General features: G+C 72.0%; 49 protein-coding genes and 4 pseudogenes (1 of these 53 cut by a window edge). 35 read left to right on the top strand and 18 right to left on the bottom strand.

What is annotated here, in order from left to right; genetic code table 11:
- From lnt to PV419_RS45710, 6 genes are all read right to left on the bottom strand, one after another.
- Nucleotides 1-1,254, bottom strand: the 5' portion of a protein-coding gene (lnt, locus tag PV419_RS45735; protein WP_319699367.1) for an apolipoprotein N-acyltransferase. 297 nt of this gene lie to the left of the window's left edge; only the first 1,254 of its 1,551 coding nucleotides appear in the window; its start codon is at nucleotides 1,252-1,254; its stop codon lies off the left edge, out of view.
- Between the two features lie 89 nt (nucleotides 1,255-1,343).
- Nucleotides 1,344-3,806 carry a SpoIIE family protein phosphatase gene (locus PV419_RS45730; protein ID WP_319699291.1) on the bottom strand — a complete coding sequence of 821 codons (2,463 nt, stop codon included), beginning with the start codon at nucleotides 3,804-3,806 and terminating at the stop codon, nucleotides 1,344-1,346.
- Between the two features lie 35 nt (nucleotides 3,807-3,841).
- Nucleotides 3,842-4,846: an ABC transporter permease gene (locus PV419_RS45725; protein ID WP_319699289.1), complete on the bottom strand. Its 1,005-nt coding sequence runs from the start codon at nucleotides 4,844-4,846 to the stop codon at nucleotides 3,842-3,844.
- Nucleotides 4,839-6,359 carry a sugar ABC transporter ATP-binding protein gene (locus PV419_RS45720; protein WP_319699287.1) on the bottom strand — a complete coding sequence of 507 codons (1,521 nt, stop codon included), beginning with the start codon at nucleotides 6,357-6,359 and terminating at the stop codon, nucleotides 4,839-4,841. Before PV419_RS45720 ends, PV419_RS45725 begins: the two co-directional genes overlap by 8 nt.
- Nucleotides 6,356-7,387 carry a sugar ABC transporter substrate-binding protein gene (locus tag PV419_RS45715; protein ID WP_319699285.1) on the bottom strand — a complete coding sequence of 344 codons (1,032 nt, stop codon included), beginning with the start codon at nucleotides 7,385-7,387 and terminating at the stop codon, nucleotides 6,356-6,358. The genes PV419_RS45720 and PV419_RS45715 overlap by 4 nt, the downstream gene beginning before the upstream one ends.
- Before the next feature lie 217 nt (nucleotides 7,388-7,604).
- A complete protein-coding gene (locus PV419_RS45710; RefSeq protein ID WP_319699283.1) occupies nucleotides 7,605-8,954 on the bottom strand; it encodes an enolase C-terminal domain-like protein in 1,350 nt (449 codons plus the stop codon).
- 165 nt (nucleotides 8,955-9,119) lie between these two features.
- On the opposite strand from PV419_RS45710, the gene PV419_RS45705 reads away from it, so the two are divergent.
- The 4 genes from PV419_RS45705 to aspA all read left to right on the top strand — a co-directional run bounded on the left by PV419_RS45705 (nucleotide 9,120) and on the right by aspA (nucleotide 14,000).
- On the top strand, nucleotides 9,120-9,884 hold the full coding sequence (locus PV419_RS45705) for a FadR/GntR family transcriptional regulator (RefSeq protein WP_319699281.1): 765 nt from the start codon (nucleotides 9,120-9,122) through the stop codon (nucleotides 9,882-9,884).
- Nucleotides 9,881-11,323, top strand: a complete 1,443-nt coding sequence (locus tag PV419_RS45700; RefSeq protein WP_319699279.1) for an amino acid permease — start codon at nucleotides 9,881-9,883, stop codon at nucleotides 11,321-11,323. Before PV419_RS45705 ends, PV419_RS45700 begins: the two co-directional genes overlap by 4 nt.
- Nucleotides 11,324-11,466: 143 nt before the next feature.
- Nucleotides 11,467-12,513 carry an asparaginase gene (locus PV419_RS45695; protein WP_319699278.1) on the top strand — a complete coding sequence of 349 codons (1,047 nt, stop codon included), beginning with the start codon at nucleotides 11,467-11,469 and terminating at the stop codon, nucleotides 12,511-12,513.
- An 86-nt stretch (nucleotides 12,514-12,599) separates the two neighbouring features.
- On the top strand, nucleotides 12,600-14,000 hold the full coding sequence (gene aspA, locus PV419_RS45690; RefSeq protein WP_319699277.1) for an aspartate ammonia-lyase: 1,401 nt from the start codon (nucleotides 12,600-12,602) through the stop codon (nucleotides 13,998-14,000).
- Here the strand turns inward: aspA and PV419_RS45685 are convergent, their stop codons facing one another.
- Together PV419_RS45685 and PV419_RS45680 are read right to left on the bottom strand one after the other, a co-directional pair.
- Nucleotides 14,001-15,308 carry a helix-turn-helix domain-containing protein gene (locus PV419_RS45685; protein ID WP_319699275.1) on the bottom strand — a complete coding sequence of 436 codons (1,308 nt, stop codon included), beginning with the start codon at nucleotides 15,306-15,308 and terminating at the stop codon, nucleotides 14,001-14,003.
- Nucleotides 15,309-15,389: 81 nt separating this feature from the next.
- The gene (locus PV419_RS45680; protein WP_319699273.1) at nucleotides 15,390-17,825 is read right to left on the bottom strand and encodes a SpoIIE family protein phosphatase; all 2,436 of its coding nucleotides are present in this window, start codon (nucleotides 17,823-17,825) and stop codon (nucleotides 15,390-15,392) included.
- Nucleotides 17,826-18,293: 468 nt separating this feature from the next.
- Between PV419_RS45680 and PV419_RS45675 the strand changes: the two genes are divergently transcribed.
- Nucleotides 18,294-18,854, top strand: a complete 561-nt coding sequence (locus PV419_RS45675) for a TetR/AcrR family transcriptional regulator (RefSeq protein ID WP_319699272.1) — start codon at nucleotides 18,294-18,296, stop codon at nucleotides 18,852-18,854.
- Between the two features lie 28 nt (nucleotides 18,855-18,882).
- Here PV419_RS45675 and PV419_RS45670 read toward each other — a convergent pair whose 3' ends face one another.
- A complete protein-coding gene (locus tag PV419_RS45670; RefSeq protein ID WP_319699270.1) occupies nucleotides 18,883-20,949 on the bottom strand; it encodes a phosphocholine-specific phospholipase C in 2,067 nt (688 codons plus the stop codon).
- 138 nt (nucleotides 20,950-21,087) lie between these two features.
- On the opposite strand from PV419_RS45670, the gene PV419_RS45665 reads away from it, so the two are divergent.
- Both PV419_RS45665 and PV419_RS45660 read left to right on the top strand, forming a co-directional pair.
- On the top strand, nucleotides 21,088-22,386 hold the full coding sequence (locus PV419_RS45665) for an SUKH-4 family immunity protein (protein ID WP_319699267.1): 1,299 nt from the start codon (nucleotides 21,088-21,090) through the stop codon (nucleotides 22,384-22,386).
- Between the two features lie 76 nt (nucleotides 22,387-22,462).
- Nucleotides 22,463-23,905 carry an amidase gene (locus tag PV419_RS45660; RefSeq protein ID WP_319699265.1) on the top strand — a complete coding sequence of 481 codons (1,443 nt, stop codon included), beginning with the start codon at nucleotides 22,463-22,465 and terminating at the stop codon, nucleotides 23,903-23,905.
- Here PV419_RS45660 and PV419_RS45655 read toward each other — a convergent pair.
- Nucleotides 23,902-24,615 carry a glutathione S-transferase C-terminal domain-containing protein gene (locus PV419_RS45655; protein ID WP_319699264.1) on the bottom strand — a complete coding sequence of 238 codons (714 nt, stop codon included), beginning with the start codon at nucleotides 24,613-24,615 and terminating at the stop codon, nucleotides 23,902-23,904. The two genes, PV419_RS45660 and PV419_RS45655, sit on opposite strands and share 4 nt — an antisense overlap.
- 581 nt (nucleotides 24,616-25,196) lie before the next feature.
- Here PV419_RS45655 and PV419_RS45650 point away from each other — a divergent pair.
- The 5 genes and pseudogenes from PV419_RS45650 to PV419_RS45630 form a co-directional block, all read left to right on the top strand.
- Nucleotides 25,197-25,928, top strand: a pseudogene (locus PV419_RS45650) (molybdopterin-dependent oxidoreductase).
- Nucleotides 25,929-26,256: 328 nt separating this feature from the next.
- Nucleotides 26,257-26,859 (top strand): annotated as a pseudogene (locus PV419_RS45645) (GNAT family N-acetyltransferase); the annotation flags it as partial.
- A 129-nt stretch (nucleotides 26,860-26,988) separates the two neighbouring features.
- A complete protein-coding gene (locus tag PV419_RS45640) occupies nucleotides 26,989-27,924 on the top strand; it encodes an amino acid ABC transporter permease (RefSeq protein ID WP_319699365.1) in 936 nt (311 codons plus the stop codon).
- A pseudogene (locus PV419_RS45635) lies at nucleotides 27,917-28,198 on the top strand (ATP-binding cassette domain-containing protein); the annotation flags it as partial. The gene PV419_RS45640 and the pseudogene PV419_RS45635, both read left to right, overlap by 8 nt.
- Nucleotides 28,198-28,515 (top strand): annotated as a pseudogene (locus tag PV419_RS45630) (ABC transporter substrate-binding protein); the annotation flags it as partial. The pseudogenes PV419_RS45635 and PV419_RS45630, both read left to right, overlap by 1 nt.
- Nucleotides 28,516-28,588: 73 nt before the next feature.
- Here PV419_RS45630 and PV419_RS45625 read toward each other — a convergent pair.
- The gene (locus tag PV419_RS45625) at nucleotides 28,589-29,497 is read right to left on the bottom strand and encodes a LysR family transcriptional regulator (protein WP_319699262.1); all 909 of its coding nucleotides are present in this window, start codon (nucleotides 29,495-29,497) and stop codon (nucleotides 28,589-28,591) included.
- Between the two features lie 205 nt (nucleotides 29,498-29,702).
- Between PV419_RS45625 and PV419_RS53595 the strand changes: the two genes are divergently transcribed.
- The 14 genes from PV419_RS53595 (at nucleotide 29,703) to PV419_RS45560 (ending at nucleotide 42,850) form a co-directional block, all read left to right on the top strand.
- Entirely contained in the window at nucleotides 29,703-29,783 is an 81-nt protein-coding gene (locus PV419_RS53595; RefSeq protein ID WP_415925521.1) for a putative leader peptide, read from the top strand.
- Nucleotides 29,784-30,084: 301 nt separating this feature from the next.
- The gene (ssuE, locus tag PV419_RS45620; protein ID WP_319699363.1) at nucleotides 30,085-30,642 is read left to right on the top strand and encodes an NADPH-dependent FMN reductase; all 558 of its coding nucleotides are present in this window, start codon (nucleotides 30,085-30,087) and stop codon (nucleotides 30,640-30,642) included.
- Nucleotides 30,639-31,835, top strand: coding sequence for an SfnB family sulfur acquisition oxidoreductase (locus PV419_RS45615; RefSeq protein ID WP_319699260.1), 1,197 nt, complete (start codon nucleotides 30,639-30,641; stop codon nucleotides 31,833-31,835). The genes ssuE and PV419_RS45615 overlap by 4 nt, the downstream gene beginning before the upstream one ends.
- Nucleotides 31,836-31,881: 46 nt before the next feature.
- Complete coding sequence (locus PV419_RS45610) at nucleotides 31,882-33,036, top strand: LLM class flavin-dependent oxidoreductase (protein WP_319699258.1); 1,155 nt, start codon at nucleotides 31,882-31,884, stop codon at nucleotides 33,034-33,036.
- Nucleotides 33,036-34,220, top strand: coding sequence for an SfnB family sulfur acquisition oxidoreductase (locus PV419_RS45605; protein ID WP_319699256.1), 1,185 nt, complete (start codon nucleotides 33,036-33,038; stop codon nucleotides 34,218-34,220). The genes PV419_RS45610 and PV419_RS45605 overlap by 1 nt, the downstream gene beginning before the upstream one ends.
- Nucleotides 34,221-34,231: 11 nt before the next feature.
- Nucleotides 34,232-35,428: an acyl-CoA dehydrogenase family protein gene (locus PV419_RS45600; RefSeq protein WP_319699254.1), complete on the top strand. Its 1,197-nt coding sequence runs from the start codon at nucleotides 34,232-34,234 to the stop codon at nucleotides 35,426-35,428.
- Between the two features lie 20 nt (nucleotides 35,429-35,448).
- Nucleotides 35,449-36,798 (top strand): ABC transporter substrate-binding protein, encoded by a 1,350-nt coding sequence (locus PV419_RS45595; protein WP_319699253.1) that lies wholly within the window; start codon nucleotides 35,449-35,451, stop codon nucleotides 36,796-36,798.
- On the top strand, nucleotides 36,765-37,676 hold the full coding sequence (locus tag PV419_RS45590) for a sugar ABC transporter permease (RefSeq protein ID WP_319699252.1): 912 nt from the start codon (nucleotides 36,765-36,767) through the stop codon (nucleotides 37,674-37,676). The genes PV419_RS45595 and PV419_RS45590 overlap by 34 nt, the downstream gene beginning before the upstream one ends.
- 8 nt (nucleotides 37,677-37,684) lie before the next feature.
- Entirely contained in the window at nucleotides 37,685-38,509 is an 825-nt protein-coding gene (locus tag PV419_RS45585; protein ID WP_319699251.1) for a carbohydrate ABC transporter permease, read from the top strand.
- The gene (locus PV419_RS45580; RefSeq protein ID WP_319699249.1) at nucleotides 38,506-39,927 is read left to right on the top strand and encodes an LLM class flavin-dependent oxidoreductase; all 1,422 of its coding nucleotides are present in this window, start codon (nucleotides 38,506-38,508) and stop codon (nucleotides 39,925-39,927) included. Before PV419_RS45585 ends, PV419_RS45580 begins: the two co-directional genes overlap by 4 nt.
- Nucleotides 39,928-40,118: 191 nt before the next feature.
- A complete protein-coding gene (locus PV419_RS45575; RefSeq protein WP_319699362.1) occupies nucleotides 40,119-40,727 on the top strand; it encodes a DJ-1/PfpI family protein in 609 nt (202 codons plus the stop codon).
- Nucleotides 40,728-40,854: 127 nt separating this feature from the next.
- Nucleotides 40,855-41,478, top strand: coding sequence for a hypothetical protein (locus PV419_RS45570; RefSeq protein WP_319699247.1), 624 nt, complete (start codon nucleotides 40,855-40,857; stop codon nucleotides 41,476-41,478).
- A 75-nt stretch (nucleotides 41,479-41,553) separates the two neighbouring features.
- On the top strand, nucleotides 41,554-42,186 hold the full coding sequence (locus PV419_RS45565) for a flavin reductase family protein (RefSeq protein WP_319699246.1): 633 nt from the start codon (nucleotides 41,554-41,556) through the stop codon (nucleotides 42,184-42,186).
- A gap of 10 nt (nucleotides 42,187-42,196) precedes the next feature.
- Nucleotides 42,197-42,850 carry an HAD-IA family hydrolase gene (locus PV419_RS45560; RefSeq protein WP_319699245.1) on the top strand — a complete coding sequence of 218 codons (654 nt, stop codon included), beginning with the start codon at nucleotides 42,197-42,199 and terminating at the stop codon, nucleotides 42,848-42,850.
- 383 nt (nucleotides 42,851-43,233) lie between these two features.
- On the opposite strand, the gene PV419_RS45555 is transcribed toward PV419_RS45560, so the two are convergent.
- The gene (locus PV419_RS45555; RefSeq protein WP_319699243.1) at nucleotides 43,234-44,106 is read right to left on the bottom strand and encodes an undecaprenyl-diphosphate phosphatase; all 873 of its coding nucleotides are present in this window, start codon (nucleotides 44,104-44,106) and stop codon (nucleotides 43,234-43,236) included.
- A gap of 136 nt (nucleotides 44,107-44,242) precedes the next feature.
- Nucleotides 44,243-45,007, bottom strand: a complete 765-nt coding sequence (locus tag PV419_RS45550) for a TVP38/TMEM64 family protein (protein ID WP_319699242.1) — start codon at nucleotides 45,005-45,007, stop codon at nucleotides 44,243-44,245.
- 350 nt (nucleotides 45,008-45,357) lie between these two features.
- Here PV419_RS45550 and tuf point away from each other — a divergent pair, with 350 nt between their 5' ends.
- Nucleotides 45,358-46,548 (top strand): elongation factor Tu, encoded by a 1,191-nt coding sequence (tuf, locus tag PV419_RS45545; RefSeq protein WP_319699240.1) that lies wholly within the window; start codon nucleotides 45,358-45,360, stop codon nucleotides 46,546-46,548.
- A gap of 100 nt (nucleotides 46,549-46,648) precedes the next feature.
- On the top strand, nucleotides 46,649-47,494 hold the full coding sequence (locus PV419_RS45540) for a fused MFS/spermidine synthase (RefSeq protein ID WP_319699360.1): 846 nt from the start codon (nucleotides 46,649-46,651) through the stop codon (nucleotides 47,492-47,494).
- Here the strand turns inward: PV419_RS45540 and PV419_RS45535 are convergent.
- Together PV419_RS45535 and PV419_RS45530 are read right to left on the bottom strand one after the other, a co-directional pair.
- Nucleotides 47,481-48,773, bottom strand: coding sequence for an MFS transporter (locus PV419_RS45535; protein ID WP_319699238.1), 1,293 nt, complete (start codon nucleotides 48,771-48,773; stop codon nucleotides 47,481-47,483). The two genes, PV419_RS45540 and PV419_RS45535, sit on opposite strands and share 14 nt — an antisense overlap.
- Nucleotides 48,774-48,875: 102 nt before the next feature.
- Entirely contained in the window at nucleotides 48,876-49,730 is an 855-nt protein-coding gene (locus PV419_RS45530) for a hypothetical protein (RefSeq protein ID WP_319699237.1), read from the bottom strand.
- Between the two features lie 300 nt (nucleotides 49,731-50,030).
- Between PV419_RS45530 and PV419_RS45525 the strand changes: the two genes are divergently transcribed.
- Both PV419_RS45525 and PV419_RS45520 read left to right on the top strand, forming a co-directional pair.
- Nucleotides 50,031-50,483, top strand: coding sequence for a DUF4442 domain-containing protein (locus PV419_RS45525; protein WP_319699235.1), 453 nt, complete (start codon nucleotides 50,031-50,033; stop codon nucleotides 50,481-50,483).
- Nucleotides 50,484-50,692: 209 nt separating this feature from the next.
- Nucleotides 50,693-51,385, top strand: coding sequence for a DedA family protein (locus PV419_RS45520; protein WP_319699233.1), 693 nt, complete (start codon nucleotides 50,693-50,695; stop codon nucleotides 51,383-51,385).
- A gap of 38 nt (nucleotides 51,386-51,423) precedes the next feature.
- Here PV419_RS45520 and PV419_RS45515 read toward each other — a convergent pair whose 3' ends face one another.
- Together PV419_RS45515 and PV419_RS45510 are read right to left on the bottom strand one after the other, a co-directional pair.
- Complete coding sequence (locus PV419_RS45515) at nucleotides 51,424-51,978, bottom strand: gamma carbonic anhydrase family protein (protein ID WP_319699231.1); 555 nt, start codon at nucleotides 51,976-51,978, stop codon at nucleotides 51,424-51,426.
- Nucleotides 51,979-52,047: 69 nt separating this feature from the next.
- A complete protein-coding gene (locus PV419_RS45510) occupies nucleotides 52,048-52,917 on the bottom strand; it encodes an EamA family transporter (protein ID WP_319699230.1) in 870 nt (289 codons plus the stop codon).
- Between the two features lie 117 nt (nucleotides 52,918-53,034).
- Between PV419_RS45510 and PV419_RS45505 the strand changes: the two genes are divergently transcribed.
- Entirely contained in the window at nucleotides 53,035-53,607 is a 573-nt protein-coding gene (locus PV419_RS45505) for an XRE family transcriptional regulator (protein WP_319699229.1), read from the top strand.
- Between the two features lie 77 nt (nucleotides 53,608-53,684).
- Nucleotides 53,685-54,239 (top strand): YbaK/EbsC family protein, encoded by a 555-nt coding sequence (locus PV419_RS45500; protein ID WP_319699227.1) that lies wholly within the window; start codon nucleotides 53,685-53,687, stop codon nucleotides 54,237-54,239.
- Nucleotides 54,240-54,276: 37 nt separating this feature from the next.
- Here PV419_RS45500 and PV419_RS45495 read toward each other — a convergent pair whose 3' ends face one another.
- Nucleotides 54,277-54,684 (bottom strand): CoA-binding protein, encoded by a 408-nt coding sequence (locus PV419_RS45495; protein WP_319699358.1) that lies wholly within the window; start codon nucleotides 54,682-54,684, stop codon nucleotides 54,277-54,279.
- Nucleotides 54,685-54,816: 132 nt separating this feature from the next.
- On the opposite strand from PV419_RS45495, the gene PV419_RS45490 reads away from it, so the two are divergent.
- The 3 genes from PV419_RS45490 to PV419_RS45480 all read left to right on the top strand — a co-directional run bounded on the left by PV419_RS45490 (nucleotide 54,817) and on the right by PV419_RS45480 (nucleotide 56,686).
- On the top strand, nucleotides 54,817-55,452 hold the full coding sequence (locus PV419_RS45490; protein WP_319699225.1) for a YigZ family protein: 636 nt from the start codon (nucleotides 54,817-54,819) through the stop codon (nucleotides 55,450-55,452).
- Nucleotides 55,453-55,613: 161 nt separating this feature from the next.
- Nucleotides 55,614-56,048, top strand: coding sequence for an SseB family protein (locus PV419_RS45485; RefSeq protein ID WP_319699356.1), 435 nt, complete (start codon nucleotides 55,614-55,616; stop codon nucleotides 56,046-56,048).
- Nucleotides 56,045-56,686, top strand: a complete 642-nt coding sequence (locus PV419_RS45480) for a hypothetical protein (protein WP_319699224.1) — start codon at nucleotides 56,045-56,047, stop codon at nucleotides 56,684-56,686. Before PV419_RS45485 ends, PV419_RS45480 begins: the two co-directional genes overlap by 4 nt.
- Nucleotides 56,687-56,926: the final 240 nt, after the last annotated feature.

The following is a 56,926-nucleotide window of genomic DNA, read 5'->3' as shown; positions in this document are numbered from 1 at the left end:
GTGCTGCGCGGGCGCCCAGCTGTGCTGGAACGTGGAGGTCGCCGACTGTACGACCAGGACCTGCGCCCCGTCCCGCGCCAGATTGCGGCTCATGTCGGGGAACGCCGACTCGAAGCAGACCAGCGGCCCGATCCGCACGGCATCCGGAAGCCGCATCACGACCTGTTCCGTGCCCTGTCTGCGGTCCTCGGGCGCCGCCTTGCCCACCGAGGTGGCCCAGCCCAGCAGCGACCGGGCCGGGATGTACTCGCCGAACGGCACCAGCCGCATCTTGTCGTACCGCTGACCGGTGGGGCCGTGCGGGCCTATCAGCACCGAGCTCTTGTAGATCCCCGGCCGGTCGCTGCGCCGCGCGTCCACGTTGACCAGCAGGTCCGCGCCGACCTGCCGGGACAGCGCGGTCAGCCGCCGGCTCAGGTCCGGCCGCGCGGCCAGGTCCTGGCCGACGCTGCTCTCGCCCCAGACGACCAGGTCGAGGCGGCGGCCGGCCAGCTGCCGGGTCAGCGCCTCGCCGCGGTCGAAACGCGGTCCGGGCACGTCGATCACCCCCGGCTGCACCACCGCGATCCGCACCGTGCCGGCCCGCTCCGGCACCGGCGCCCAGCCCCACACCCCGGCGGCCGCCGCGGCACACGCCATGACCCCGGCCAGCGCCACCCGGCGCGTCTGGGCCACCGCGACCAGCAGGGCCAGCGAGACATTCACCACGACGATCAGAAAGCTGACCAGCCACACCCCGCCCACCGACGCGAGCCGGAGCGCGGGCGGTAGCTGCCACTGGCTCGCCCCCAGCAGTCCCCACGGCCCGCCCAGGTACTGCCAGGACCGTACGAGCTCGGCCAGCAGCCACGCGGAGGGCAGCAGCACCAGGGCGGCCGCCGCCCGGCGCGGCCCCGGCCGGCCGTGCAGCAGCCTGCGCACCAGCCAGCCCCACGGCACCCACACCAGCCCGAGCAGCGCCGCGAGCACCACGATGAACACATGCAGGCTCGGCATCAGCCAGTGGTGCACCGCCAGCAGAAACCCCGCCCCGCCCAGCCAGCCGTCCAGGGCCGCCCGCCGGCCGGTGGGGGCCGAGCGGGCCAGCAGGATCCACGGCACCAGCGCCGCGTACGCCAGCCACCACAGCGACGGCTCGGGAAACGCCAGCGCGGGCAGCGCCCCGGCCAGTACCGCCGCGGTGCCACGGGTCCACGGGGAGTCGAGCCCGCCCCGCCACCGGCCCGTCCACCGGCCCCCGCGGCCGAACGACATCCGCACGCCGTCCCCCCTCCCTGACTTCGACGTCCAGTGTGCGGGAGGGACATGATCATGAACAGGGCGCGGGCGCGCCGGGGTGCGCCTCATGCCGGGGCCGGGAGGTCCTGCTCGGCCCAGATGAGCTTGCCGCCCTCGGTGTAGCGAGTGCCCCAGCGGCGGGTCAGCTGGGCGACGAGGAACAGGCCGCGGCCGCCCTCGTCGGTGGTGCGGGCGTGGCGCAGCCGCGGCGAGGTGTTGCTGGCGTCGGCGACCTCGCAGATCAGCACGTCGTGCCGGATCAGGCGCAGCCGGATCGGCCCGGTGCCGTGGCGGATGGCGTTGGTGACCAGCTCGCTGACGATCAACTCCGAGGTCATCATCAGCTCGTCGAGGCCCCACTCGGCGAGCTGGCGGACCGCCAGGGAGCGGGCGCTGGCGACCACGGCGGGGTCGGTGGGCAGATCCCAGGAGGCGACCCGGCCGGGGACCAGGGAGTGCGTACGGGCCAGGAGCAGGGCGACGTCGTCGGACGGCGGGCGGGTCAGCAGGGCGTCGACCACCGTGGAGCAGAGGTCCTCCAGGGGCAGGCCGGGCTGGGCGAGCGCGTTGCTCAGGCGGGCCAGGCCGACATCGATGTCCTGGTCGCAGGTCTCGATGAGGCCGTCGGTGTAGAGGGCGATCAGGCTGCCCTCGGGCAGCTCGAGTTCGGCCGACTCGAAGGGCAGCGACCCCAGGCCCAGCGGCGGCCCGGCGGGCAGGCTGGGGAAGGTGACCTCGCCGTCCGGGGCCACGATGGCGGGCACCGGGTGCCCGGCCCGCGCCATGGTGCACCGCCGGGTGACCGGGTCGTAGATCGCGTACAGGAAGGTGGCGCCCAGGAGCGCGGCCGCGATGTCCTCCTCGCCTCCCACCCGCTCCTCGCTGAGCCGGATGATCAGGTCGTCGAGGTGGGCCAGCAGCTCCTCGGGCGGCAGGTCCATGTCCGCGAGCGTGTGCACCGCGGTCCGCAGCCGGCCCATGCTGGCCGCGGCGTTGATGCCGTGTCCGACCACATCGCCGACCACCAGGGCGACCCGGGCCCCGGACAGCGGGATCACATCGAACCAGTCGCCGCCCACGCCGTTGTGGATGTCCGTGGGCAGATAGCGCGACGCCACTTCGAGGACCGGGCTGCCGGGCAGGTTGTGCGGCATCAGGCTCCGCTGCAGGGCCAGGGCCGCGCTGTGCTCGCGGGTGTAGCGGCGGGCGTTGTCCACGCACAGCGCCGCCCGCGCGACCAGCTCCTCGGCCAGCAGCAGGTCGTCCTCCTCGAACGGGTCCGGGTGGCGCGAGCGCACGAACGAGGCCACGCCCAGGATGGTGCCGCGCGCGCTGATCGGCGCGACCATCAGGGAGCGCATCCCGAATTCGCGGACTTTCTGGGCCCGGTCCGGGTCGTCGCCGGTCCACGCGGCGACGGAGGCGTCCATCACCGGGTCCAGAAGCGCTTCGTTGGAGAAGAAGCAGCGGGCGAAGGGTGAGGCCGGGGAGACGGCGACGAGGTCCCCGGGCGTGGCGACGGACTCGGGGGTGCCTTCATGGATGGAGGCCGTCCCGGCGCGCCGGAACGCGGGCAGCGTCCGCCGCGGCGAGGACGGCGAGGGCACCGGCTCCGCGCCGTGCAGCACCGACTCCAGCAGGTCGACGGTGACGAAGTCGGCCAGCCGTGGCACGGCGAAGTCGGCCAGCTCCTGAGCGGTGCGCAGCACGTCCAGGGTGCTGCCGATCTTGGCGCTGGCCTCGGTCAGCAGCGCCAGGCGCTCACGGGCCCGCCACCGGTCGGTCACGTCCATGCCCATGTAGCACACGCCCACCGGATGGCCGTCGGCGTTGTCGAGCCGGAAGAAGGAGGTCGAGTACGCGTGCTCGCGGTACGGGTCGGCCATGGTCCAGCCCCGGTACTCGTAGTCGATCACCGGTTTGCCGGTCTCGAGCACCTCCCGCATCTGTTGTTCGAGGGCGGACGTGTCCAGTCCGGGCAGGGACTCCGCCATCCGGCGGCCCAGGCGCTGGTCGCGCGGCACTCCGCCGTAGCGCTCCAGCATGTCGTTCATCCATACGTACCGCAGGTCAGGGCTGAGGACGGCCATGCCGATCGGCGAGCGGACGAGAAACGCCTCCAGCAGTGAGCCGCTCAGCGCCCACGAGGGGATCTTGGACAGGTCGATCGCGGAGACCAGCCAGCACCCGCTCCCGCAGAGCTCGGAGATCCCGGTCAGCCCTGTGACCCGCAGGCCAGCCTCGACCAGGTGGCCCGAGCGGTCCCGCAGCGTCACCAGACCGCCCCAGCTGCCCTGGTCGTGGCACTGCTCCGCGATGGCCCGCGCCTTCTCCGCATCCTCGGGAGTCGCCAGCAGCATCGAGGCAGGCCGATGCAGCACCTCGGCCGCCGGATAGCCGAGGAGTCGCTCCGTGGCGGTGGTCCACCCGACAACGGTGCCCTTCGCGTCGACCATCGCGGTCGCCGCGTCGGCCATGTCGAACGGGACGTGCGCTTCTGTTGGAACGATTCCCTCGGGGCTGGTCATCGCCCGTCCCATCTGCCGAGACATTTCCCTTAATACTATGACTCCTGTGCCTCGCCGGTGGTGAGTCGGGCGATGATCAGGGCGAGCAGGATGATGCCGCCGTAGATCGCCTGGATCCAGAAGGCCGACACCTGGGCGAGCGTGAGCAGGTTCTCCAGCATCCCCAGCAGCAGTGTGCCCAGCAGGGCGCCGAGCAGGGAGCCGCGGCCGCCCCTGAGGCTGATGCCGCCGATCACCGCGGCCGCGAACACGGTGAAGATCATGCCGCTGCCCTGGTTGGCGTCGACCGCGCCGACCCGTCCGGCGATGATCAGCCCCGCGACGGCCGACAGCGCCCCGCCGACCACCAGGACCGCCCAGCCCACCCGCGCCACGCGGATGCCCGCCGCGCGGGCGGCCGGGGCGTTGCCGCCGACCGCGTACACCGCGCGGCCGAAGCGGTGGTAGCGCAGGCAGAACCCGGCCACGGCGAAGCACCCGGCGCTCACCCAGACGCAGATCGGCAGGCCCAACCAGTTCTCGGAGCCCAGGGCGAAGAAGGCCTGCGGGGCGTCGAACAGCGTCTTGCCGGAGACCAGGCCGATCAGGACCCCGCGCAGCACGATGTTCATCGCGAGGGTGACGATGAAGCCGTTGAGCCCGAGCCCCACGATCAGGGCGGCGTTGACCGCGCCGATCAACGCCCCCGCCACGGGGATGATCAGCAGCCCCAGCCAGGCGGGCCACCGGGTGCCGAAGCCGCCGGAGGCGGCGGGGATGACGACCAGGAAGCCGAGCGCGGGCGCCAGGCCCGCGATGGACTCCAGGGACAGGTCCATCCGGCCGCTGATCAGGATCATCGCCTCGGCGAGCACCAGCAGACCGAGCGCCGAGGAGGCGCCCAGGATGTTGATCAGGTTGTCCCGCTGCAGGAAGGTGTCGTTGGTCAGCGCGCCGATCACCAGCAGCAGCACCACCGCGGGCAGCAGCGCGAGGTCGCGGACCCGGAACAGGGCGGCGCGGCGGACCGGGCCGGTCGGGGAGGCAGCCGGGTCAGCCATGGTCGGCCGTCACCCCTTCGACGGCGGCGAGCAGTTCGCCGTCCCGCCAGCCCGCCGGGTACTCGGCCGTGACGAAGCCGTTGTACATGACGAGCACGCGGTCGCAGACGCGCAGATCCTCCAGCTGGTCGGAGACCACCAGCACCGCGCGCCCCTCGGCCCTGGCCCGGATCGCCGCCGCGAGCAGGCTGCGCTTGGCCCGTACGTCCACCCCGGCCGTAGGGTCGATGAGCACCAGCACCCTGGGGTCGGTGGCCAGGGCCCGCGCCAGGACCACCTTCTGCTGGTTGCCCCCGGACAGCTCGCTCAGCGGCTGGGCGGGCCCCTCGGTGCCGATGTCGAGGTCGGCGATCGCCCGCCGGGCCACGGTATCCCGCGCCCCGGGTTTGATCAGGCCCAGCGGCCCGAGCCGTCCGCTGACCGGCATGGTGATGTTCTCGGCCACCGACAGCAGCGGCACCAGCCCCTCGTGGTGCCGGTCGCGCGGCAGACAGCCGATCCCGGCGGCCAGGGCCGCGGGGACGCTGCCGGTGCGCAGCGGGCGGCCGAAGATCCAGGCGCGGCCGCCGGAGGTGCGCTGCAGACCGGCCAGCGCGGCCCCGAGCTGGTGGCTGCCGGAGCCGGCCAGTCCGGCCAGGCCCACCACCTCACCGGTCCCGATGGTGAGGGTGACGTCGTGGAAGCGCGGGCTGCTGAGGTGCTCCAGACGTACGGCGGCGGGGGCGGCCTGGCCGAAGGGCCGCGGCGGCGCGGTGCGGGGGACCGGCAGGCCGCCGGGTTCGCCGGTCATCGCCTCGATCAGCTTCGCCGGGGGCATCTCGCCGACCGGGGCGGTGACGATCCGGTGGGCGTCGCGCAGGACGGTGACGGCCTGACACACCTCGTACACCTCCCGCAGGTGGTGGGAGATGTAGAGGAAGGTGACCCCGGCCTCCTGGAGCCGCCGCATATGGGCGAACAGCCGGCCGGTCGCCCGGCTGTCGAGCTGGGCCGTCGGCTCGTCCAGGACGATGAAGCGGGTGCCGAGCGAGAGCGCCCGCGCGATCTCCACCAGCTTGGTGTCCTCGACGCTCAGCCCACCGGCCCGGGCCATCTCGTCCACCGGCACGCCCCACTGGTCCAGCAGCGCCCGGGCCTGCCGCCGCATCCGCCGCCGGCTGATCACCCGGGCGCGCGGGGTGACCGGCTGACGGCCCAGGAACAGGTTCTCGGCCACCGACAGCTCGTCAATGGTCGTCGACCGCTGGTAGACGCAGGCCACCCGGTGGCGCCAGGCCGCCCGGTCGGCGAAGGGGGGCGCGGGCTCGCCGTCGTACCGCACCGTGCCGTGCTCCGGCCGGGTCAGCCCGGTGAGCACCGACACCAGTGTCGACTTGCCCGCCCCGTTGCGGCCGACGAGGGCGTGCGACTCGCCCGCCTCGACGGTGATCCCCGCGTCCAGCAGGGCCACCGTGGGCCCGTACCGCTTGGTGACCCCGATGGCCTCGACGAGCGGGAGCCGGGCGGTGTTCATCGGCGGTTCCCCCACAGCGCCGGGTCGTTGACGTTGCGCCGGGTCACCAGGGGCGCGGGGAGCTGGTCCTGGAGGATGCCCCCGGGCAGCTCGACGATGGTGCTGCCGTGGTCCGTGCGGCCCGGGTGGAAGGTCTTCCCGGCCATCGCCCGCTTGATGTAGTACATGGCGTACTTGGCGTAGAGGTCGGCGGGCTGGGAGACGGTGGCGTCGATGAGGCCCTCGCGGATGGCGGTCAGCTCCTGCGGGATGCCGTCGTTGGAGGCGATCGTGATGTGCCGGGGTCTGCCCACGCGGACCAGCGCGTTGTGGCGCTGGAGGGTCCGCAGGGTGGGCGCCAGATACACCCCGCCGGCCTGCATATAGATGCCCTTGATGCCCGGGTTGGCGGTGTACAGCGCCTCCAGGCCCGCCGCGGCCCTGTCCGCCTGCCATCTGGCGGGGATGTTCAGCACCTTGATCGCCGGGTAGTGCCGCGCCATGCACCCGGAGAAGGAGGAGGAGCGGTCCCGGCCGTTGACCGAGGCCAGGTCGCCCTGGATCTGTACCACCTTGCCCGTCTTCACGGCCCGGCCCAGGACCTGGCAGGCCTTGCGGCCGTACGCGCGGTTGTCGGCCCTGACCACCATCGCCACCTTTCCCTTCCGCGGGGCCACGTCGACCGCGACCACCGGAACGTGTGCGCGCTGCGCGGCCCGCAGGCCCGCGGCGATGGCGGCGGAGTCGATGGGGGAGACGATCAGGCCCTTGACGTCCTCGGACAGCAGATTCTGGATGTCGGTGATCTGTTTGCCCGGGTCGGAGTTGGAGTTCACCGTGGGGAGCGCCCGGACGCCCTGCTTGGCGGCCTGCCGCGGAATGTCGTGGTTGTAGGCCTGCCAGAACGGCGAGGTGAGAAACGGGATGACCACGCCGACCCGGCCGCCGGCCGGGTGGCCGCCGCAGCCCGTGGCGGCCGGGCCCAGGGCCAGGGCGAGAACCGTGACGGCGGCGGTGCGGTGGCGCGCCGCGCTCGTTCGCCCCCTCATGCCCCTCCCTCCCGCTCAGTCTTGCCGCGCTCCGACGCGCGGGCTTCCTTCGTCGCTGCGCGGCTCCTCAGTCCAGCCCGCGCAGCGCGCCAAGACACGCGCCCCTCCTCCCGCTCAGTCCCGGCGCGCTTCGACGCGCGGGCTTCCCTCGTCACTGCTCGCTCCTCCGTCGCTGCGCGGCTCCTCAGTCCAGCCCGCGCAGCGCGCCAAGACACACTCATGTCACCCCGTCCCGCATGCCCTGTGCCCGCTCGGCGAGCCAGACGGCGCCGTGGGGGTAGGCGTACGCGTGCAGCGAGGCGGGCCGCAGGGTGGAGCTGAACCCGGGGACGGAGGGGGCCGTGTACCGTCCCCGGGCGATCACCGCGGGATCGGTGAAATGCTCGTGCAAATGGTCGACGTACTCGATCACCCGGTCCTCGAGCGTTCCGGAGACCGCCACATAGTCGAACATGGCCAGGTGGCGCACCAGCTCGCAGAGCCCGACGCCCCCCGCGTGCGGGCACACCGGAACCCCGAACTGGGCCGCGAGCAGCAGGATCGCCAGATGCTCCGGAATCCCTCCGACCCGGCAGGCGTCCAGCTGGAGGATGTCCAGGGCCTGTGCCTGCAGGAGCTGTTTGAAGACCACCCGGTTGGCGGCGTGCTCGCCCGTCGCGACCTTCACAGGTGCAACGGCCCGGCGGATCGCGGCGAGGCCGAGGATCTCGTCGGGGGAGGTGGGCTCCTCGATCCAGTACGGGTCGAACCCGGCCAGCGCGCGGGTCCACTCGACCGCCTCGCCCAGCTCCCACCGCTGATTGGCGTCCAGGGCGATCCGCACGTCCGGGCCGACCGCCTCGCGGGCGATCCGGCAGCGCCGGATGTCGTCCTCCAGATCCGCGCCGACCTTCAGCTTGATCTGGGTGAACCCGTCGGCGACGGCCCGGCGGGCGGCGGAGGTGAGATGGGCGTCGGAGTAGCCGAGCCAGCCGGGGGAGGTGGCGTAGGCCGGGTAGCCCTCGTCCCGAAGCCGGGCCTCGCGCTCGGCCTTGCCGGGCTCCGCGCGGCGCAGGATCAGCAGCGCCTCGTCGGGGGTCAGCGCGTCGGCGAGGTAGCGGAAGTCCACGAGGGCCACCAGCTGCTCGGGGGTGAGGTCGGCCAGCAGCTTCCACAGCGGCTTTCCCGCCCGCTTGGCGTGCAGGTCCCACAGGGCGTTCGTCACGGCGCCGATCGCCATGTGCGTGACGCCCTTGTCCGGGCCGAGCCAGCGCAGCTGACTGTCGCCGACCAGGGCGCGGTAGAGGCCGGCCGGGCCGGCGAGGGTCCCGTCGAGCTCCGCCCCGATCAGGTGCGGGCGCAGGGCGTCGATCGCCGCGACCGCCACCTCGTTGCCCCGGCCGATGGTGAAGCAGAAGCCGTGGCCCTCCAGGCCGTCCGGGGCGTTGGTGTGGAGGGTCACATAGGCGGCCGAGTAGTCGGGGTCGGGGTTCATGGCGTCCGAGCCGTCGAGCCGCCGTGAGGTGGGGAAGCGGATGTCGTGTGTGTCGACGGCTGTGATACGCGCCTTTGTCAGCTGCTGCGTCATGCCTGATCACGCACCCGTCGCTTGTGCCCTCGGCCGGAGTCCCGCATCCATACAAAGAAACTCCACATAGAGCATAAACCGGGCAAAAGCCCCGCCCTGTGCAGTCGGACGCTCTTTGTCGCAGAACTATTGACAACGGTTCCGTGGTCGTCCGAGTATCTGCCCGTGAACTTGTCAGACAGCCAGACAGGCGCGTCAGCCCCGGTAGTCCCTCGTCGTGTCAGTGCCATGGAGGCCGTGCTCACGCACCTGCGCCACGCCATTGAACGGGGCGAATACGCGATCGGGGACAAGCTTCCGTCCGAGGCGGAACTCGGCCGTCGGCTGGAGGTGAGCCGACCGGTGCTCCGGGAGGCGCTGCGGGCCCTGCAGACGATGGGGCTCACCGCCTCGCGCACCGGCAAGGGTACCTTCGTCATCTCCAACGGCCCGGTGGAGGACCCCACCTTCGGCGACTACACGGCGAGCGACCTGCTCGAAGTGCGTCGGCACGTCGAGCTTCCGGTCGCCGGGTACGCGGCCGTCCGCCGCTCCGCCGAGGACCTGGACCAGCTGAGCCATCTACTGGAGCGGATGGAGCGGGAGACCGACACCACCGCATGGGTGGCGATGGACACGCTTTTCCATCTCACCATTGCCCAAGCGGCCCGGAACCCGGTATTCCGCAAAGTGATCGAGGAGATCCGCGACGCCCTGGCACGGCAGTCCGCGTTCCTCAACGAACTCGGCGACCGGCGCGAGCAGGCGAACCGAGAACACCGGGCGATCGTCGAGGCGCTGTCCGACGGCTCGGAACCCGACGCGGTGGCGGCGATGGCACATCACCTCCAGCGCGTCGAAACAACCCTCACCTCCATCGTGCGGCCGGGCCCCGAAGCCGACCGCACCGCACTGCCCATGCAACCCCCTACGGAAGGCCAGCAGGAGTGAGCGAGCAGTCCCTCCGGCAGGAAGAAAGCCGTCAGCAGCCCACCAAGACGCCGCCCGCGCACATCGACGCGGGCGACGCCGGGTACAGCAAGTCCCTCAAGGCCCGGCACGTCAACATGATCGCCATCGGTGGCGCCATCGGCACCGGGCTCTTCCTCGGAGCCGGAGGGCGGCTCAAGGACGCCGGCCCCTCACTGTTCATCGCCTACGCGGTCTGCGGCGTCTTCGCCTTCCTGGTGGTGCGGGCCCTGGGCGAGCTCGTGCTGCACCGCCCCTCCTCGGGCGCCTTCGTCTCGTACGCCCGCGAGTTCCTCGGCGAGAGGGGGGCCTTCGTCGCCGGCTGGATGTACTTCCTGAACTGGGCCACCACCGGGATCGCCGACATCACGGCCGTCGCGACCTACACCCACTACTGGGGCATGTTCACCGATATCCCGCAGTGGGTGATCGCCCTGATCGCGCTCGCCGTCGTGCTGGCGGTGAACCTCATCTCGGTCAAGATCTTCGGTGAGATGGAGTTCTGGTTCGCGATCATCAAGGTCGGCGCGCTCGTCACCTTCATGGCGATCGGCATCTTCCTCCTGGTCACCCGCCACCCGATCGACGACCACACCCCCGGCCCCGGGTTGATCTTCGACAACGGCGGCGTCTTCCCCCACGGCGTGCTGCCGATGCTGCTGGTCATCCAGGGCGTCATCTTCGCCTACGCCTCCGTGGAGCTCGTCGGCGTGGCGGCGGGGGAGACCGAGAACCCGGAGAAGATCATGCCCAAGGCGATCAACTCCATCATGTGGCGCGTCGCCCTCTTCTACGTCGGCTCCGTGGTGCTGCTCTCCATGCTGATGCCGTTCACCTCGTACTCGGCCAAGCAGAGCCCGTTCGTGACCGTGCTGTCCAACATCGGCGTGCCCTCGGCGGGCGGGGTGATGAACCTCGTCGTGCTCACCGCCGCCATGTCCAGCCTCAACTCCGGGCTCTACTCCACCGGCCGCATCCTGCGCTCCATGGCGATGTCGGGCTCCGCGCCCAAGTTCACCGGCGTCATGAGCCGCACCCACGTCCCCTACGGCGGGATCCTGCTCACCGCCTTCTTCTGTGTGCTGGGCGTGGGCCTGAACTACGTGGTGCCGAGCAAGGCCTTCGAGATCGTGCTGAACTTCGCCGCGATCGGCATCCTCTCCACCTGGGCCATGATCATGCTGTGCCACCTGCTCTTCTGGCGCAAGGCCCAGGCCGGGCTGGTCAGCCGCCCCGGCTACCGGCTCCCCGGATCGCCGTACACGGAGATCGTCACCATCGGCTTCCTCGCCTCCGTCCTGGTCCTGATGTGGGCCGACGGCGGGCCCAGCCGGCTGACCGTCATGGCGCTCCCCGCGATCGTGGTGGCGCTGGTCCTCGGCTGGTTCGGCGTACGCGGCCGGGCGAGCGGACGGCGATGACCGCTCCCGAACGAAACGACACCCCTACCACCACCACCTTGAGCACTCACCCCTTGAACACCTCTCCTGTGAACACCTCTCCTGTGAACGCCTCTCCTGTGAACACCTCTCCTGTGAACGCCTCTCCTGTGAACGCCTCTCCTGTGAACACCTCCCGCCACACTCCCGACCCCGACCGCCCGCGGCCCGCCGAGCCGCCCGAGATCCGCGAGGCGCGCCACGTGCCGCTCGTTGAGGTGATACGCGGCGGCCTGGTCGAAGGCGTCCACCACGGCTCGGCCGTGGTGCTGGCCGCCGACGGCCAGGTGCTCTTCCAGGCGGGCGACCCCGACGCCGCTTTCTACCCCCGCTCGGCGCTCAAGCCCGTCCAGGCCGTCGCCATGCTGCGCGCCGGGCTGCCCCTGGACGGCGAGCTGCTGGCGCTCACCGCCGCCAGCCACTCCGGCCAGCAGCGCCACCTGGCCGGGGCGCGGCGCATCCTCGCGCAGGGCCGGCTGGCCGAGGACCTGCTGCGCAACGTCCCCGACCTGCCCTACGGCGCCCCCGAGCGTGAGGCGTGGCTGCGCGCCGGATACGGCCCCTCCCGGCTCGCCCAGAACTGCTCGGGCAAGCACGCCGCGATGCTGCTGACCGCCCAGCTGCACGACTGGCCCCTGGAGGGCTACCTCGACCCGGCGCACCCGCTGCAGCAGCTGATCGCCGAGACCGTCGAGGACCTGACCGGGCAGCGCGTCGCCCAGGTGACGGTCGACGGGTGCGGCGCGCCCCTGTTCGCGATCTCGCCGCGCGGGCTGGCCCGTGCCCTCGCACGGATCGCCGCCGCCCCCGCGGACACCCCCGAGGGCCGGGTCGCGGCCGCCATGCGCGAGCACCCCGAGATGGTCGCGGGGACCGGGCGGGACGTCGCCCGGCTGATGCGCGCGGTGCCCGGCCTCGTGGCCAAGGACGGCTTCGAGGGGGTCCAGGTGGCCGCGCTGCCCGACGGGCGGGCGCTCGCCGTGAAGATCGCCGACGGCGCGGACCGCGCCCGGATGCCGGTGACCGCCGCGGTCCTCGCCCACCTGGGCGTCGACCCCGAGCTGCTCGCCGAGTTCGCGGAGGCACCCGTGCTCGGCGGCGGCCGCCCCGTCGGTACGCTGCGCGCCACGGACGCCCCTTTTTCAAGGCGGTTCGCCTCCGGGGCGCCTTAGCCCTGTCGACGGCCGACCGTGCTCCGGCCCGCGTCACCCCCCACCCTCAACCCTCACCCCGCCTCACCAAGGGACACCGCACACCGATGACTGCCACCGGCTTCCGCCGTGAACACGACCTTCTGGGCGACCGTGACGTGCCGGCCGACGCGTACTGGGGCATCCACACCCTGCGCGCCACGGAGAACTTCCCCATCACCGGCACCACCATCGCGGCCTACCCGCACCTCATCGGCGCCCTGGCCGCCGTCAAGGAGGCCGCGGCCCGCGCGAATCAGGACCTGGGGCTGCTGGAGCCGAGCAAGGCCGACGCCATCGCGGCCGCCTGCCAGGAGATCCGGGAGGGCCGGCTGCACGACCAGTTCGTGGTCGATGTGATCCAGGGCGGCGCGGGGACCTCGACCAACATGAACGCCAACGAGGTGATCGCCAACCGGGCGCTGGAGATCCTCGGCCACGCCAAGGGCGACTACACCCATCTGCACCCGAACGAGGACGTCAACCTCAGCCAGTCCACCAACGACGTCTACCCGACCGCCGTCAAGGTCTCCACCATCCTCGCCGTGCAGGGGCTGCTGGCCGCGATGGAAATCCTGCGCGAGGCGTTCGCCGCGAAGGCCGAGGAGTTCCGCGACATCCTGAAGATGGGGCGCACCCAGCTGCAGGACGCGGTGCCCATGACGCTGGGCCAGGAGTTCTCGGCGTACGCGGTGATGCTGGAGGAGGACCAGAGCCGGCTGCTGGATGCCCAGAGCCTCGTCCACGAGATCAACCTCGGCGCGACGGCGATCGGCACCGGCCTCAACGCCCCCGCCGGCTACGCCGAGGCCGCGCGCCGCCACCTCGCCGCCATCACCGGCCTGCCCATGGTCACCGCCGCCAACCTGGTCGAGGCCACCCAGGACTGCGGCGCCTTCGTCCATCTGTCGGGCGTCCTCAAGCGCATCGCCGTCAAGCTCTCCAAGAGCTGCAACGACCTGCGGTTGCTCTCCTCCGGCCCGCGCGCCGGGCTGAACGAGATCAACCTGCCCCCGGTCCAGGCCGGGTCCAGCATCATGCCCGGCAAGGTCAACCCGGTCATACCCGAGGTGGTCAACCAGGTCGCCTTCGAGGTGATCGGCAACGACGTCACCATCACCATGGCCGCCGAGGCCGGACAGCTCCAGCTCAACGCCTTCGAGCCGATCATCCTGCACTCGCTGTCGGAGAGCATCACCCATCTGCGCGCGGCCTGCCTGACCCTCGCCGAGCGCTGCGTGGCCGGCATCACCGCGAACGCCGAGAACCTGCGCGCGACGGTCGAGAACTCCATCGGCCTGGTCACCGCCCTCAACCCGCACATCGGCTACAGCGCGGCCACCAGCATCGCCAAGGAGGCCCTGGCCACCGGCCGCGGCGTGGCCGAACTGGTACTGGAAAAGGGCCTGCTGCCCGCCGAGCGGCTCGCGGCCGTCCTCCGCCCTGAGGAGGTCGCCGGCCGCGGCTGATCAGCCCTTCCGCAGCCGGGCGACGGCCGGTGCGGCGCTGAAGGGGAGCAGGTCCTGGAGGCGGTTCGGCTGTCGCACGTCGACGCGGAGCTGGTCGGCGATGCGGTAGGGGCGGTGCGCGAGCACCGCCCCGAAGCTGCGGCGCAGCCGGGACATGGCGGCGCGGACGGTGACCGTCCGCGTCGGGTCGCCGAAGAGGTCGTCGGCCAGCTGTGCCGCCGTCCGCCCGCCGGGGGACGCGGCGAGGACCAGCAGCACCTCGGCGTGGCGCGCGCTGAGCTGGTGGGTCCAGGTGCCCGAGGGCCCCGAAAAGGTCAGCGACCACTCGTGCGGACGGCGGACGTCGAGCACCACGCGGCCGGTGCCCTCCGGCCCGTACAACTCGTCCGCCTCGTCCGCCCCGGAGCCGAGGACCCGCAGCAGATGCCCGCCCGGCAGCGGCTCCACCGCGCACGCGCCGAGCGCGGGCAGCCATACGGGCCCGTCGAACGCCGACTTGGGCAGCAGCAGCCGGCGGTCCCGCGGGGTGACCCCGGTGACACCGGCGATCCAGCCGTCCGGGTCGACCGCGACCGCCTTGCCGCGGATCCGGGCGAGCACCGGCGCCGCGACGGCGCGCAGCCGGTCCAGCTCCCGGCTGTGGGCCAGGCCCAGTTCGCCCTCCGCCCACCGAGCCGTCGCGGTGACCAGGGACAGCACGGTCGGGTGGGCGCCGGCGGCCGGGCCGCTGACGTCCACGATGCCCAGCAGCCGTCCGTCCCGGGGGTCGCGGACCGGGGCCGCGGCGCAACTCCAGGTGTGGAAGGCGCGGACGAAGTGCTCGGCGGAGTGCACCCGCACGGGCGCCCGGACGGCCAGCGCGGTGCCGATGCCGCTGGTGCCGGCGACGTCCTCGGCCCAGTGGGCGCCCTCGGTGAGCGCGATGCCGTCGGCGTGTCTGCGCACCCCGCGGTGGCCGTCGATCCACAGCACCCGGCCGTCTGCATCGGTGATGATCATAATGTGTCCGGCCGCCTCCGCCGCCTCCAGCAGGCCGCTGTGCAAGGTGGGCAGCACATCCGCCAACCGGGTCTGCTGCCGCCGCCGCTCCAGCTCCTCGATGCTCAGCAGCCGCGGGGCGCTGCCGCGCTCCGGGTCCAGGCCCAGCCGCAGCATGCGGTCCCAGGACTGCCCGATCACCGGGCGCGCGGGCAGCGGCAGCCGGCCCCGGGTCAGGGCGGCCTCGCGCATGACCGCCATGAGACGGGCCGATTCGGCGGGGCTCAGATCGGCCAGCGGGCCGGCGCCGAGCGAGGCATGAGTTCGCATGGAGATGCGGCCTTCCGTTCCTTAAGTGCCACGCGCCCCGGCCGAACAGGCTTTGGTTCTGCGGCGATTGTATGGCCGCCCTCACCCGGCCGGGCCCGGCAGGGACTGTTCGGCCCAGATCGTCTTGCCGGCGGGGCCGTGCCGGGTGCCCCAGCTCCGGGCGAGCTGAGCCACCAGCAGCAGCCCCCGGCCGCCCTCGTCGAACACGCGTGCCCGGCGCAGATGCGGGGCGGTGTTGCTGCCGTCGGAGACCTCGCAGATGAGCGCGCGGTCGTGGATCAGGCGCAGCTGGATGGGCCCTTGGGCGTGCCGGATGGCGTTGGTGACCAGCTCACTGACCACCAGTTCGGTGGTGAAGACCGCCTCGTCCAGGCCCCAGGCCAGCAGCTGGCCGGTGGCGTGCTTACGGGCCCGGGCCACGACGGCCGGATCCGCGGGCAGGTCCCAGGTGGCCACCTGGCTCGCGTCCAGCGCCCGGGTGCGGGCCACCAGCAGGGCCACATCGTCGGCAGGGCGGCCGCCGGGCACCAGCGTGCTCAGCACCGTGCCGCACAGGTCGTCCAGGGACCCGGCGGGCCGGGAGAGCACCGTGCGCAGCGTGTCCACCGCCTCGTCGACATCGCGGTCGGGGGCCTGGATCAGACCGTTGGTGTAGAGGGACAGGAGGCTGCCCTCCTCCAGTTCGACCTCGCGGGACTCGAAGGGCAGGCTGCCCAGGCCCAGCGGCGGCCCGCTGGGCAGGTCGAGGTATTCGGCGGTGCCGTCGGGCCGGGTCAGCAGGGGCGGCGGATGGCCGGCGCGGGCGAGAGTGCAGCGCCGCGAGACCGGGTCGTACACCGCGTACAGGCAGGTGGCGCCGACGTCCCCGGCGGCCCGCGCCGCGTCGGCGCCCGGCTCGCCCTCCGTCTCGGCCGACAGCCGGTTGACGAGGTCGTCGAGGTGGGTGAGCAGCTCGTCGGGGGGCAGTTCGACATCGGCCAGCGTACGCACCGCCGTCCGCAGCCGGCCCATGGCGGCGGACGCCTGGAAGCCGTGCCCGACCACATCGCCCACCACCAGCGCGACCCGGGCGCCGGACAGCGGAATCACATCGAACCAGTCGCCCCCGACCCCCGCCCGCGACCCGGCGGGCAGATAGCGGCAGGCGGTCTCGACCGCCGCGTGGCGTGGCAGCGTCCGCGGCAGCAGGCTGCGCTGCAGGGCCAGGGCGGCCGCGCGCTGGCGGGTGTAGCGGTGGGCGTTGTCGATGCACACCGCGGCCCTGGCGGTGATCTCCTCGGCGAGCAGCAGATCGTCCTCCTCGAACGGCTCCGGGCGCCGGTGGCGGGCGAAGGCGGCCACGCCCAGCGTCGTTCCGCGGGCGCGCAGCGGGACGGCGATCGTGGAGTGGAAGCCGAATTCGCGCAGCCTCGCGGCCCGCGCGGGATCGCCCTGCTCCCACCGGGCGATGGTCTCGGGTGTCACCTTCGTCAGCACCCCCCGCCCCGCGGCCAGGCACTCGGCCGCGGGCGAGTGCTCCGGGTAGACGGCCAGCTCGCCCAGCGCGATCACTGTGTCCGGCTTGCCTTCGAGCGCCGACTGCGCGGCGACACGGCGCAGTACGAGGGTGCCGGGCACCGGGCCGGGGGGTGGCTCGTCGCCGCCGGGGTGGATCGAGGGGAGCAGATCCACCACGGCGAAGTCTGCGAACTCCGGGGCGGCCACATCGGTCAGCTCCTGCGCGGTGCGCACGATGTCCAGCGTGGAGCCAATCCGGACACTGGCCTCGTTGAGCCGCGCCAGCCGCCGCTGCGTCTCGTACTGCACGGTGACGTCGTGGCCCGACAGGATCACGCCCAGCACCCGGCCGTCATCGCCGCGCAGCGGGGCCAGCGAGCTCGACCAGGCCGCCTTGCCATGCGACGGCGGGAGGCTCAGATACTGCGGCAGGCCCGTCTCGAGCACCTGGCGCGCCAGCCGTTCGATCTCGGCGCCGCGCGTGTCGGCCACGATCTCCGAGATGCGCAGCCCGCGCATCTCGTCCTGACCGAGGTCCAGCGTGCCTTCCAGGTCCGCGTTCGCCCAGCGCAGCAGCAGCCGGGTGTCGAAGACCGCCATCGTGCACGGCCCCTGGAAGAAGGAGGCCCGGATCAGCTCGTCGTCGGCGGCGGCCGGCGCCGTCCGGTCCAGCGGGGAGACGAGCAGCCACTCGGCCCCGCCGTCCGCCGTCGCCCTGCGGCGCGCCAGCAGGCCGACCCGCAGCGGACGGCCGTCGCGGTGGCGCAGCGTCAGCTCCCCGCTCCACCTGGTCAGCCGCTCCGGGAGGCCGGGGAGGTCCCCGGCCGCTCCGTCGGCGAGCAGCCGGGAAGCGGGCCTGCCCACCACCGCCGTGTCCGGGTGGCCGAGGAGCCTGCGGGCCCCCTCGCTCCACCCGGTGACGATGCCTCGCTCATCGATGGTGGCTCTGGCTGTGGACGCCTCGTCAACGAGGTCGTCGGACCGGACGGGCTGGTCCCGTGCGGTGTCCGGTCGCCTCATGTTCGTTCATCTCACGCTGCCTGGTACATCCGGCTGGGGTCATGACATCAGGCGCGCACCGCCGTGCCCAGATGGAAGAGCGCCTGGATACTCACATCTTCAATCATCTTCCAGTATGGCATCGGCCCGCTGCGCGGCGACCCGGAACCGGTGGGCCCGTGCGCCTCCACCCCGTGGACGCCGCGGCGCGCGGGCTGCGGGCGGGGGATGTGGCGCGGGTGCGCAGCGCCGTGGGCGGTCTGCTGGCCGGGGACCGTCCGCCCCCGAGGTGGCCACCTGCGTCCACGGCAACCCCAACGCGCTGACCCGCGACATCGGCACCTCGCGGCTGGCCCAGTCCAGGCGCACCTCCCTCCGCGGCGGCCCGGAGGTACTGTGGGAGAACGACACTTCTCGCGTAGCGGCCCCGCCTGGCGGCGCGGGCAGTGGCGCGACTAGTGGTGTGCGCAGTGGCGAGGGCGGACGGCCGTGGATCTCGAAGCGACGAAGGAGCGGGTCCTCGACGCGGCCGAGGAGCTCTACTACGGCCGCGGCGTACAGACGGTCGGCATGGACGCGGTGCGGACCGCCTCGGGCGTCTCCCTCAAGCGGCTCTACCAGCTCTACCCCTCCAAGGCCGTCCTGGTCGAGGCGTATATGCGGCGCCGCGACGCCCGCCTGCTGCACGGGCTCGCGCAGTACGTCGAGGCGGTGCCGGGGCCACCCGAGGAGCGGGTGTCGGCGATCTTCGACTGGCTGTACGAGTGGTTCATCGAGCCCGACTACCGGGGCTGCGCCTTCATCAACTCCTACGGCGAGCTCGGCGCCACCGCACCGGAGGTCGCCGCGGCCGCCCGCGTCCACAAGGACGCCTTCCAGCGGTATGTGGCCGGCCTCGTCGCCGCCGCGGGCCTGCCCGCCCCGCTGGCCGCCCACCTCATCCTGCTGGCCGAGGGCGCGATCACCATGGCCGCCCTGTCCGGCTCCCCCGAACCGGCCCGCCAGGCCCGCGAGGCGGCCAAGGTGCTGATGGACGCCGCCCGTGCCTGACGCGCGGGCGGCGTGAGAGTCGGAGGCGTCAGCCCGCCGCGATCGCGGGGTCGCTGATCCCCGCCCGCCCCGTCTCGACATGGCCCGCCAGACGGCGCAGGAAGCCGCGGTCGTGGCCGGAGGCGACCGACAGGTCGTACCACTGGTGACTGCGGCGCAGGTCCGCCGTGTGGACGGCGTGCGCACCGGGCCGCAGCCGGTAAGCGGCCGGTGCGGCCTCGCCGTACGCGTGGGTCACGGTCAGCGTCACGGTCGTGGCGCCCTCGTTGGTGAGGGTCAGCCGCACCTGCCCCGTCTTCCGGTCGTGGCGCGCGCTCACCTCGGGCCCCCGGAGGCCGGCGGCGGTGTGGCCCGTGAAGCGCCGCAGGAAGCCTCCGGGCCCGTGGACCGTGAAGTCGTAGGCCCCCTGCTCCCGCTCCGTGGTGTGCCAGCTGCCGGACAGCCGCTTCCCCGCCTCGACCGTGTAGCCCCAGGGGCCGTCGGCGTCGGTGGCGGAAGTGACGTGGAAGTGCGCGCCTGTTCGGCCCGGGTTGGCGAAGCCGATCCGTAGGCCGCCGTCGGTGGCCGTGGCGTCGGCGGCCAGGTCGTACGGCAGCGGCCTGGCGCGGCGGGTGCCGTGCTCCTGCCCGGGGAGCGAGCCGTGCGCCGGGGGCTTGGGCGCGTAGTCGGGGTGGCGCTCGCGGTCCGGGGGCAGGTAGCCGCTGGTATCCGGGAAGGCCGGGACGTGGGTGTCGGTCCGCGCGAAGTCGAACGCCGCGGTCAGGTCGCCGCACACCGCCCGCCGCCACGGCGAGATGTTCGGCTCGGCCACCTTGAAGCGCCGCTCGATGAACCGGACGATCGAGGTGTGGTCGAACGTCTGGGAGCAGACCCAGCCGCCGGTGCTCCACGGCGACACGACGAGCATCGGCACCCGCTGCCCCAGGCCGTAGGGGCCCGCGACCTTCGACGAGGAGCCCGGGAACAGCTCCCCGGCGGTCGTGGCGGTCGACGCCCCCCGCCCCGGGGCGGACGGCGGGTACGGCGGCATGAGGTGGTCGAAGAAGCCGTCGTTCTCGTCGTAGGTGATGAGCAGCGCGGTCCTGCTCCACACCTCCGGGTTCGAGGTCAGCGCGTCCAGTACCTGGGCTATGTACCAGGCGCCGTAGTTCGGCGGCCAGTTGGGGTGCTCACTGAAGGCTTCGGGCGCCGCGATCCAGGAGACCTGCGGGAGCCTGCCGGCCTTGACGTCGGCCCGCAGGATGTCGAAGAAGCCGTCCCCCTTCTTGGCGTCGGTGCCGGTGCGGGCCTTGTCGTAGAGCGGGTCGCCGGGCGCGGCGCCGCGGTACGGCGTGAAGTACAGCAGCGAGTTGTCGCCGTAGTTGCCCCGGTAGGCGTCCTCGATCCAGCCCCAGCTGCCCGCGGCGTCGAGGCCGTCGCCGATGTCCTGGTAGATCTTCCAGGAGATCCCGGCCTTCTCCAGACGCTCGGGGTACGTCGTCCAGGAGTAGCCGGCCTCCGCGTTGTCGAGGACCGGACCGCCGCCGACGCCGTCGTTGCCCGTGTAGCCGGTCCACATGTAGTAGCGGTTGGGGTCGGTGGAGCCGATGATCGAGCAGTGGTACGCGTCGCAGATGGTGAAGGCGTCGGCCAGCGCGTAGTGGAACGGGATGTCCTCACGGGTGAGGTACGCCATGGTGGTGGCGGTCTTGGCCGGCACCCAGTTGTCGTAGGCGCCCTGGTTGAAGGCGGCCTGACCGCCGTTCCAGTCGTGGTTGAGACCCTTGAGGAACTGCAGGCCGAGGTCTTTCGCGTCAGGCCGGAAGGGCAGCACGTCCTTCGCGCCGTCCGACTGGTACCACACCGGCTTGCCGCTGGGGAGGGACACGGGGTGCGGGTCGCCGAATCCCCGTACCCCGCGCAGGGTGCCGAAGTAGTGGTCGAAGGAGCGGTTCTCCTGCATCAGGATCACGATGTGTTCCACGTCCCGCAGGGTGCCGGTGCGGCGGTCCGCGGGGATCTCCGCGGCCCGCGCGATGCTGTCGGACAGCAGGGACATGGCGGCGGCGCCGCCGCCGGCCAGCTGCATGAAACGTCGACGGTCCAGGGAAGACATGAACGGCCACTCTCCTCGGCGTCCGGGTGGAGCAGGGGGCCGGGGCAGTGTCGTCCGCCCGGCGGGACCGCGCCGCGGCGGGCGGCGGAATCCGCGGAGAAGCCTAGGTGAACGCCGACCGCCGGAGGGGCGTTGTCGGTGGGGCGCAGTAGGGTTTTCGGGCAAGGACGGAAGACCCGGCGCGGCGCCGCGCCGGGGCGGCACGGGGGATGCATGGCAGCGGCGGTTATCAGGGTCCCGGAGAGCGAGTCGGATCCGGCGATCACCCATGAGGCGACGCGGCGGTCGCTGAGCGAGGCGGGCCTGCCGGGCGGCAGCGACCTGATGCGGTTCCGGCCGCTGGCCGAGGGCCGGCCGGTGCCGGTCCCGCGGCTGCTCGCCGACTCGGCCGACCCGGCCCGACTCGACGGCCACATCAGCGGCCTGCTGGCCATCGGCCACCTCCTCGTCGAGGACGGGGAGGCCGACCACATCGTGCTGGACGGGGCCACGGGGCGCGTCTTCAGCATGTACCTCTTCGAGAAGAGACCCGACCTCATCGAGGTCCTTCCCCTGGCGCCCTCCCTGGAGGCCCTCACCCGGTTCCTCGAAGCCGCCGCCGAACTGACCGGGCTCCACGGCCGGTTCGCCCACTTCGCCGGGCGCTTCGGCGCGCGTGCGGTGGCGGACGCCTCCGCGCTGTTCCTGTCGCTCCTCGACACCGGGGACGGCGGGGATTGGGACGGCGGCTGGGGCAGCGCGGGCGACCGGGAGGACTGGGAGCACGCCCTTCCCGCGCTCTGGCGCGTCGTCGCGCTCGTACGGCCGCTGGCGCTGATCGCCGGACCGGGCGGCGGGCTGCTGCTCGACCTGCCCGAAGGGCTGTTGGAGGAGGAGTTCGCGCCGGAAGGAGTGGTGCGCTTCGACGAGGCCGAGCTGCCCGCCGCCCTCGTCCACGAGCCGACCCGGCGCTTCCTCACCCGCACCGGACTGCCCAAGGACGGCCCGATGTTCCTGCTGGACACCGAGGCCCCGCTGCTGCCCACGCTCGCCCGATGCCGTGCGGAGAGCGAGCGGGGCGAGCAGCTCTACGCCTTCCCCGAGGACATGGCCGTCGCCCCCGACCGGCTCATCCGCCTGGGGTATCTCGTCGATGACGCTTACGTCGTCATCGACGCGGACACCGGAGCCCTCCACGCCTGGTACGTCTCCGACGCCGCCCTGCGCCCGCTGAACGCCGACGTCTCCACGCTGGCCTTCACGGTGTGGATGCTGCGTCGCGAGGAAGAGATCGACCAAGAACACGACCTGACCGCCGACATGTACCACCCGCTGGCCGGCACCATGGCGGCCGTGCTCGCCTCGGTGGACCCGGTGGCCTGCCGTCCGACGGGCGAGGCCGACGACTGGCGCTACTGGCCGGAGGTCTTCCACGACGAGGCGGGCGGCGTGCTGTAGCAGGGGAAGCCCGCGACGTGCGACACACGCGTGCGTCGCGTCAGCCGTGTTCAACGAGAGGGAGAGTGAGCCCCCGGTGCCCAACGAAGACGACCTCTGCTTCCTGCCCGCTCTGGACCTCGCCGGCCTGCTGCGCCGCCGCGAGGTGTCCGCACGTGAGGTGGTGCTGGCCCACCTCGACCGGATCGATCGGGTCAACCCGGCGGTCAACGCGATCGTGACCCTCGTCGCGGACCGCGCGCTCGACGCCGCCAAGGCGGCCGACGAGCGGCTCGCGGCCGGGACGGACCCGGCCGCGCCGGGCCCCCTGCACGGCCTGCCGATCGCCCACAAGGACACCCACAACACCGCGGGCATCCGCACCAGTCACGGATCGCGGCTCGCCGACGGCGTACCCGAGCGGGACGACCTGATCATCGAGCGGATCAAGGCCGCCGGGGCGATCACCGTCGGCAAGACCAACGTGCCCGAGTTCGCGGCCGGCTCACACACCTTCAACCCCCTCTTCGGCGCCACCCACAACCCGTACGACCTGGGCCGCAGCGCCGGCGGCAGCAGCGGCGGCGCGGCGGCCGCGCTGGCCTGTGGCATGGTCCCGGTCGCGGACGGCAGCGACACCGGCGGCTCGCTGCGCAACCCGGCCTCGTTCTGCAACGTCGTGGGCCTGCGCCCCTCGCCCGGCCGCGTCCCCACGTGGCCCGCCGCGGCCGCCTGGAACACGCTCCCGGTCAAGGGCCCCATGGCCCGTACGGTGAGCGACGCCGCGCTGCTGCTGTCCGTCATGGCGGGGCCCGACCCGCGCTCGCCCATCTCCCTGGAGGAGCCCGGCGCCCGCTTCGCCCGCCCGCTCGACCGCGATCTGCGCGGACTGCGGGTGGCCTGGTCGCCGGATCTGGGCGGGCTGGTCCCGGTGGAGCCGGCCGTGGCCCGCGCCGTCGAGTCGGCGGTGAAGGTGTTCGAGAGCCTCGGGTGTGTGGTGGATGAGGCCTGCCCGGACCTCGTCGAGGGCGAGGAGGTGTTCCGCACGCTGCGCGCCTGGCTCTTCGAGATCTCCTTCGGTCCCCTGATGGACCGCTACCCCGAGGACCACCCCGACGCGCTGAAGCGGACCATCCGGGAGAACACCGAGGAGGGGCGCCGGCTCACCGGGCCCGCCCTCGGCCGGGCCGAGGTGGCGCACGCCAGGCTCTTCCACCGGGTGCGCGAGTTCTTCGAGCGGTACGACGTGCTGCTGCTGCCGGTCAGCCAGGTGGCGCCGTTCGATGTGACGGCGGAATACCCGACCGAGGTGGCCGGCGTGCCCATGGCGGACTACCTGGACTGGATGCGCTCGGCCTACCTGATCACCTCGACCGGCAGCCCCGCGCTGTCCGTACCGGCCGGGTTCACCCCCGAGGGGCTGCCGGTCGGCCTGCAGATCGTCGGACCGCACCGGGCGGACTTCGCCGTCCTCCAGATCGGCCACGCCTTCGAGCAGGCCACCCAGCACTGGCGGCGCCGCCCGCCGATCGTGGGCTAGTCTCCCCGCCCGCGGAAGGCCGGGTGGCCGCCCAGGCGGCGCACATAGGAGCGAAGCCGGTCGTACCGGGAGTCGTGCCGGGAGAGGAGGGGCGCGGCGGCGGAGTGGACCAGCGCCACCCACAGATCCACATCCGCCGCGGTCAACTCCTCGCCCAGAACGTACGCCCCCGACCTCAGCCGGCGGTCGAGCAGATCGAGCGCCGCGAGCGAGGTCTCCCGCTGGGCGGCCTGGGCGAGGTCCGCCTCGATGAGCTCCCCGATGGCGTCGATGTCCGCGGCGAGGGCCGGGGGTCGCAGCCGGGGGAGGTGAGCGCGGTCCGGCTCGCTCAAGTGGTCGGCGATGTCGCGGAGGATGTCGGGCGTGTGGTTGCTGACGACGCGCCCGCTCCACCGGTCGCACAGCGCGGGCACGGTCAGCGGACCGTCGTAGCGGTGCCAGGTGGCTTCGTACGCCCCGCGCAGGCTCCCGGCGGCGGCCGGGGAGGGGAGGAGGACGGTGGTGACCGAGTCGCCCAGCCGGAGCAGGTCCAGGGTGATGGAGACGCGCAGTGAGCGCGGACAGCCCGGGGAGAGGAACACCTGATAGCGGTGGGGCGCCGGATAGTAGCCGCCGGCGACGTCGACGCCGATGCGGCTGCGGAAGGTGCGGCCGGGGCGGCGGTCGAGCAGTACCGCCGGGCCTGAACTGCGCGGAATCGTCTCGGACATGGCTCTCCCAATGCGTGATGGAGCCCCCGTGGCCTGTTCGGCGCGGGTGGCGGATGGCGTGGAGGAGGTGAACGGGAGGAGGAGAGCCGGGCGTCCCGTCGCATCCGGCCCGGGTTCGGTGGCCGCTCTCCGAAGGATGTCGCCGACAGGTCTCCGTTGACCGGTCTCGATCGGACTCTAGGTCAGGTCGGACTGCAGGCGGTGCAGACGCGCAACAAGTCGATGTGCAGGCGCCGGGTCAGGGAGCGAGGGCGGGGCGGGAGCGTCGGCTGGAGAAGCCGCCGGGCTTCCCCGCTTGTGCCGACAGTCCAGGGCATCTCCACCGGTCCCATCATCGAGGCTCGCGAGTCGCGAGACCGTCGCCATCAGTGTCGTGGTGCGCCGCGAGGCCGTCAAGACGCAGGTTGACGGCGGCTCATGGCGACGCCGCCGAGCGGCCCCGGCACTGACAACCGGAGGTTCCTCGCCCGTCGACGGACGGCGTCGCGATCCGCGACGCCGTTCCGTTGATGTCTGGCGTTGATGTCCCGATGACGTCTTGCTGACGTCTCGTCTTCTCCCTCCCCAGGAAGCAGGACGCCGTGACACGCGTCCCTCATGCCGTCCGTACCGCCGACGAAGCTTCCTGCGATCGCCGAAGGCTTCGGCAGTGGCTTGCCGGACACGCCCGTGCAAAAGGGGTGTCTCGCCGCCATCTGCTCACGCTGCTCGCCGCAGCGTCGGCGGCTGCCACCCTCCCGCCGCCGCCGGTGCCGGAATCGTCAAGCCGCTGCCGGACACGTGGTTCACCGTGCGTGGCACCAACGCCGAGACCAGGTGGGAGGCGCTGCGCGAGACCGGCTACCACCCGCCCGTCGACCGCTTCTGGGCGGTCGAGGTCGGTCTCGACGACCTGCGCGCGCTGCCCGCGGTCAGCCACTCGGCGTTCGTCGAGTGCGCGGGCAACGGGCGCTCGTTCTACGCCACCCAGCAGGGCGAGACCGTCTCCGGCACCGCGTGGACCCTGGGCGCCGCCGGGGTCGCATGGTGGCGCGGGGCGCGGCTGGCGGAGGTGTTGCGGCGGGCCGGGATCACCCGGGGCGCGGTGGACGTGATGCCGCGTGGCCTGGCGGCCGGCCCGCCGGCACGACGCCCCGCCCCGCGACGGCTGGGTGCGCTGGAGCGTCCCGTGGCGGCCCGCCACGCCGGGCTCCGCCGAACTGCTCGCGCGCGCCACGGACACCGCCGGCCGCACCCAGCCGGAGCGCGCGGCGTACAACACCCAGGGCTACTTCTTCGACGCGGTCGTCCGCCACCCCGTCACCGTCGTGTGAGCCGACCGCGCCCGCCGCGGGGCTGTGCGAACGGGATCGCGGCGGTCCAGTATGCGGCACGCGGTTGACGTGGCGCGCGATCTCCTGCTGAATGATGGGCATGACTGCCCAGCAGCGTTTGGTCACCCGCGGCCACATCGACTTCGGTCGGGTGTGGTCCGCGGCGTGTTGCGCCTGACTCGGCAGCGGTCCGCCCAAGCGGTCCGCCTCCGCTCGTGACCGTCGCCGTCCGAGCTCTCGCATCGCGCGTCGTCCCCGTAGGCGAGCACTGACTCGCGCGCGGACGGCGCCGTGACCCCGTACGCGCGCCGCCGCGCCCGGGCGATCCGTGTTCTGCCGCATCCCCCATATCCCTGTTCCGCCGCTGTTCCGGCCGGAATCCAGGGCGGCCGTGGGCTACCCGCGTCCGCTCCTCGTCCCCCTCCCCGAAAGGCCACCCCCATGTCCGCGGAAAGCCTCAGTCCGGCCCGGGAGCACGGATGACCTCCGTCGCGCAACCGCCGCCCTCTCAGCTGAAACCGCCCGAGCTGACGGTCGTCCAAGTCCCGGTGCCGACCCGCGCGTGCGGCCGTTGCTGCACGAACTGGGCGCGGAGTACTCGACCCGCTACGGCAAGGACGCCCACGCCGAGCTCTCCCGCTACCCCGACGAGGAGTTCACCGCGCCCCACGGCGGGGTGCTGCTGCTGTTGCTGGAGCACGGCGAGCCCGTCGCGGGCGGGGCCTTCCGCCGGTACGACCAGAACACGGCCGAGCTGAAGCGGATCTGGACGCACTCCGCGCACCGGCGGCGCGGTCTCGCCCGCCGGGTCGTGGCCGAGTTGGAGCGCGAGGCGAGCGCCCGGGGCTACCGGCGGATCCACCTGACCACCGGGCCGCGCCAGCCCGAGGCCCGCGGGCTGTACCTGGCCAGCGGCTACGCGCCGCTGTTCGACACCGAGGCCGACCCGGAGACCATCGGCCCGCTCCCGTTCGAGAAGCGCCTCACGGACCCGACCCGCACCGACCGGACCCGCACAGACCAGGCCCGCACCGACCACGCCCGCACCGACCACGACGACCTGGCCTCGCTGAAGGTCGTGCCCACCCGCCACTACGGCCGCTGGGCCGCCGCCGTCGCCGTCCTGGTCCTCACCGTCCAGTTCCTCCACGGGCTGGTCACCAACCCCGTCTGGCAGTGGCAGGTCTTCGGCGCATACGTGCTGTCCGAGACCATCGTCACCGCTGTGGGGGTGACACTGCAGCTCACCGCCTACTCGATGCTGCTCGGCTTCGCCCTCGGCACGGTGCTGGCGTTCATGCGGCTGTCGGCCAGCCCCGTGCTGCGGACCGTGGCCTGGACGTATGTCTGGATCTTCCGCTCCATCCCGATGATCGTCCAGCTGGTGTTCTGGTTCAACCTCGGCGCCCTGTACCGGGAGTTGGGCATCGGCATTCCCTTCGGCCCGGTGTTCTGGTCCGTCAGTAGCAACGACCTGATCGGGACCATCGGCGCGGCCCTCATCGGCCTGTCGCTCCACCAGGCGGCCTACTGCGCGGAGATCGTCCGCGGCGGTGTCCTGTCCGTCGACCAGGGCCAGCTGGAGGCCGCGGCGGCCCTCGGCATCCCCAAGCTGCGGCAGATCCGGCGGATCGTCCTGCCGCAGGCCATGCGGGCCATCCTGCCCACCGCGGGCAGCGAGATCATCAGCCTGCTCAAGGGCACCTCGGTGGTGTACGTGATGGCCATCGGCGAGCTCTTCTACCAGGTCAAGGTCATCTACGGGCGCAACGGCATGGTGATTCCGCTGCTGATGGTCGCCACCGCCTGGTATGTGTTCCTGACTTCCGTGCTCTCGGTCGCGCAGTACTACGTCGAGCGCCACTTCGCCCGGGGCGCCGAGCGCACCCCGCCCCCCACCCCGCTCCAGCGCGCCCGGCGCTTGGTGGCGAATCTGCGGGCCGCGGCCGCACAGCGCCGCCGGCCGGCCGCGCCTCTGGGAGGCGGTCATGAGTGAGGTGATGGTGGAGGTGCGCGGGGTCCACAAGAGCTTCGGGCCGCTGGAGGTGTTGCGCGGCGTGGACCTCCAGGTGCGCGCCGGTGAGGTCACCGTGATCCTCGGCCCGTCCGGATCGGGGAAGTCCACGCTGCTGCGCACCATCAACCACCTGGAGAAGGTCAACCGCGGCTGGATCAGCATCGACGGCGAGCTGATCGGCTACCGCAGGTCGGGGAACCGGCTGTACGAGCTGAAGGAGCGGGAGGTCCTGCGGCAGCGCACCCATATCGGAGCGACACCTACCTGGCGCTCGCCTCCGGCCGGATCGAGCTTTTCCTCGGCCCCAACCCGACCGCCGCCTACCATGTGGCCTCCGCCGGGCAGACCGAGATCGTCGGCACTTACTCCGGCGTTGGTGCCACTCTCCAGGGCCTCATCGCGGCCACCACCAAGAAGGACAACGGACTGGTCAAAGCGTTGAACTCGGCCCTCGACGAGATCATCGACAACGGCACCTACGCGAAGGTGCTGAAGCGCTGGGGCCTGTCGGCCGAGGCCATCGAGAAGTCGGAGATCAACCCGCCGGGCCTGCCCAAGACCAACAAGTGACCGAACCGGGGCGCGGGGCCGCACGGCTCCCGCGCCCCACGACGTCCCACCGCGGCGATGTCCACGAGCCGGGTCAGGCAGCCGCAGGGTGCGCGTGAGCGCAGCGCACGAAGAGCTGGTGAAGGTCGCGGGCGGCGCGGGGGACAGACCCGGCCAGGCGGCGCTGGATGACGAGGAGCACCTCGGTTCCGTCCTCCGCGAGCGGCCGGAAGGTGATCGCGCCGCAGCGCTCCAGCGGGTCACCGATGACGCTGAAGTCCGGCAGCACCGTGGCCCCCAAACCCTCGGCGACCATCAACTTGCCCATCTCGGCGCCGTCGGTGGAGTACGAGAAGGACGGCGTCCGCCCGTCGAGCAACCGGTGGACATAGCGGTGCATGACATACCCGGACCGCATGACGATCAGCGGCTCCGCCAGCAGATCGGCCGCCCCGACCGACTCCAGGGCGGCCAGCGGGCTGTCCGGGCGGACGCACACCACCGGGCGTCCGCACAGCAGCTCGGTGGTCTCGAAGCCGGGCGGCATGTCGTCACCCCGCAGGTAGTTCACCAGCCCCAGGTCGAACGAGCCCTCCAGCAGGCCCCGATGGATCTCGGCCTGCTGCGCCCCGACCACCTCGACCTGTGTCCCCGGATGCGTCTCGCGGAACTTCCGTACGCTCGGTATGAGAAGCGGGACGGTCGCCGCGTTGACCGTGCCGACCCGGACCATGCGGCTGATGCGATGCTGGTCGTCGGCCGCGCTGCGCAGCCGGTCCACCGCGTCCAGCACGCTCATGATGTGCGGCAGCAGCTCACGTCCCTCATCGCTGATCTTCGCCCCGGAACGTTTGCGCTCCAAGAGATCGACGCCGAGTTCCCGCTCCAGATTCCGGACGGTCTCGCTCAGCGCCGGCTGGGACAGATGCAGTTCCTCGGCGGCCCGGCGGAGCGAGCCGACCCTGGTGACCGCGGCGATGTATTCCAGCTGTTCGATTCGCACCACAGCAGAATGCCCGCCCGGGGGAGGGCATTCAAGGGGATCCCTATCACCGCCTCGTGATTACCGACTCACCACATCGCGGCGGTCCCGGGTAATCTCGGATGCGAGGCGCACGTATTTCCGCAGGACAGCGCCCGTGTCCGCGATATGGAATCACACCCGGGCCCCTTGACCGCCCGGACTCCCCGTTGGTTGGATCGGAGACATGAAGCGACAGGATCTCACGCGGCGACGTCACGTCGACCTTCTGCGTGTCTCCAGCGCCTTCTGTCGCTGTCGCGTCTGAGCGGACCCCGACGGCCGCCACGCGGCCTGCCGCGCTCCTTCTCCGAAATCTCCCCGGCCGGGCCGGTGATCGGACGGTTCGCGTCTCGCGCCCCCTCATGAAAACCGGTCGCGGACAATTTCGCCGGTGCGCCGGCGCGATCTCGCTGCCGTCATTTCGGCACGCCTGAATTCACCGCAACCGGCCGCCGCGCGGAAATCGAACGGCACCCGCACGAAACGCCGTGCGTCGATTCACCCTGCCCGCACGGCATTTCACTCACTCGAGCCCCATGCCCGCACCGCCCACCGAAGGGTCCTTCATGGCCACCGTCCTGTCCGTCTCCGGAAGCCCCTCCGCCACCTCCCGCACCGCCCGGCTGCTGCGCCACCTGGACGCCCGGCTGGCGGCCCACGGGCATGAGGTGATCCCGCTGGACGTCCGCACCATCCCCGCCGAAGCGCTGCTCGGGGCCGACTTCCAGCACCCCGCCATCGCCCGGGCCACGGCCCTCTTCGCCCGCGCGGACGGGGTCGTGATCGGCACCCCCGTCTACAAGGCCGCCTACTCCGGCCTGCTGAAGTCCCTGCTGGACCTGCTCCCGCAGTACGCCCTCGAAGGCAAGACCGTGCTCCCGCTGGCCACGGGTGGCACCACCGCCCACGTCCTGGCCATCGACTACGCGCTGCGGCCGGTGCTCAGCTCCATGGGCGCCGGGCACATCGTCCAGGGGTGGTTCACCCTCGACAAGGACATCGAGACGGGCGAGGACGGCACCCTGACCCTCGCCCCCGGCTCCGCCGAGCCCCTGCGACACGTCGTCGACCGGTTCTCCGCCGCCCTCGGCGGTCGTACGACCCTGCTGGCGGCCACCGGATGAGCGCCGTCCCCGTGATCGCCGACGACGCCGAGGCCCTGGCCGTCGCCGCCGGCCTGGCCGCCCGGTTCCGCGAGGGCGCCGCCGAGCGGGACGCGCGGCGACGGCTCCCGCGCGCCGAACTGGAGTGGCTGTCCGCCTCGGGGCTGCTCGCCGTGACGGTGCCCGCCGAGTACGGCGGGGCGGACGTCCGCCAAGAGACGCTCGCCGAGGTCTTCCGGCTGCTCGCCTCCGCCGACGCCAGCCTCGCCCAGATCCCGCAGAGCCACTTCGTCTACGTCAATGTGCTGCGCCGTCAGGGCACCGCGGGCCAGAAGAACTTCTTCTTCCGCGAGGTGCTGGCGGGCAGGCGGTTCGGCAACGCGCAGTCCGAGGCGGGCACCCGGCACGTCCAGGACATCCGCACCCGCCTGGAGCCCGGCCCGGGCGCCCCCGGCTCGTACCTGCTGACCGGCGTCAAGCACTACTCCACCGGTGCCCTGTTCGCCGACTGGATTCCCGTGCTCGCCCGGGCCGCGGAGGACGACAAACTGCACGTCGCCTACGTACCGAGGGATGCCCCCGGGGTGACGGTGGTGGACGACTGGGACGGCATGGGCCAGCGCACCACCGCCAGCGGCACCGTCCGGCTGGAGGCCGTGCCCGTCCCCGCCGACCGGGTCGTCCCGCACCACCTGACCTTCGAGGGTCCGCAACTGCACGGTGCCGTAGCCCAGTTGCTGCACACCGCCATCGACGCGGGGATCGCCGCCGGGGCCCTCGCGGAGGCCGTGGAGTTCGTCCGCACGAAGAGCCGTCCTTGGTTCGAGAGCGGCTTCGAGACGGCCGCCGAGGACCCGCTGCTGATCCAGCGGTTCGGCGAGCTGGCGATCCAGGTACGGGCCGCCGAAGCGCTGCTCACCGTGGCCGCGCGGTCGGTGGACACGGCGCGGGCGGACCTGAATGACGACACGGCCGCCGAGGCGTCGATCGCGGTGGCCGCGGCGAAGGTGTCGGCGGCGAACGCCGCCGTGGAGGTGGGCAGCGCCCTCTTCGAGGTCTCCGGTACCCGGTCGGCACTGGACACCCTGGGCCTCCACCGCCACTGGCGGGACGCGCGCACCCACACCCTGCACGACCCGCCGCGCTGGAAGGTCCAGCACATCGGCCGCTACGTCCTGAACGGCACCAGGCCACCCCGCCACAGCCTGCTCTGAACACCACGCCCCCGATCCCTCGCACCACCTGAACGGAGTTCCTCACATGAGTCTCACCTTCCACTGGTTTCTGCCCACCAATGGCGACAGCCGTCATGTCGTCGGTGGTGGCCATGGCACCCCGGTCACCGCGGCCGGTGGTGACCGTCCGCCGACGGTCGGTTATCTCTCCCAGATCGCCCGTGCCGCGGAGGACTTGGGGTTCGTGGGGGCGCTGACGCCGACCGGCGCGTGGTGCGAGGACGCGTGGCTGGCCACGGCCATGGTCAGCCAGCGCACCGAGCGGCTGAAGTTCCTGGTCGCCTTCCGGCCCGGGTTCCTCTCGCCCACCTTCGCCGCGCAGATGGCCTCGACCTATCAGCGGCAGACCGGCGGGCGGCTGCTGCTCAACGTGGTCACCGGCGGGGAGAGCCGGGAGCAGCGCGCGTACGGCGACTTCCTGGACAAGGACGCCCGGTACGCCCGTACCGGAGAGTTCCTGGGCATCGTGCGGGACTTGTGGGACGGAAAGACCGTGGATGTGGCCGGTGAGCATCTGCGGGTGGAGGAGGCGAAGCTGGCCCGGCTGCCCGACCCGGTGCCGGAGGTGTACTTCGGTGGTTCTTCGCCGGCGGCGGGGGTGGTGGCGGCCCGGCACGCGGATGTGTACCTGACCTGGGGTGAGCCGCCCGGTGCGGTGGCGGAGAAGATCGCCTGGGTGCGGGGGCTGGCGGCGAAGGAGGGGCGGAGCCCGCGGTTCGGCATCCGGCTGCATGTCATCACCCGGGACACGGCCGAGCAGGCGTGGGCGGAGGCGGGGCGGCTGCTGGACGGCTTCGACGAGGCAACCGTACGGGCGGTGCAGGAGGGCCTGGGCCGCAGTGAGTCCGAGGGGCAGCGGCGGATGCTCGCGCTGCACGGCGGCGGACGCGACGGCCTGGAGATCCACCCCAACCTGTGGGCCGGTATCGGGCTGGTGCGCGGCGGCGCGGGGACCGCGCTGGTGGGCAGCCACGCCGAGGTCGCCGAGCGGATCGCGGAGTATCACGCGCTGGGTGTCGACGAGTTCATCCTGTCGGGATATCCGCATCTGGAAGAGGCGTACTGGTTCGGCGAGGGCGTACTGCCCCTCCTGCGGGAGCGGGGCCTTTGGAACCACCCCTTCCGAGGCGCGGAGCCACTCGCCGCCCAGATCCCCTTCGCCGCCTCGGGGAGCTCCTGATGGCCCATGTGATCACCAGCGACACCGAAGCGATCGAGACCGCCACCAAGCTGGCCGCCTCGTTCGCCCGCGCGTCCGCGCTGCGGGACGCCGAACGCGTCCTGCCGCGCGCCGAACTCGACGAGCTGTCCCAGTCCGGACTGCTGGGCATCACCGTGCCCCGCGGCCACGGCGGCGCGGAGGTCGGCGCGGGCACCCTCGGCGAGGTCGTACGGCTGCTGTCGGCGGCCGACTCCAGCATCGGGCAGATCCCGCAGAACCACTTCTTCTTCGTGGAGGTGCTCAAGGAGAACGGGACGCCACGACAGCACGACTTCTTCTACGCCGAGCTGCTCGCCGGGCGCAGGTTCGGCAACGCCCTGGCCGAGAAGGGCACCAAGCACGCCCTGGAGTTCGCCACCAGACTGGTACCCGACCCGTCCGGCGGCTACCGGCTGACCGGCGTCAAGAACTACGCCACCGGCGCGCTGTTCGCCCACTGGGTCCCGGTCTTCGCCCTGGGCCCGGACGACCGGCTCACCGCCGCCTTCCTGCCGAGCGACGCACCCGGCGTCACCGTCGTCGACGACTGGGACGGCATCGGCCAGCGCACCACCGCCAGTGGCACCGTGCGGCTCGAGGACGTGCACGTGCCCGAGGACCGGGTCGTGCCGCACCACCTCACCTTCGAGCGGCCCGAAGTGTTCGGCGCCTTCGGTCAGTTCATCCACGCCGCCGTCGACGCCGGAATCGCCCGCGCCGCACTGGAGGAGGGCGGGGAGCTGATCCGCACCGTCGCCAGACCCTGGGGCGAGTCCGGGGTCGACCGGGCGAGCGAGGAGCCGCTGGTCATCCAGAAGTTCGGCGAACTGACCTTGCTCGTACGGTCCGCCGAGGCCCTGCTGGAGCGGGCCGGAGCCGCCCTCGACGCGGCCCGCCGCGCCCCCGCCGACGAACACCTCGCCACCGAGGCGTCCCTGGCCGTCACCGCCGCCCGCGCCCAGGCCGACACGGCGGCCGTCACCGTCTCCAGCGAGGTGTTCGCGCTGATCGGCACCCGCTCCGCGCTGCGCGGCGGCAACCTCGACCGGCACTGGCGCAACGCCCGCACCCACACCCTCCACGACCCGCGCCGCTGGAAGATCCAGCACCTCGGCAACCACGCCCTCAACGGCGTCACCCCGCCCGCCAACGGCATCATCTGAGGAAACCATCCATGACCATCGCCGCCCCGCCCACCTCCCACGAGGACTGGGTCGCCACCGCCCGCGCGGTCGCCGCGGGCCTCGCCGAGGACGCCGTCGCACGCGACCGGGCGAACCGGCCGCCGTTCGATGAGGCCGACCGGCTCCGCGAGGCCGGACTGCTCACCCTCCTCATCCCCGCCGAGCTCGGCGGTGGGGGAGCCGACTGGCGCACCGCCTACGCCGTCATCCGCGAGATCGCCGCTGGGGACGGCTCGATCGGCCAGCTCATCGGCTACCACTACCTCCTCTCCTGGAACGTCCGCTTCTTCGGCGGCGCCGCCCACACCGAGCGCGTGGAGCGCGCCGCCGCCGAGGGCCGCTGGCTGTGGGGCGGCGTCTTCAACCCGCGCGACCCCGAGGTCCAGCTCACCCCGGACGGGGGCGGCTTCCGGCTCGACGGACGGAAGAGCTTCGCCACCGGCGCCCGGGTCGCCGACCGGCTCGTGGTCGGCGCGACCCGCGAGGACACCGGGGAGCCGCTGGTCGTCCTCGTCGACCCGGCCCACCCGGGAGTGGTACGGAACGACGACTGGGACAACTTCGGCCAGCGGCTGTCGGCCAGCGGCAGCGTGGAGTTCCGGGCGGTGCCGGTCGCGGCCGACGACATCCTCGGCTCGCTCTCCCAGGACGACGGCGTGCTGTCCCCGTTCGCCACCCTGGTCACCCCCGCCATCCAACTGGTCTTCGTCCACTTCTACCTCGGCATCGCCGAGGGCGCGCTGGCCGCCGCGGCCGAGTACACCCGTACCACCACCCGGCCCTGGCTGTTGTCCGGCGTGGAGTCGGCCACCCAGGACCCGTATGTGCTCGCCACCTACGGCGAACTGACCGTCGCCGCCCGCGCCGCCCGCGCCCTCGCCGACCAGGCGGTCGAGGCCGTCCAGCGCGGGTTCGACCGCGGCCACGAGCTGACCGGACACGAGCGCGGCGAGACCGCCGTCACCGTCGCCGCCGCCAAGGTGGCCGCCACCCAGGCCGCCCTGGACATCACCAGCCGGGTCCTCGAGGTCACCGGAGCCCGCTCCACCGCCTCGGCACACGGCTTCGACCGCTTCTGGCGCAACGCCCGCACCCACACCCTGCACGACCCGGTCGCCTACAAGCTCCGCGAGGTCGGCGACCACTTCCTCAACGGCGCCCACCCGCCGTTCACCCTCTACACGTAACCCCCGGGAGAACCACCGACATGTCCCCGCTCACCCGCAGACAGCTCCTCCGCGCCTCCACCGGTGTCGCGGCCCTCGCCACCGCCGGGCCCCTGCTGACCGCCTGCGGTACCTCCGAGGGCGCCGCGCTGGACCCCGACGCCAAGCCCGACCTGGACGGGGTCACCCTCAAGATCCTGGCCAACCAGCCCAACGCCCTGTCGTTCCAGTACCTCAGCAAGCCGTTCGAGGAGGCCACCGGCGCCAAACTCAAGGTCACCCCGGTCCCGTACGACAAGCTGACCTCCAAGGCCATCCTCGATGTGCAGTCCGGCGCGGGTCAGTTCGACGTGTTCATGTACTGGTACGCGGCCGTCGGCACGCTCGCCCAAGGCGGGGTGATCGAGGACCTCACCGCCTACATCAAGACCCACAAGGACATCGACACCGCCGACTTCCTGCCCTCGCTCTACGACACCTACACCCTCTACGACGGCAAGCGGTGGGGCCTGCCCTACGACGGCGACACCCACATCCTGTTCTACAACACCGAGATCTTCGAGCGGCACAAGGTCGAGCCGCCCCGGACCTGGGACGACTACCGCGAGGTCGCGAAGAAGATCACTCAGGACGCCAAGGGCACGTACTACGGCACCATCATCGAGGCCCAGCAGGTCCCCGTCATCCTCGGCTGCGACTTCGCCAACCGCCTCGCCGGGTACGGGGGCACCTTCCTCGACAAGGGCGCCTCCGGCAAGCCCACTCTGGACACCCCCGAGGCCCTCGCCGCCGCCCAGGCGCTCTTCGACGCCGCGCCCTACGCCCTGCCCACCCCGCTGCAGATCGGCTTCGACCAGGCGCTGCCCGCCTTCCTCGACGGCAAGGGCGCCATGCTGGACTTCTGGACGGACTTCGCCAAGCGGGCCGAGGACCCCGAGCAGTCCAAGGTGGCCGGCAAGTGGGGCGTCACCACGCTCCCCGTCGGCGGTGACAACACCAAGCCGCGCACCTCCCTGGACGCGGGCTTCGGACTGGCGGTCTCCAAGGCGTCGAAGAAGAAGGAGGCCGCGGCCGCCTTCATCAAGTGGGCCACGGCCGCCCAGCAGAACCTCCTGGTGCTCGGCAAGGCCGACGCGGGCGCGGACCCGATCCGTACCAGCACCCTGAACTCCGACGCGTTCAAGAAGGCGTCCCCCGACTCGTACGAGGTCGTCCGCACCGGTCTTGCCGGAGATCCGCTGCCCTGGCCGACCGTGCCCAAGGCCCCGCAGCTGCTCCAGACCCTCGTGGACGAGCTCGCTCTGGGGCTGCAGGGCAAGCAGAGCGCGAAGCAGGCGCTGGAGAACACACAGCGGGCGTGGACCAAGAAGCTGAACGGGCCGGGCGGATGACCCGGAACGCCACCGCCACCCGGGTGCCCCGCGCGCTCGCCGCGCCCAGCGTGGTGTTCCTGCTGGTCTTCGCCGCCTATCCACTCGTCTATCTGATCGGCCTGGCCTTCAGCGACTCCACCCTCGCCCAGCCGCTCCAGCGCTGGACCGGCTTCGACAACTTCCGCGCGGCCCTGGAGAGCCAGTCCTTCACCGGCTCGCTGTGGCGCTCGGCGCTCTTCGCGGTGGCCGCCGCCGCGGTCCAGCTGGTGCTGGGCACCGCGCTCGCGTTTCTGCTGCGCGCCCGGGCCCGGCGGCCCGGGGCGCTGGGCGCCCTTCTGCTGCTGCCCCTGGTCACCCCGCCCGTCATGGTCGGCGTGGCGTGGAAGCTGCTGCTCGCCCCGGTCGGCGGCGCCCTCAACGGAGCCCTGCACGACCTCTCACTGCCCGGCGTCAACCCGCTCGGGGGGAGCACCAGCGCGTTCGTCACGCTGATCGTCATCGACAGCTGGCAGTGGACGCCCTTCGTCATGCTGCTGACCTACGCGGCCCTCCTGGGCGTGCCCGACGAACTGCGCGAGGCCGCGTCGCTGGACGGGGCGGGGCGCTGGCGCACCGCACGCTCCGTGGTGCTGCCGTACATCGAACCGACCCTGCTGTCCGTGCTGACGCTCAAGCTCGTGATCGGCTTCAAGGTGTTCGACATCGTCTACGTCGTCACCGCGGGCGGCCCCGGCTTCTCCACCACCACCAGCACCTTCGACATCCAGCGGACGGCGTTGCAGGAATTCGACGTGGGCCGGGCCGCCGCCGCGACGGTGCTCTTCTCGCTGCTGATCGGCCTGGTCACCAGCGCTGTCACCCTGCGCCGCAAGCGGCACCCGGAGGTCGCCGTATGACGCGCCGCATGCCACGGCACATGACGCGTCGCCGCAGGGCCGCGATCACCGTGCCGCTGGTGGCGATCGCCCTCGTCACGGCGGTCCCGGTGGGGTACGTGGCCTCGCTGTCCGTGCGCTCCCGGGACGATGTGCTCAACGGCGGACTGCTGCCCTCACACCTCTACTGGCGCAACTGGCCCGACGCCTTCCGCGCCGTCGACCTCGGCCACTACGTCGCCAACTCATGGACCATCGCGGCCGGTTCGGTCCTGCTGACCCTGCTGATCGCCGTGCCCGGCGCCTACTTCACCGCCCGCGCCGGACGCGCCGGCGGCAGGCTCGCCACCCTGGTCCTGTCCAGCTACTGCGCGCCTCCGGTCGTGGCCGTGCTCCCGCTGTTCTTTCTGCTGCGAAACCTGGATCTGAACAACACCGTCACCGGGCTCGCGCTCGTCGACGGGCTCGCCAACGTGCCCGTGGCGATCTGGCTGCTCGACGGATTCGTCCGCAAGGTGCCCCGGGACATCGAGGAGGCCGCCTGGCTCGACGGGCTCGGCACCTGGGCGAGCCTGCGCCGGATCGTGCTGCCGCTGATCGCCCCCGGTGTCGCCGCGGCGGCCCTGATCTGCTTCTTCCTCAGCTACAACGAATTCCTCTTCGCCCTCAGCTTCGCCCAGGACAGCGGCTCGCAGACGCTGCCGGTGGTGCTCTCCCTCTTCCAGGGCGACAAGAACGTCGAGTTCGGGCAGCAGGCCGTCGTCTCGCTCGTCGGCATCGCCCCCGTCTACGTCCTCGCCGTGGCCGCTCAGCGCCGGCTGGTGGCCGGCCTGTCCTCCGGAGCCGTCAAGTGACACCTTCCGCGCTTCCCCGTCGCCGCATCCATCTGAACGCCTTCGACATGGCCTGCGTCGGCCATCAGTCGCCCGGCCTGTGGCGGCACCCCGACGACCAGGCCCACCGCTACACCGACCTGGCGTACTGGACCGATCTGGCCCGGCTGCTGGAGCGGGGCGGCTTCGACTCGCTGTTCATCGCCGATGTGCTCGGGGTGTACGACGTCTACCAGGGCTCACGCGACGCCGCCGTCCGCCAGGGCGCGCAGATACCGCTCTCGGACCCGCTGCCCGCCGTCTCCGCGATGGCGGCGGTGACCGAGCATCTCGGCTTCGGCATCACCGTGTCCCTCACCTACGAGCAGCCGTACAAGCTCGCCCGCACCCTCACCACCCTGGACCACCTCACCAAGGGCCGCGTCGCCTGGAACGTCGTCACCTCCTATCTGGAGAGCGCCGCCCGCAACCTCGGGCTCGACCGGCAGGTCGGCCACGACGACCGGTACGAGATCGCCGAGGAGTTCCTGGAGGTCTGCTACAAGCTGTGGGAGTACTCCTGGGACGACGACGCCGTGGTCCGCGACCGGGAAAGCGGCGTCTACACCGACCCCGCCCGCGTCCGCGGGATCGGGCACAAGGGCAGGCACTTCACCGTTCCCGGCGTCTTCCTCAGCGAACCGTCCCCGCAGCGCACCCCGGTGATCTTCCAGGCCGGCGCCTCATCGCGCGGACGGGCCTTCGCCGCCCGGCACGGCGAGGGCGTCTTCATCAACGCGGTCAACCCGCGCGCGACGCGCCGCATCGTCGACGACATCAGGGCCAAGGCGGCCGCCGAGGGCCGGGACCCGTACGGCGTCAAGATCTACATCCTGCTCACGGCGATCACCGCCCCCACGGACGAGGAGGCCCGGGCCAAGCACGCCGACCTCATCTCGTACGCCTCCTACGAGGGCGCCTTCGCCCTCTACGGCGGCTGGAGCGGCCTGGACCTGTCCGAACTCGCCCCGCACGAGCCGCTGGAGTACGTGGACACCGACGCGGTCCGCTCCGCTCTGGAGATCTTCTCCACCGCCGACCCCTCCCGCCGGTGGACGCCCGAACAGGTCGCCCGCTACCTGGGCATCGGCGGCATCGGACCGGTCGTCGTCGGCTCCCCGGCGACCGTCGCGGACGAGCTCGAACGCTGGGTGGAGGAGACCGACATCGACGGCTTCAACCTCGCGTACGCCACGACTCCGGGTACCTTCACCGACTTCGTCGACCTGGTGGTGCCCGAACTGCGCGCCCGGGGCCGGGTCCCGTTGGCCTACGACGGCTCCACACTGCGCGAAGGCATCCAGGGCGCGGGCCGGGCCCGGGTCCCCGACGACCACCCCGCGGCCCGCCACCGCGAGCGCGCCGCCCGCGAGCGGGCCGGTGCGGCGGGGACCGGATGACGGGAGCCCGCGGGCCGGGCCCCGGGGCGCTCGCGCGTCAGCAGGTCAGCAGGTAATCCAGGTCAGCCGATCTGCCGGTCGCGGCCGGCCAGCAGACCGGCCACCAGCTTTCGTCGTTCTCCTCGTGTGGCATGGACACATCGTATGATCACGGAGTGACGCCGATCGCCCTCACTTCACCGGGAGTTGTGATGCAGGTAGCCGTGGTCACCTTCGACGGGTTCAACGAACTCGACAGCTTCATCGCCTCCGCGCTGATCAACCGGTGCCGCAAAGACGGTTTGCAGGCCTTCATCACGACGCCGACGCCGTTGGTCACGTCGATGAACGGCGTCGAGGTGACCGGGCAGCGTCCGATGGAGTTCGTGACCGAGGCCGACGTCGTGCTGATCGGCAGCGGGGTGAAGACGCGCGACGTGGTCGCCGACGACCGGCTGCTCTCCATGCTGCCGCTCGACCCGTCACGGCAGCTGATCGGTTCGCAGTGCTCCGGCGCACTGGTGCTGGCCCGGCTCGGTCTGCTGGGTGGCATGCCCGCTTGTACGGACGTGACGAGCCGGCCCTTTGTCGAAGCCTGTGATGTCACCGTGCTGGACGCGCCGTTCCACGCCGAGGGGAACATCGCCACGGCGGGCGGCTGCCTCGCGTCACAGTATCTCGCCGCTTGGGTGATCACTCGAACGCTCGGGGAGGATGCCGCGCGCGGCGTCATCGACTACGTGGCTCCGGTCGGCGAACAACAGGAGACTGTCGAGCGCGTCGTGCGTACCGTCCACGCGGGCGAGGTCGTCCTGGGCTGACGCCCCACGCTCGGACCTCAGTTTGGCACCGTTCAGTTACAGAACAGCCATTCCAGGCGCACCGCTCTGCATCAGAATCAGGGACGTTGCCACTGACCTGGTCTCACAGAACATACGGGGGGACTCCATGCACCGTTCCATCGCTGCCGCCGCGGCGGTCGTCGCACTCACCGCCGCTCTCACCGCGTGTGGGGGTTCGGACGGCGACGGCGACAAGGCCGGGACGACGAAGGACACCGGCTCCATCAGCGCCGCCGTACCCGGCGGCGAGAAGTCGTCGGAGGCCGCGACCAGCACGCCGAGCCCGACGGGCGCCAAGCTCGGCGACACCCTCTCGCTCACAGGGGGAAGGGCCCTGGGTCAAGGGGGCGTGGCCACGGTCAACGTCACGCTGAACAAGATCGTGGACAATGCGAAGCCCGCGCTCGGCGCCGCAGAGCCCAAGGACGGAAGCCGCCTGGTCGCAGTGGAGTTCACGATCGTGAACACCGGCACGGCTACCTACGGCGACATCCCGTACAACCTACCGACGGTCATCGACGCCGCCGGTGGGGAACACTCCGGCAAGCCCGGGCATCCCACCGTCGGCGACGCTCTGGGGAATGGCATGATCATGAATATCTTGGCGGGGCAACGGGACACCGGCTGGGTGATCTTCGATGTGCCGAAGGGTGTGAAGGTCACGACCGTGACATTCCTGATGAACCGCATATCGAACGACCCGGCACGCACCGGAAAGTGGACCCTCTAGGGTCTGTCGTCAGTGGGGGCGTCCGGCCGCGAGCTGCCCTTGGGAGTGCCGCCGTATATGCGGATACTGGGCGGTATGCGTATGGAATTCGACCCCGATGCCGTAGGCCGCACCCCCTTCTACAAGCTGCTGACCTCCGTGGTCGTCCCCAGGCCCATCGCCTGGGTGTCCACCGTCTCGGCCGCCGGGACCTGCAATCTGGCGCCGCATTCCTTCTTCACGGTCGCCTGTGTGGCCCCGCCGATCGTGCAGTTCACCTCCGTGGGGCGCAAGGACTCGCTGCGCAATGTGGAGGAGACCGGGGAGTTCGTGGTGAACTTCGCCCCCGAGCAGCTGTTCGAGCAGATCAACGAGACGGCGACGGACTTTCCGCCCGAGGTCGGGGAGTTCGAGGCGGTGGGCATCGCGCGGGAGCCGAGTCTGCGGGTGAAGCCGCCGAGGGTGGCGGCTTCGGCGGTCGCGCTGGAGTGTGAGCTGCACAGCACGGTGCGGCTCGGGGACTCCACCGTGGTGTTCGGCCGGGTGGTGCACGCCGCGGTCGATGAGCAGGTCATGGACGACGGACACCCCGAGGTGACCAGGTTGCGCCCGCTGGCCCGGCTGGGCAAGGACGAGTGGGCGACGCTCGGGGAGGTGCTGGAGCGGCCCCGGATCCGGTACGCGGACTGGGAGGGCGGCGCGGGCGGCGCCGGGCTGGGTGGTTCGTAGGGCGGGGGCCGTGCCTACGGCGATCGTCTTCGACATCGGCTCGACCCTGGTGCGTGAGGACCGGTACTGGGCGTCGTGGGCCGACTGGCTGGAGGTGCCTCGGCATACGCTGTCCGCGCTGGTCGGGGCGGTGGTCGCGCAAGGGCGTGAGGACGCGGAGGCGATCCGGCTCGCGCGGCCGGGGGTGGATGTCCGGGCCGAGCGGCGGGCGCGCGAGGAGGCCGGGCAGGGAGAGCGCCTGGACGAGGCGGATCTGTATCCGGACGTACGGCCGGCCCTGGGCGCGCTGCGGGCGCTCGGGATCCGGGTCGTGGTGGCCGGGAATCAGACGGAGCGCGCGGGTGAGCTGCTGCGCGCGCTGGAGCTGCCGGTGGACGAGGTCGCCACCTCCGCTCAGTGGGGCGTCGCGAAGCCCGATCCCCGCTTCTTCGGCCATGTCGTGGACCTGGCCGAAGCCGCGCCTCACGAGACCGTGTACGTAGGTGACTACCCGGCGCTGGACATCCGTCCCGCCAAGGCCGCCGGGCTGCTGGCGGCGCATGTCCGGCGTGGGCCGTGGGGGCATCTGTGGACGCACTCGGCTGACGCGGCGATGGCGGACTGGTGCGTCGACTCGCTGACCGAGCTGGCCCGGGTGATCGGGGCGGCGCGGAGCGTTGGGTAAGGCTCGCACGGAGTGTGACGTATTCACACCCCGTGTGATGAGAGTGCATGCATATATCTATCGCACACCCTCCCGCGATCCGCGGGGAGGTGATTGAGTCTTCATACAGCCCGCTCAGGTGTGCCAGACCTGGGCGAAGGGGCCGCCGGACTCCCTCCCTCCTCGGCCGGCGGCCCACCCCCTCTCCCCATCATGAAGCCGCCCGCGCCGCCCGGGCGGATCGGCAATTCGATCGGCCCCGGCGACGCGGGCGGCTAGAGTAGGTGCCGCGCCTCCCGGTGCGCAGGCTTGCGGTTACTTCTTTATGGTGGAAACGCGTTCGCGCGTGCGGGGATCGAACCTCGCAGAACCGCTACCGCTCCGATCTCGGGAGGCGCTTTCCGTCACCCCGCGGACTCGGCCGCGTGCGCGCTCAGCACGCCGAACCCGATGAGCGCGAACAGCGCCAGGCCCAGCACCACCCGGTAGATCACAAATGGCATGAAGCTCTTGGTGGAGATGAACTTCATGAACCATGAGATGACCGCGTATCCCACGACGAAGGCGATCACCGTCGCGAAGATCGTCGGGCCCCACGCGGTATGCCCCTCCGAGGCGTCCTTCAGCTCGTACGCTCCGGAGGCCAGCACCGCGGGCACCGCGAGCAGGAACGAATAGCGCGCCGCCGCCTCGCGCGTGTAGCCCATCAGCAGACCGCCGCTGATCGTCGCGCCGGAGCGGGACACGCCCGGCACCAGCGCCATCGCCTGGCAGACACCGAAGATCAGGCCGTCCTTGACGCCGAGTTCACGCAGTGTTTTGCGCTGTACGGGGGCGCGGTGCCTGCCGCCGGTCTCATCGCGCGCCGCCCGCCGGTCCGCGAAGCCCAGCACGAGGCCCATCACCACCAGCGTGGTGGCGATCAGCCGCAGATCGCGGAACGGGCCCTCGATCTGGTCCTTGAGGGTCACCCCGAGCACACCGATGGGTATCGAGCCGACGATCACCAACCAGCCCATCTGGGCGTCATGGTCGCCGCGCCGCTCCTTGTCGAAGAGTGAGCGGAACCAGGCCGAGACGATGTTGGCGATGTCCTTGCGGAAGTAGATCAGCACGGCGGTCTCGGTGCCGATCTGGGTGATGGCCGTGAACGCGGGGCCGGGGTCGTGCCACCCCGCGAAGGCGGCGGTCAGCCGCAGGTGGGCGCTGGAAGAGATCGGCAGGAACTCGGTCAGCCCCTGGACCAGTCCGAGAATGAATGATTCGAACCACGACATCGCGTCTACGTATCCAAAGGCTGATCATGCACTGACCGGCGCAGCGGCGGGTCAGGCGGGGTGGCCGAGGGGAGACCGGCCGCTGTGGATCAGCGCCGGTCGTCGGGCAGCGTACCGTCCCTCGGTAAGAGGCCCACTAAGACCCTGGCCTTCCGGCCACCGACGGGCCGCATTGATCGGTTTTTGGAGCGGTGTCGCCGAGCCGGCCCCGCCTGCGCCAGGCCACCACGAAACCCGCGAGGGCGGGCAGCGCGACACACGCCAGCGCCGCCAGGAACACCGGCGAGGCCGGGGTGGTGGCGTGGCTGCCCGCCACCGCGTACGCGGCGGTGTTCGGCACACTGCCGAGGCCGGTCGCCAGCAGGAAGGGCAGCCAGCCCATCCGTGACACGGCGGCGCAGTAATTGGCGGCGGCGAAAGGTACTCCGGGGAACAGCCGGATCGCCAGCATCGACCGGAACCCGTGCCGGCTCAGCTGCCGATCGGCCGCCGCCAGCCAGCGGGCGCGCAGCAGCGGCCGCAGCGCGTCCTGCCCCAGCAGCCGCCCCAGGCCGAACGAGACACCGGCGCCGAGCACCGTGCCGGCCACCGCCGCGGCCAGCCCCGCGGACGCCCCGAACAGCGCGCCGGCCGCCAGGTTCAGCAGCGGCCGCGGCACCAGAGCCGCGGCGCACCCCCCGTAGGCGAGCGCGAACACCACCACGGCCGTACCGCCGGACAGCTGCGGTGGCCACCCCTCGGCCAGCAGCCGGTGCGGCTGCCACGCCCAGACCGCGCCCGCCGCACCCGCCAGCAGAGCCACCAGCAGGCACAGGCGCAACCGCGGCGAGAACAGCGCGCGGGCGCGGCGCACGGTCGGTGCGGCGGGCGCGTGCGCGGGCGGGGCGGCGGCATCGGGCATCGAAGGAGCGTAACCGACCGGCATGAACTACCAGGCCGGGTCGCGGGGACCAGGCCCCAGAATCCAGGCCACGAAAACCATTCGACGGCCGTCCCGCCATACGCGACGATCAATGGCATGTTCCGGCAGCCCTTCTTCGAGCTCACGTCCGCGGTCGCGGACGCGCCGAAGGCTGCCGTCCTTCCCATCGTTTGCCCCGCAGCAGCCTGCGCATCCGCCTGCCTCGACGGCGCCCGACTCTGACCCTCCTCGGACAGCTCCGACGGACCCCTCCGGGGGAGGGTCGGCCAGGCCCTGGGGTCCTCCTTACCGCCTTATCGCCCATTGCTGTTCCGAGGAGGAACGGGAGCATGTCCAAGCAGGCCTACCTGCGCACCAAGCCGCATCTGAACATCGGCACCATCGGCCATGTCGACCACGGCAAGACCACCTTGACCGCCGCCATCACCAAGGTGCTCAGCCAGCGCGGCGCCGGCGGCACGTACGTCCCCTTCGAGCGCATCGACCGGGCGCCGGAGGAGGCGGCGCGCGGCATCACCATCAACATCGCGCACGTCGAGTACGAGACCGACACCCGCCACTACGCGCATGTCGACATGCCAGGCCACGCCGACTTCATCAAGAACATGGTGACCGGCGCGGCCCAGCTCGACGGGGCGGTCCTCGTCGTCTCGGCGCTCGACGGCGTCATGCCGCAGACCGCCGAGCATGTGCTGCTTGCCCGGCAGGTCGGGGTGGACCACATCGTGGTCGCCCTCAACAAGGCCGACGCGGGCGACCCCGAGCTCACCGACCTCGTCGAGCTCGAGGTCCGCGAGCTGCTGTCGGCGCACGGCTATCCCGGCGAGGCCACGCCCGTCGTACGGGTCTCCGGGCTGCGCGCGCTGGCCGGTGACCCGCGCTGGACCGGCTCCATCGAGGCCCTGCTCGACGCGGTCGACACCTATGTGCCGACGCCGGTGCGCTACACCGACGCGCCGTTCCTGCTCCCCGTGGAGAACGTGCTGACCATCACGGGGCGCGGCACGGTCGTCACCGGCGCCGTCGAGCGCGGCACGGTCCGCGTCGGCGACCGCGTGGAGGTGCTGGGCGCCGACACCACGACGGTGGTCACGGGCGTCGAGACGTTCGGTAAACCGATGGAGTTCGCCGAGGCCGGGGACAACGTGGCCCTGCTGCTGCGGGGCGTCGCCCGGGACGCGGTGCGCCGCGGGCATGTGGTGGCCGCGCCCGGCAGCGTGGTGCCCCGGCGGCGCTTCACCGCGCGGGTGTACGTCCTGTCGGCGGCGGAGGGAGGCCGGCGCACGCCGGTCTCCACCGGCTACCGCCCGCAGTTCTACATCCGTACGGCCGATGTGGTCGGCGATGTGGACCTCGGCGCGACGGGCGTGGCCCGGCCCGGTGACACCGTCACCATGGAGGTCGAGCTCGGGCGCGCGCTGCCGCTGGAGTCCGGCCTGGGCTTCGCGATCCGCGAGGGCGGGCGCACGGTGGGCGCGGGCACGGTGACCGCAGTGACCGAGGTGGCCGACCAGCCGTGAGCGCGCGGCCGCCCCGGTACGGACGCCACCCCGGTACGGCCGGGAAACCGGCCGTACCGGGGCGGCCGTGACCACGCGCTTCACACGGCACAATGTGAGCGTGGACGAGCGGATACCCGTGATCAGGGACGTGGACAGCGGCACCGCCAAGCTGATGCCCGATGTGGACCGCCCGCGCGCCTGGCTGCTCACGGTGGACGGCTCCCCCCAGTCGTACGTCGACCTGGACGACCCCACCCACCTGGAGTTCGAGTACGCGCGGCGGCTCGCGCACGTCCTGGAGCTGACCGGCGCCCCCGGCACCCCGCTGGACGTGCTGCACCTGGGCGGCGGGGCGCTGACCCTGCCGCGCTTCGTGGCGGCCGTCCGCCCCGGTGCGTGCCAGGAGGTGATCGAGGCCGACGGCAAGCTGCTGGAGCTGGTCGCGGAGCGGCTTCCGCTGCCCGCCGGGTCGGGGATCGCGGTGCGCCGGGCGGACGCCCGTACCGCGCTGGAGGCCGCCCCCGAGGCGTCCGCCGACGTGATCGTGGCCGACGTCTTCGGCGGCTCGCGCGTCCCCGCGCACCTCACCTCCGTCGAGTACGCCCGCGCCGCCGCCCGGGTGCTGCGCCCGGGCGGCCGCTATACGGCCAACCTGGCCGACAGCGCGCCCTTCACCTTCCTCCGCTCCCAAGTGGCCACGCTCCAGGCCGCCTTCGCCCATCTGTGCCTGATCGCCGAGCCCGCCGTACTGCGCGGCCGCCGGTTCGGCAACGCGGTGCTCGTGGCCTCGGACGACGAGCTGCCGACCTGTGACCTGGCGCGCCGCACCGCCGCCGACGCCTTCCCCGCGCGGGTCGAGCACGGGGCGGCGCTGGAGCGCTTCGTACAAGGAGCCGCGCCCGTCAGGGATGTGGACGCGGTGCCCTCGCCCGAGCCGCCGGGCGGCGCGTTCAGCGTCGGCTGACCGGCTCCGGCCCGTCCGCCTGGTCGGGCAGGTCGGTGACGCTCCCCGCCACGGGCGCGCCGGTGCGCCGCCGCAGCTGTCGTACCTCCGGCACCGCCAGCACGGCCAGGGTCAGCAGCAGGATCAGCGCCGAGCACCCCCACAGCGCGGCGGTGCGGCCGAAGGCGCTCTCGGCCGGGCCCGCGAGCGCCGTGGCGAGCGGGACCATGGACACCGAGCCGAACCAGTCGTACGCGGCGACCCGCGACAGCTTGTCCTCGGGGATCTCCTGGTGCAGCGCGGTCATCCAGGACACGCCGAACACCTCTATGGAGACGCCGCCGACGAACATCACCGCGCACAGGGCGGGGGCCGGCAGCGGGACGGCGAGCGCGGCCGACGGCAGGGCGAACGGGAAGACGCACACCGTGCCGACCAGCAGCAGCCGACGCGGTTTCCAGCGCGTCATCAGCAGCCCGCCCAGGACGGTGCCGACGCCGAAGGCGGCGAGCGCGAGCCCCCAGGGCCGCGCGCCGCCCAGGTGTTCCTCGGCGACCAGCGGCCCGTACACCGACTCGGCCGCCGCCACTACCGCGTTGACCACCGAGAACTGCACCACGATGCCCCACAGCCAGGCACGGCCGGCCACCTCCTGCCAACCCTCGCGCAGATCCCGCAGCATCCCGCCGCCGTTGCTCCTGGCCACCGGACGGACGTGGAGGAAGGCGCGCAGGGAGCCCGCGAGGGCGAAGGCGGCGGCGTCCACGGCCAGGACCCAGCCGGGGCCGAAGGCCGCGATGAGCGCGCCGCCGAGCGCCGCGCCGCCGATCTGCGCCCCGTTCATGCCCATCCGGAAGAGCGCGAAGGCGCGGCCGGCCTGCTTGCCGTCCACGCTGGAGAGCAGCATGCCCTCGGCGGCGGGGGAGAAGAACGCCTGCCCGGTGCCGCCCAGCGCGGAGAGCACGGCCATCTGCCACAGCCGTGCCTCGCCGGACAGCACGAGCGCGGCGAAGGCGGCTTGGGACAGGCAGTTGAGGGTGTTGGCCGCGACCATCACGCGATGCCGCGGCAGCCGGTCCGCGACCGCGCCGCCGATCAGCAGGAAGGCCACGAGCGGGACGGTGCGGGCCGCGGCGACGAGGCCGACGTCGCCGCTGTCCCCGCCGGCGTCCAGGACCGCGAACGCCGCCGCGATCAGGGCTCCGGCGTTACCGAGACCCGTCACCATGGCGGCGGCGGTCAGCAGGGTGTAGTTGCGGCCGGCCCAGGCAGGGCGGTGCGGGGCTGAGGGGATGGTCACCAGCGGACTATCCCCGGGGGCGGGCCCCGGCGCCAACCGGATTTCGGCCGGATCGGCTCAGGAGGACCGGCTCAGCACGGGAGTCGGCTCAGAAGAGTCGGCTCAGGTGCCGGACTTCAGCGGCCGCAGCGTGCTCATGATCTTCTTGATGGTCCCGTCCGGGACCTCGTTCTTGACGCCCTTGGCCGCGTAGAGGACCCAGGTCGCCCAGTCGCCGTTGATGTCCGTGTAGGTGACGGTGAACGTCTTCCCGTCCGACGAGCACTTGCCGGTCTTCTTCACACCGGTGACGGTGGCCGAAGAGGAGTAGCCCTTGATGCCGTATTCGCTGGTGAACTTCTGGGGCGTGGTGTATTTGTAGTCGCCCGTCTGGTCCTGGTCGAACACGGCGTAGAGCCAGTTGTTCGCCTCCGTCTTGGCGGCCTCGGCCTGGGACTTGGCGCCCTGGGCGCCCTTGGTGCCCGCTCCGGCCAGGGGGCTTGACAAGGTGGATCCGGTCTTCTTGTCCTTGACCGTGCAGTTGTCCTCCTTGTAATAGGCGGGGCCGGTCATCGAGATGATCGGCTTGCCGTCCTTGGAGAACGTGTTCATGGTGTCGGGGGACGCCACATACCAGCCGGCGGGGACGTCGAAGGCGTCGTGGCGCTTGGGATTGGTGACCGTCCTCCAGCCGGGTATGACCGGCTTGACGGTCTGACTCGCGCGCGGGTTGTCCTCGCCGCCGCCTTGCGAGGGCGCGTTTGTGGACGAGGACGCGGCCGCCGAGGGCTTCTTGCCGCCCTTCGCCGCGTCCTGATCGCTGTCGTCCTTGTTCGTCACCAGCACGGCGGTCACCCCGGCGGCCACGACCACCGCCACCGCCGCGACGATGGCGATGACGGCCGTGCGGTTCTTCTTCCGCGGCGGATCGGGCGGGCCGGGCTGCACCACGGGGGAGCCCCATGCCTGCGTGGGCATGTCGTGCGGCTGCTGCGGCTGCTGCTGTCCCTGCTGCGGCCGCGGGTGAGCCTGTGGCTGTGGCTGCCCCGGCTGAGGTTGCTGCGGCTGCTGATAGGGATTCGGCTGGTGGTAACCCGGCTGCTGGTATGGGTTGGGCTGTTGGTACCCCGGTTGCTGATAGGGGTTCGGGTTGTGCGGGTTCTGCTCGCCCCCGGGCGGCTGCTGTCCTGGCCACATGGCCAGTAACCATAAGGGGGGCAGGGACGGCGGCTACGGCCGCCCTTTCCGGTAAACGCTACTGAGTGGTAACTTCAAGCCATGTCGGAGACCCTGCCGTCCATCGGTGAACTGCTCACCGCCACGGTGCCCATGGTGCGCACCCTGAACCTGGAGTACGTCGAGACCTCGGCCGAGCGCGCGGTGTTGCGCCTGCCCGATCAGCCCGAGTTCGGCAACCATGTCGGAGGTCCGCACGCGGGCGCCATGTTCACCCTCGCCGAGTCGGCGAGCGGTGCGATCGTGCTCGCCGCCTTCGGTGACCAGCTGTCCCGCGCCGTACCGCTCCCCGTGCACGCGGAGATCGACTTCAAGAAGGTCGCCAAGGGGACGGTCACCGCGACCGCCCGGCTGGGCCGGCCGGTGGCCGAGGTGATCGCCGAGCTGGACGAGGGCCGGCGCCCCGAGTTCCCGGTCCATATCGCCATCACCCGTGAGGACGGGGCGGTCACCGGGGAGATGGCGGTGATCTGGACCCTGCGCCCCCAGCCATGACCCGGAATGCCGGAACAGCGCGCTGCGGCGGGAACCGTACTGGTGCCGCGGACCGTCTCTCGGGGAGGGCCGCGTGGCGAGCGCCGCACCCCGTGATCATCGGTGCGGCATGGGGGATGTGGCGACCGCGGGCTGATTGAGTAGGCTTCCCGCCGTGCGCCGATTCGGTGCACGGCGGGAAGAGTACGGGCAATGGGGAGGAATCGGCGTTGCATATCGATCAGTGGCTCGAGACCGTACCGGCGGTCAGCGTCTATCTGCTGGTAGGCGTGGTCATCGGTCTGGAGAGCCTGGGTATCCCGCTTCCCGGAGAGATCATTCTCGTCAGCGCGAGCCTGTTGGCGGCCTCTCAGGACCACATCAATCCATACATTCTGGGCGCGTCCGCCATCGCGGGAGCGGTCATCGGCGACTCGATCGGCTATCTCATCGGCCACAAGGGCGGTCAGCCCCTACTGGCTTGGCTGAGCCGGAAGTTCCCCAAGCACTGCAGCGCCGAGAACCTGGCCAGCGCCGAGCGGTCCTTCCAGAAGTGGGGCATGTGGGCGGTCTTCGTGGGCCGCTTCATCGCGCTGCTGCGCATCTTCGCCGGCCCGCTCGCCGGCGTGCTGAGGATGCCGTACTGGAAGTTCCTCATCGCCAACGTGCTGGGCGGCATCGTCTGGGCGGGCGGCACCACCGCGGTCATCTACTCGGTCGGCAAGGTCGCCGAGGACTGGCTCAAGCGCTTCTCCTGGCTCGGTCTCGTGGCGGCCCTGCTGTTCGGCCTCGGCTCGATGCTGGTGATGAAGCGGCGCGCGAAGAAGGCCCACGGGGCCGCGCCCGGCGGCGCCGGGTCCGAGGTGGCGCCCGGCGCCGGACCCGAGCCGGCCGAGCCGACCCCGGTTCCGGCCGCCGACTGACCTCCGCCCGTCCCGGCCGCCGACCGACCTGCGTCCGCTCAGGCCTGCCGCTCCCGCGACTCCCGCTCCAGCGTGGCGTCGCGGTGGTGGCGGGCCAGCTCGACGTACCCCTCCGCGTTCAGCCGGATGCCCTCCCGCTCCTCCTCGGTCAGCTCCCGCCTGACCTTCGCTGGCACCCCCGCGACCAGTGAGCCCGGCGGCACCTGCATCCCCTGCGGGACCAGCGCCTGCGCGGCGACCAGGGAGCCGGCGCCCACGCGCGCGCCGTTGAGGACGGTGGCGCCCATGCCGACGAGTACGTCGTCCTCGATGACACAGCCGTGCAGCACCGCGTTGTGGCCGACCGACACCCGCTCGCCGACGGTGGCCGGGAACCCCGGGTCGGCGTGCACCGTGCAGTTGTCCTGGATATTGCTCCAGGCCCCCACGCTGATCGCCTCGGCGTCGCCGCGCAGCACCGCGTGGTACCAGACGCTCGCGCCGGCCCCCAGAGACACATCGCCGATCACCACGGACGTCGGGGCGGTGAACGCCTCCGGATCGACCTTCGGCTCCTTGCCGCCCACGCCCGCGATCAACGCCCGCTCCGCCACTGCCCGCTCCCTTGTCCGATCCTGGTCTCAGCCGTCGCCGCTGCGAGCGGCGCTCGGTGGCACCGTAGTTCACCCCGTAGCGAGCAGCAGCGACCCCGCCAGCGCGAGCCCTGCCCCGGCCGCCTGCACCGCGCGCAGCCGTTCGCTGAGGACCGCGCGCGCCGCGAGCGCGGTCACGACCGGATAGAGGGCGGCGAGCACCGCGGCGACGGTCACCGGACCGCTCTGGGCGGCCAGGCTGTAGGTGCCGTTGGACGCCACGTCGGCCAGGCCCACGAAGGCCAGGGCGGGCAGCGCGGCCCACAGCGCGCGCACGCCCCCGGCCGGGTCGAGCGCCGGGCGGCCGCGCCGTACGGACACATACAGCGCGGCGCCGCCGACCACCACGTTGCACACCCGCTGGACGAACAGCGCGAGGAACAGCCCGGTCAGTGTGGTGGACGCCTCGGCGATCAGCGACATGACCGACCCGAAGCCGACCGCCGCGACCAGCGTGAGCACCAGCGTCCGGCGCTGTACGGGCGTGCCGCCGGTCTGCGGCCCGCTCGCGAGCACGACCCCGGCCACCGCGATCGCGATCCCGGCGAACTGCGGCAGGCCGGGCCGCTCGCCGAGGGCGAGCCCGACGCCGAGGGGGACGGCCACGCTGCCGAGCGCGCCGATCGGCGAGACGACCCCCATCGGGCCGAGCGCCAGCGCCCGGTAGAAGCACAGCATCCCGACCGGCCCCACCACGCCCGCCGCGACGGCGAACCACAGCTTCGGCCCGACCTCGGTCCAGCCGCCGCTCGCCGTGACGACGGCGCCGAGGACGACGACCGCGATGCCCTGGGAGACGATGACCACGGTGAGCGCGGGGGTGCGCCTTGTGAGGAGCCCTCCGCCGAAGTCGGCCAGGCCCAGCAGGAGGCTGGTGGCCAGAGCGAAGAGTGCGGACATGGTGAGACCTCGCCGTACAGTGTGGTGAACCATGGGAAGGGTGCAAGTGCGGAGTGCACCACACCGTAGTTCAGTTTGTTCGACTATGCCATTCAGAATATTGGACGGACACGGACCGTGACGGACCTCGACCAGCTCACCCAGTCGCTCGCCCGCAACCTCAAACGCTGGCGCAATGAGCGCGGCTACACCCTGGACGCCCTCGCGGCCCGCTCCGGGGTCAGCCGCGGCATGATCATCCAGATCGAGCAGGCACGTACCAACCCGAGCGTCGGCACCACGGTCAAGCTCGCCGACGCGCTCGCGGTGAGCATCACCACCCTGCTCGACTACGAGCGCGGCCCCCAGGTCCAGCTCGTCCCCGCCGACCAGGCGGTGCGGATGTGGTCCACCGACGCCGGCAGCTACACCTCGCTCCTCGTCGGCACGGAGGCGCGCGGACCGCTGGAGATGTGGGAGTGGCGGCTGATGCCGGGCGACGGCAGCGACTCGGATCCGCATCCGTCCGGCACGTTCGAGCTGCTGCACGTCACGGCGGGCGAGCTGACGCTGACCGTCGGGGACGAGAGCCACCGGGTGCCGGCCGGCACCTCGGCGGCCTTCGAGGCGAGCACCTCCCACGGCTACCGCAACGACGGGGTGGAGACGGTGGAGATGACCATGACCGTCTCGGTGCCCCCGGCGCGCTGAGGCGGCAGGCCGGGAGCCGGCGGGAGCGGCGCGGACGGCGGCGTCCGGGCGGCCGGACGGGCTGTTAACTTGACCGCATGAGTACGCCGATGGATGCCTTCGACGACCCCCGTCCCGCCGTCGAATGCCTCGACCTGCTGACCGCGCCGGTGGCCGACGCGCTGCGTGCCTGGCGCGGCCCCGTGCCGGTGGAGCAGGTGCTGTACGTGGACACCGACCCGGAGAAGGCCGACACGGCCGTGCTCGTGGAGAACTACGGTGCCTGGCTGCTGGAGCAGTCGGCGAACTGCGTGGTCGTCGCGGGCAAGCGGGGCGGCGAGGTGACCCTCGCCGCCTGCGTGGTCCTCTCCCACACCCGCGTGGACGTCAACGGCGCGGTGCGCCGTCGGCTCGGCGCCCGCAAGGCCTCGTTCGCCCCGATGGAGACGGCGCTCGGGGAGACCGGCATGGAGTTCGGCGGCGTCACGCCCCTCGGCCTGCCCGCCGGCTGGCCGGTCCTGGTCGACGCGGCCGTCGCCGACACCCCGTACGTGCTCATCGGCAGCGGCCGCCGCCGCGGCAAGATCATCCTGCCCGGCAAGGCACTCGCCGCGCTGCCGGGGGCGGAGCTGCTGGAGGGGCTGGGCGTCTGACCCGCCGGGCCGCCATGCGCCGGGCGCCTGGCCCGGGTCAGGCCAGGCGGGGGAGCTCGATGGCGGGGCAGCGGTCCATGACCATGGCGAGCCCCGCGGCGCGGGTGCGCTCGTACGCGGCCTCGTCGACCACGCCGAGCTGGTACCACACCGCCTTGGCCCCGATGGCCACGGCCTCGTCGGCGACCGGGCCCGCGAGGTCGCTGTTGACGAACACGTCCACGACGTCCACCTCGAAGGGGATGTCGGACAGCGCCGCGTACCCCTCCTCCCCGTGTACCGTCTCGGCCTTCGGGTGCACGGGGACGATCCGCTTGCCGTACCGCTGGAGCACCTCCGCGACGCGGTACGCGGCGCGCGCCTGGTTCGAGGAGAGCCCCACCACCGCCCAGGTGTCACCGAGCTCGGTCAGGATCTTGCGGATCTCCGCCGGATCGCCGTACACGCCTGCCTCCTGTGGCCGGATGGTCGTCATGGTCGTCATGGTCGTCTGCGTTCGGCAACGAACACGGGCCCTGGGCCATTCCCCCGGCTGGTCCCCGAAAGCCGAAGGCGTAGGAACGCATAGGGTGGCCCGATGCAGGAGCGGTACCGGACGGTCGCGCGCGAGGGCGTGCACGAGATCGAGATCAGCAAATCGCGCTTCCTGTGCTCCCTCGCGCCCGCCGCGACCGAGCAGGAGGCCCAGGACTTCATCCGGCGCGTCCGCGAGCAGCACCCCACCGCCACCCACAACTGCTACGCCTACGTCATCGGCGCCGACGGCGGCGTCCAGAGGGCGAGCGACGACGGGGAGCCGGGCGGTACGGCGGGGGCGCCGATGCTGCAGATGCTGCTCCGCCGCGAGGTGCGGTATGCCGTGGCCGTCGTCACCCGCTACTACGGCGGTGTGAAGCTCGGCGCGGGCGGGCTGATCCGCGCCTACGGCGGGGTGGTCGGCGAGGCCCTGGACGCGCTGGGCACCGTCACCCGACAGCGGTTCCGGCTGGCGACCGTCACCGTCGGCCACGAGCGGGCCGGACGGCTCGAGAACGACCTCCGGGCGACCGGGCGCGCGGTACGCGGCGTGCGGTACGCCGAGGCCGTGACGATCGAGCTGGGGCTTCCCGACGCGGACGTCGACGCCTTCCGCGCCTGGCTTGCGGACGCCACCGCGGGCACCGCCGCCCTCGAACTGGGCGGCGAGGCGTATCAGGACGCCCCCGGCGGCTGACCCGTTTGGCCTGTTGGCACGGCGGGACGCCGTTTGTACGGGATTTGCAACAGTGGACGGCACGAGTGGTGATCATGGAGTGGTGCGACGGTACCGTGACGAGGGATGCCTTGATGAGACAGGCACCGGAACGGGAACCGGGACAGGAACGGGGGCTGTCGATGGAACTGGCTGAGCACATAGCCGCGGTGCGCGCGGGGTCGGGCGATCCCGCCGCGATGGTCGGCGAGTTCCGGCGCACGGCGGTGCTGGTGCCGGTGGCCGACGGCGGTTTCATGACGGCCGAATACGGCGGCATCCGCTGGATCTACGCCTTCACCGACGAGTCCGCGCTGGCCCGGTTCGCCACCGCGCGCGGCTCCGACCCCGGCCAGGAGTGGGAGTACGCCGCCATCCTCGGGGCGCGGCTGTTGGATGTGATGGTGCCGGAGATGGGCCGCCCCGCGGGTGTCGCGATGGACGTGGCGGACGAGGACGCGTCGATGATGTTCCCGCCGGTACGCGGGATCGTGCCGGACGAGGCCGCGGTGGACGTGGACGAAAACGGGGACTACATCGGGGACGGCGACGAGCGGGCACAGGGGGCCGGGCAGTGAGCAACGACGGGGATCTCAACGTCGGCAAGGAGTCCGTGGACCTGATCACCAAGGGTCTGCGCTCGGCGATCGGCGAACTCAAGGACGTCGGGGACAACACCGGCGCACTCCAGGGCTCCGGATTCTCGGACATGACGATGTCCAAGATGGAAGCCGGGGGCAAGGGCCTGGCCGACGCGTTCGAGGGGTTCTGCGACCGCTGGGAGTGGGGGGTCCGGGCGCTCGTCCAGGACGCCAACCAGATCGCCAACCGGCTGGGCCTGGCCGCGGGCCTGATGTGGGAAGAGGACGAGTACTGGGGCAACACGCTGAAGGTCACGGTGAACGCCCTGTCGCCGACGGGGAATCCGCATCTGTCGGAGGAGGAGGTCGCCAAGCAGGGCTGGGGCGACATCTTCACCCCGGACATGCCGGACTACAGCGCGGCGTCCTGGGACCGGGCCGGCGACGAGATGGGGCAGACCTGGAAGGACACCGGGCGCTCCCTGCTCACCGAGGGCAGCGGCGGAATGCGCACCGACATGATGAACCACGCGCTCGGGATCGACGACCAGGAGTTCAACCAGGCGCTGGACCAGACCTTCGGCCCCTCTCCTGAGCAGCGCGCCCAGCAGCAGGGGCAGCAAGCGGGCGAGTAGCGAGCGGGCGAGTGGCGAGCGGCCGTAGCGGGAGGGCTACGGCCGCTCCGAGAACAGGCACGACAGCTGTGGGACATGGCTGATACGACCGCTGATCGGGGGAGAAGCGTCAATGGGGCTCGGGGATTTCATTCCGGATGGGGTCGAGGACTGGGTCGAGGACCGGGTCGAGGATCTCGGTGAGGCCGTCGACGTCGCGGGAGACTGGACCGCCGACTGGCTGGATGACGTCGGCTGGGA

Source organism: Streptomyces sp. ME19-01-6, assembly GCF_033793745.1.
GTDB lineage: Bacteria > Actinomycetota > Actinomycetes > Streptomycetales > Streptomycetaceae > Streptomyces.
The sequence above is the reverse complement of the archived record's forward strand: the minus strand, read 5'-3'. Positions and strand labels throughout refer to the sequence as shown.

What these genes read in the sequence shown, in the direction of transcription:
- PV419_RS45730 (WP_319699291.1), bottom strand. Translation starts at nt 3,806, where the DNA reads ATGACCAGCCCCGAGGGAATCGTTCCAACAGAAGCGCACGTCCCGTTC.
- PV419_RS45725 (WP_319699289.1), bottom strand. Translation starts at nt 4,846, where the DNA reads ATGGCTGACCCGGCTGCCTCCCCGACCGGCCCGGTCCGCCGCGCCGCC.
- PV419_RS45720 (WP_319699287.1), bottom strand. Translation starts at nt 6,359, where the DNA reads ATGAACACCGCCCGGCTCCCGCTCGTCGAGGCCATCGGGGTCACCAAG.
- PV419_RS45715 (WP_319699285.1), bottom strand. Translation starts at nt 7,387, where the DNA reads ATGAGGGGGCGAACGAGCGCGGCGCGCCACCGCACCGCCGCCGTCACG.
- PV419_RS45710 (WP_319699283.1), bottom strand. Translation starts at nt 8,954, where the DNA reads ATGACGCAGCAGCTGACAAAGGCGCGTATCACAGCCGTCGACACACAC.
- aspA (WP_319699277.1), top strand. Translation starts at nt 12,600, where the DNA reads ATGACTGCCACCGGCTTCCGCCGTGAACACGACCTTCTGGGCGACCGT.
- PV419_RS45685 (WP_319699275.1), bottom strand. Translation starts at nt 15,308, where the DNA reads ATGCGAACTCATGCCTCGCTCGGCGCCGGCCCGCTGGCCGATCTGAGC.
- PV419_RS45680 (WP_319699273.1), bottom strand. Translation starts at nt 17,825, where the DNA reads ATGAGGCGACCGGACACCGCACGGGACCAGCCCGTCCGGTCCGACGAC.
- PV419_RS45670 (WP_319699270.1), bottom strand. Translation starts at nt 20,949, where the DNA reads ATGTCTTCCCTGGACCGTCGACGTTTCATGCAGCTGGCCGGCGGCGGC.
- PV419_RS45655 (WP_319699264.1), bottom strand. Translation starts at nt 24,615, where the DNA reads ATGTCCGAGACGATTCCGCGCAGTTCAGGCCCGGCGGTACTGCTCGAC.
- PV419_RS53595 (WP_415925521.1), top strand. Translation starts at nt 29,703, where the DNA reads ATGAAGCGACAGGATCTCACGCGGCGACGTCACGTCGACCTTCTGCGT.
- ssuE (WP_319699363.1), top strand. Translation starts at nt 30,085, where the DNA reads ATGGCCACCGTCCTGTCCGTCTCCGGAAGCCCCTCCGCCACCTCCCGC.
- PV419_RS45615 (WP_319699260.1), top strand. Translation starts at nt 30,639, where the DNA reads ATGAGCGCCGTCCCCGTGATCGCCGACGACGCCGAGGCCCTGGCCGTC.
- PV419_RS45610 (WP_319699258.1), top strand. Translation starts at nt 31,882, where the DNA reads ATGAGTCTCACCTTCCACTGGTTTCTGCCCACCAATGGCGACAGCCGT.
- PV419_RS45605 (WP_319699256.1), top strand. Translation starts at nt 33,036, where the DNA reads ATGGCCCATGTGATCACCAGCGACACCGAAGCGATCGAGACCGCCACC.
- PV419_RS45600 (WP_319699254.1), top strand. Translation starts at nt 34,232, where the DNA reads ATGACCATCGCCGCCCCGCCCACCTCCCACGAGGACTGGGTCGCCACC.
- PV419_RS45595 (WP_319699253.1), top strand. Translation starts at nt 35,449, where the DNA reads ATGTCCCCGCTCACCCGCAGACAGCTCCTCCGCGCCTCCACCGGTGTC.
- PV419_RS45585 (WP_319699251.1), top strand. Translation starts at nt 37,685, where the DNA reads ATGCCACGGCACATGACGCGTCGCCGCAGGGCCGCGATCACCGTGCCG.
- PV419_RS45575 (WP_319699362.1), top strand. Translation starts at nt 40,119, where the DNA reads ATGCAGGTAGCCGTGGTCACCTTCGACGGGTTCAACGAACTCGACAGC.
- PV419_RS45570 (WP_319699247.1), top strand. Translation starts at nt 40,855, where the DNA reads ATGCACCGTTCCATCGCTGCCGCCGCGGCGGTCGTCGCACTCACCGCC.
- PV419_RS45565 (WP_319699246.1), top strand. Translation starts at nt 41,554, where the DNA reads ATGCGTATGGAATTCGACCCCGATGCCGTAGGCCGCACCCCCTTCTAC.
- PV419_RS45555 (WP_319699243.1), bottom strand. Translation starts at nt 44,106, where the DNA reads ATGTCGTGGTTCGAATCATTCATTCTCGGACTGGTCCAGGGGCTGACC.
- PV419_RS45550 (WP_319699242.1), bottom strand. Translation starts at nt 45,007, where the DNA reads ATGCCCGATGCCGCCGCCCCGCCCGCGCACGCGCCCGCCGCACCGACC.
- tuf (WP_319699240.1), top strand. Translation starts at nt 45,358, where the DNA reads ATGTCCAAGCAGGCCTACCTGCGCACCAAGCCGCATCTGAACATCGGC.
- PV419_RS45530 (WP_319699237.1), bottom strand. Translation starts at nt 49,730, where the DNA reads ATGCCCACGCAGGCATGGGGCTCCCCCGTGGTGCAGCCCGGCCCGCCC.
- PV419_RS45525 (WP_319699235.1), top strand. Translation starts at nt 50,031, where the DNA reads ATGTCGGAGACCCTGCCGTCCATCGGTGAACTGCTCACCGCCACGGTG.
- PV419_RS45510 (WP_319699230.1), bottom strand. Translation starts at nt 52,917, where the DNA reads ATGTCCGCACTCTTCGCTCTGGCCACCAGCCTCCTGCTGGGCCTGGCC.
- PV419_RS45500 (WP_319699227.1), top strand. Translation starts at nt 53,685, where the DNA reads ATGAGTACGCCGATGGATGCCTTCGACGACCCCCGTCCCGCCGTCGAA.
- PV419_RS45490 (WP_319699225.1), top strand. Translation starts at nt 54,817, where the DNA reads ATGCAGGAGCGGTACCGGACGGTCGCGCGCGAGGGCGTGCACGAGATC.
- PV419_RS45485 (WP_319699356.1), top strand. Translation starts at nt 55,614, where the DNA reads ATGGAACTGGCTGAGCACATAGCCGCGGTGCGCGCGGGGTCGGGCGAT.